The organism is Spiroplasma endosymbiont of Dasysyrphus albostriatus (genome assembly GCF_964019495.1).
Lineage (GTDB): Bacteria > Bacillota_I > Bacilli_A > Mycoplasmatales > VBWQ01 > Spiroplasma_E.
Window position 1 is genome coordinate 288,358 of sequence record NZ_OZ026447.1, and the last position, 57,671, is coordinate 346,028.

General features: G+C 23.1%; 59 protein-coding genes and 1 other RNA gene (2 of these 60 only partly in view). 45 read left to right on the plus strand and 15 right to left on the minus strand.

Annotation, left to right across the window (positions count from 1 at the left end; all coding sequences use genetic code 4):
- The 20 genes from AACL11_RS01905 to AACL11_RS01995 all read left to right on the plus strand — a co-directional run.
- Positions 1-754: the 3' portion of an SGNH/GDSL hydrolase family protein gene (locus AACL11_RS01905; RefSeq protein ID WP_338987933.1), read on the plus strand. Its footprint begins 278 nt before the window's first position; only the last 754 of its 1,032 coding nucleotides appear in the window; its start codon lies beyond the left edge, outside the window; its stop codon occupies positions 752-754.
- A gap of 240 nt (positions 755-994) precedes the next feature.
- Positions 995-2,917 (plus strand): DNA topoisomerase (ATP-hydrolyzing) subunit B, encoded by a 1,923-nt coding sequence (gene gyrB / locus AACL11_RS01910; protein WP_422397960.1) that lies wholly within the window; start codon positions 995-997, stop codon positions 2,915-2,917.
- Positions 2,918-2,948: 31 nt separating this feature from the next.
- Entirely contained in the window at positions 2,949-5,438 is a 2,490-nt protein-coding gene (gene gyrA / locus AACL11_RS01915) for a DNA gyrase subunit A (RefSeq protein ID WP_252319057.1), read from the plus strand.
- Between the two features lie 16 nt (positions 5,439-5,454).
- Positions 5,455-6,720: a serine--tRNA ligase gene (gene serS, locus AACL11_RS01920; protein WP_252319059.1), complete on the plus strand. Its 1,266-nt coding sequence runs from the start codon at positions 5,455-5,457 to the stop codon at positions 6,718-6,720.
- A 70-nt stretch (positions 6,721-6,790) separates the two neighbouring features.
- Positions 6,791-6,885: signal recognition particle sRNA small type (gene ffs, locus AACL11_RS01925), an RNA gene on the plus strand.
- A gap of 24 nt (positions 6,886-6,909) precedes the next feature.
- A complete protein-coding gene (locus tag AACL11_RS01930) occupies positions 6,910-7,362 on the plus strand; it encodes a nucleoside deaminase (protein ID WP_338974350.1) in 453 nt (150 codons plus the stop codon).
- A 58-nt stretch (positions 7,363-7,420) separates the two neighbouring features.
- Positions 7,421-9,187 (plus strand): DNA polymerase III subunit gamma/tau, encoded by a 1,767-nt coding sequence (dnaX, locus tag AACL11_RS01935; protein WP_338987936.1) that lies wholly within the window; start codon positions 7,421-7,423, stop codon positions 9,185-9,187.
- Between the two features lie 18 nt (positions 9,188-9,205).
- Positions 9,206-9,475, plus strand: coding sequence for a YbaB/EbfC family nucleoid-associated protein (locus AACL11_RS01940; RefSeq protein ID WP_210368440.1), 270 nt, complete (start codon positions 9,206-9,208; stop codon positions 9,473-9,475).
- A gap of 38 nt (positions 9,476-9,513) precedes the next feature.
- Positions 9,514-10,188, plus strand: a complete 675-nt coding sequence (gene tmk, locus AACL11_RS01945) for a dTMP kinase (RefSeq protein ID WP_338987937.1) — start codon at positions 9,514-9,516, stop codon at positions 10,186-10,188.
- The gene (locus AACL11_RS01950) at positions 10,175-11,140 is read left to right on the plus strand and encodes a hypothetical protein (protein ID WP_338987938.1); all 966 of its coding nucleotides are present in this window, start codon (positions 10,175-10,177) and stop codon (positions 11,138-11,140) included. The genes tmk and AACL11_RS01950 overlap by 14 nt, the downstream gene beginning before the upstream one ends.
- 3 nt (positions 11,141-11,143) lie before the next feature.
- Positions 11,144-11,872 carry a tRNA1(Val) (adenine(37)-N6)-methyltransferase gene (locus AACL11_RS01955; RefSeq protein ID WP_252319074.1) on the plus strand — a complete coding sequence of 243 codons (729 nt, stop codon included), beginning with the start codon at positions 11,144-11,146 and terminating at the stop codon, positions 11,870-11,872.
- A 32-nt stretch (positions 11,873-11,904) separates the two neighbouring features.
- Complete coding sequence (gene tilS / locus AACL11_RS01960) at positions 11,905-13,194, plus strand: tRNA lysidine(34) synthetase TilS (protein ID WP_338987940.1); 1,290 nt, start codon at positions 11,905-11,907, stop codon at positions 13,192-13,194.
- 37 nt (positions 13,195-13,231) lie between these two features.
- Positions 13,232-15,253, plus strand: coding sequence for an ATP-dependent zinc metalloprotease FtsH (gene ftsH / locus AACL11_RS01965; protein WP_338987941.1), 2,022 nt, complete (start codon positions 13,232-13,234; stop codon positions 15,251-15,253).
- A gap of 122 nt (positions 15,254-15,375) precedes the next feature.
- Entirely contained in the window at positions 15,376-15,957 is a 582-nt protein-coding gene (gene hpt / locus AACL11_RS01970; protein ID WP_252319078.1) for a hypoxanthine phosphoribosyltransferase, read from the plus strand.
- A gap of 133 nt (positions 15,958-16,090) precedes the next feature.
- Positions 16,091-19,318 carry an ABC transporter permease gene (locus AACL11_RS01975; RefSeq protein ID WP_338987942.1) on the plus strand — a complete coding sequence of 1,076 codons (3,228 nt, stop codon included), beginning with the start codon at positions 16,091-16,093 and terminating at the stop codon, positions 19,316-19,318.
- A gap of 96 nt (positions 19,319-19,414) precedes the next feature.
- On the plus strand, positions 19,415-20,434 hold the full coding sequence (locus tag AACL11_RS01980) for an ABC transporter ATP-binding protein (protein ID WP_338958490.1): 1,020 nt from the start codon (positions 19,415-19,417) through the stop codon (positions 20,432-20,434).
- Between the two features lie 65 nt (positions 20,435-20,499).
- Positions 20,500-20,715, plus strand: coding sequence for a GNAT family N-acetyltransferase (locus AACL11_RS01985; RefSeq protein WP_252319083.1), 216 nt, complete (start codon positions 20,500-20,502; stop codon positions 20,713-20,715).
- 103 nt (positions 20,716-20,818) lie between these two features.
- A complete protein-coding gene (locus tag AACL11_RS10515; protein ID WP_422397940.1) occupies positions 20,819-20,986 on the plus strand; it encodes a GNAT family N-acetyltransferase in 168 nt (55 codons plus the stop codon).
- Positions 20,987-21,037: 51 nt separating this feature from the next.
- Positions 21,038-22,051 carry an IS3 family transposase gene (locus AACL11_RS01990; protein WP_338986622.1) on the plus strand — a complete coding sequence of 338 codons (1,014 nt, stop codon included), beginning with the start codon at positions 21,038-21,040 and terminating at the stop codon, positions 22,049-22,051.
- Positions 22,052-22,679: 628 nt separating this feature from the next.
- Positions 22,680-23,564 (plus strand): hypothetical protein, encoded by an 885-nt coding sequence (locus tag AACL11_RS01995; protein WP_338986545.1) that lies wholly within the window; start codon positions 22,680-22,682, stop codon positions 23,562-23,564.
- Between the two features lie 162 nt (positions 23,565-23,726).
- Here AACL11_RS01995 and AACL11_RS02000 read toward each other — a convergent pair whose 3' ends face one another.
- Positions 23,727-24,971 carry an ISNCY family transposase gene (locus AACL11_RS02000; protein WP_252319108.1) on the minus strand — a complete coding sequence of 415 codons (1,245 nt, stop codon included), beginning with the start codon at positions 24,969-24,971 and terminating at the stop codon, positions 23,727-23,729.
- Positions 24,972-25,248: 277 nt separating this feature from the next.
- On the opposite strand from AACL11_RS02000, the gene AACL11_RS02005 reads away from it, so the two are divergent.
- From AACL11_RS02005 to AACL11_RS02090, 19 genes are all read left to right on the plus strand, one after another.
- Complete coding sequence (locus tag AACL11_RS02005) at positions 25,249-25,371, plus strand: hypothetical protein (RefSeq protein WP_255495924.1); 123 nt, start codon at positions 25,249-25,251, stop codon at positions 25,369-25,371.
- An 18-nt stretch (positions 25,372-25,389) separates the two neighbouring features.
- Positions 25,390-26,064: a hypothetical protein gene (locus AACL11_RS02010; RefSeq protein ID WP_338987943.1), complete on the plus strand. Its 675-nt coding sequence runs from the start codon at positions 25,390-25,392 to the stop codon at positions 26,062-26,064.
- A gap of 322 nt (positions 26,065-26,386) precedes the next feature.
- The gene (locus AACL11_RS02015; protein WP_338973555.1) at positions 26,387-26,746 is read left to right on the plus strand and encodes a helix-turn-helix domain-containing protein; all 360 of its coding nucleotides are present in this window, start codon (positions 26,387-26,389) and stop codon (positions 26,744-26,746) included.
- Positions 26,747-26,774: 28 nt separating this feature from the next.
- Entirely contained in the window at positions 26,775-27,275 is a 501-nt protein-coding gene (locus AACL11_RS02020) for an IS630 family transposase (protein WP_338988468.1), read from the plus strand.
- The gene (locus AACL11_RS02025) at positions 27,238-27,636 is read left to right on the plus strand and encodes a hypothetical protein (RefSeq protein ID WP_338987944.1); all 399 of its coding nucleotides are present in this window, start codon (positions 27,238-27,240) and stop codon (positions 27,634-27,636) included. Before AACL11_RS02020 ends, AACL11_RS02025 begins: the two co-directional genes overlap by 38 nt.
- The gene (locus AACL11_RS02030) at positions 27,587-29,023 is read left to right on the plus strand and encodes a hypothetical protein (RefSeq protein ID WP_338987945.1); all 1,437 of its coding nucleotides are present in this window, start codon (positions 27,587-27,589) and stop codon (positions 29,021-29,023) included. The genes AACL11_RS02025 and AACL11_RS02030 overlap by 50 nt, the downstream gene beginning before the upstream one ends.
- A gap of 190 nt (positions 29,024-29,213) precedes the next feature.
- A complete protein-coding gene (locus AACL11_RS02035; RefSeq protein ID WP_338986622.1) occupies positions 29,214-30,227 on the plus strand; it encodes an IS3 family transposase in 1,014 nt (337 codons plus the stop codon).
- Positions 30,228-30,254: 27 nt separating this feature from the next.
- Positions 30,255-31,124 carry an IS3 family transposase gene (locus tag AACL11_RS02040; RefSeq protein WP_338988469.1) on the plus strand — a complete coding sequence of 290 codons (870 nt, stop codon included), beginning with the start codon at positions 30,255-30,257 and terminating at the stop codon, positions 31,122-31,124.
- A 332-nt stretch (positions 31,125-31,456) separates the two neighbouring features.
- Positions 31,457-33,076 carry a lysine--tRNA ligase gene (locus AACL11_RS02045; protein ID WP_252319084.1) on the plus strand — a complete coding sequence of 540 codons (1,620 nt, stop codon included), beginning with the start codon at positions 31,457-31,459 and terminating at the stop codon, positions 33,074-33,076.
- 223 nt (positions 33,077-33,299) lie between these two features.
- On the plus strand, positions 33,300-35,534 hold the full coding sequence (locus tag AACL11_RS02050; RefSeq protein ID WP_338987947.1) for a hypothetical protein: 2,235 nt from the start codon (positions 33,300-33,302) through the stop codon (positions 35,532-35,534).
- Between the two features lie 181 nt (positions 35,535-35,715).
- A complete protein-coding gene (locus AACL11_RS10520) occupies positions 35,716-35,814 on the plus strand; it encodes an ankyrin repeat domain-containing protein (RefSeq protein ID WP_422397941.1) in 99 nt (32 codons plus the stop codon).
- A 70-nt stretch (positions 35,815-35,884) separates the two neighbouring features.
- Complete coding sequence (locus AACL11_RS02055; RefSeq protein WP_338987949.1) at positions 35,885-36,055, plus strand: hypothetical protein; 171 nt, start codon at positions 35,885-35,887, stop codon at positions 36,053-36,055.
- Positions 36,056-36,274: 219 nt separating this feature from the next.
- On the plus strand, positions 36,275-37,087 hold the full coding sequence (locus AACL11_RS02060) for a hypothetical protein (protein ID WP_252320437.1): 813 nt from the start codon (positions 36,275-36,277) through the stop codon (positions 37,085-37,087).
- On the plus strand, positions 37,087-37,560 hold the full coding sequence (locus tag AACL11_RS02065; protein ID WP_252320439.1) for a 23S rRNA (pseudouridine(1915)-N(3))-methyltransferase RlmH: 474 nt from the start codon (positions 37,087-37,089) through the stop codon (positions 37,558-37,560). Before AACL11_RS02060 ends, AACL11_RS02065 begins: the two co-directional genes overlap by 1 nt.
- 12 nt (positions 37,561-37,572) lie before the next feature.
- Entirely contained in the window at positions 37,573-38,244 is a 672-nt protein-coding gene (locus AACL11_RS02070; RefSeq protein WP_174481457.1) for a uracil-DNA glycosylase, read from the plus strand.
- A 110-nt stretch (positions 38,245-38,354) separates the two neighbouring features.
- Positions 38,355-39,302: a hypothetical protein gene (locus tag AACL11_RS02075; protein ID WP_338987951.1), complete on the plus strand. Its 948-nt coding sequence runs from the start codon at positions 38,355-38,357 to the stop codon at positions 39,300-39,302.
- Positions 39,303-39,320: 18 nt separating this feature from the next.
- Complete coding sequence (locus AACL11_RS02080; protein ID WP_338987952.1) at positions 39,321-40,445, plus strand: bifunctional folylpolyglutamate synthase/dihydrofolate synthase; 1,125 nt, start codon at positions 39,321-39,323, stop codon at positions 40,443-40,445.
- On the plus strand, positions 40,446-41,156 hold the full coding sequence (locus AACL11_RS02085) for a hypothetical protein (RefSeq protein ID WP_338987953.1): 711 nt from the start codon (positions 40,446-40,448) through the stop codon (positions 41,154-41,156).
- 201 nt (positions 41,157-41,357) lie between these two features.
- The gene (locus AACL11_RS02090; protein WP_338987955.1) at positions 41,358-41,756 is read left to right on the plus strand and encodes a hypothetical protein; all 399 of its coding nucleotides are present in this window, start codon (positions 41,358-41,360) and stop codon (positions 41,754-41,756) included.
- Between the two features lie 247 nt (positions 41,757-42,003).
- Here the strand turns inward: AACL11_RS02090 and AACL11_RS02095 are convergent, their stop codons facing one another.
- Positions 42,004-43,164 carry an Mbov_0401 family ICE element transposase-like protein gene (locus tag AACL11_RS02095; RefSeq protein ID WP_338987860.1) on the minus strand — a complete coding sequence of 387 codons (1,161 nt, stop codon included), beginning with the start codon at positions 43,162-43,164 and terminating at the stop codon, positions 42,004-42,006.
- Positions 43,165-43,230: 66 nt separating this feature from the next.
- On the opposite strand from AACL11_RS02095, the gene AACL11_RS02100 reads away from it, so the two are divergent.
- Positions 43,231-43,560 carry a hypothetical protein gene (locus AACL11_RS02100; protein WP_338987957.1) on the plus strand — a complete coding sequence of 110 codons (330 nt, stop codon included), beginning with the start codon at positions 43,231-43,233 and terminating at the stop codon, positions 43,558-43,560.
- Here the strand turns inward: AACL11_RS02100 and AACL11_RS02105 are convergent.
- Complete coding sequence (locus AACL11_RS02105) at positions 43,553-44,440, minus strand: IS630 family transposase (RefSeq protein WP_338987959.1); 888 nt, start codon at positions 44,438-44,440, stop codon at positions 43,553-43,555. The two genes, AACL11_RS02100 and AACL11_RS02105, sit on opposite strands and share 8 nt — an antisense overlap.
- Before the next feature lie 49 nt (positions 44,441-44,489).
- Between AACL11_RS02105 and AACL11_RS02110 the strand changes: the two genes are divergently transcribed.
- From AACL11_RS02110 to AACL11_RS02120, 3 genes are all read left to right on the plus strand, one after another.
- Positions 44,490-45,950, plus strand: a complete 1,461-nt coding sequence (locus tag AACL11_RS02110) for a hypothetical protein (RefSeq protein ID WP_338987961.1) — start codon at positions 44,490-44,492, stop codon at positions 45,948-45,950.
- A 150-nt stretch (positions 45,951-46,100) separates the two neighbouring features.
- Positions 46,101-46,250, plus strand: a complete 150-nt coding sequence (locus AACL11_RS02115; protein WP_338987962.1) for a hypothetical protein — start codon at positions 46,101-46,103, stop codon at positions 46,248-46,250.
- Positions 46,196-46,396: a hypothetical protein gene (locus tag AACL11_RS02120; RefSeq protein WP_338987964.1), complete on the plus strand. Its 201-nt coding sequence runs from the start codon at positions 46,196-46,198 to the stop codon at positions 46,394-46,396. Before AACL11_RS02115 ends, AACL11_RS02120 begins: the two co-directional genes overlap by 55 nt.
- Position 46,397: 1 nt before the next feature.
- Here AACL11_RS02120 and AACL11_RS02125 read toward each other — a convergent pair whose 3' ends face one another.
- From AACL11_RS02125 to AACL11_RS02155, 7 genes are read right to left on the minus strand one after another with little or no spacing between them, the layout of a single operon-like run.
- The gene (locus AACL11_RS02125; RefSeq protein ID WP_338987965.1) at positions 46,398-48,413 is read right to left on the minus strand and encodes a hypothetical protein; all 2,016 of its coding nucleotides are present in this window, start codon (positions 48,411-48,413) and stop codon (positions 46,398-46,400) included.
- A complete protein-coding gene (locus AACL11_RS02130) occupies positions 48,364-49,605 on the minus strand; it encodes a hypothetical protein (RefSeq protein WP_338986711.1) in 1,242 nt (413 codons plus the stop codon). The genes AACL11_RS02125 and AACL11_RS02130 overlap by 50 nt, the downstream gene beginning before the upstream one ends.
- 16 nt (positions 49,606-49,621) lie before the next feature.
- The gene (locus AACL11_RS02135) at positions 49,622-49,744 is read right to left on the minus strand and encodes a hypothetical protein (protein WP_338973392.1); all 123 of its coding nucleotides are present in this window, start codon (positions 49,742-49,744) and stop codon (positions 49,622-49,624) included.
- A 4-nt stretch (positions 49,745-49,748) separates the two neighbouring features.
- Entirely contained in the window at positions 49,749-51,296 is a 1,548-nt protein-coding gene (locus AACL11_RS02140; RefSeq protein ID WP_338987966.1) for a hypothetical protein, read from the minus strand.
- Positions 51,265-52,368: a hypothetical protein gene (locus AACL11_RS02145; RefSeq protein ID WP_338987968.1), complete on the minus strand. Its 1,104-nt coding sequence runs from the start codon at positions 52,366-52,368 to the stop codon at positions 51,265-51,267. Before AACL11_RS02145 ends, AACL11_RS02140 begins: the two co-directional genes overlap by 32 nt.
- Before the next feature lie 3 nt (positions 52,369-52,371).
- Positions 52,372-54,069 carry a hypothetical protein gene (locus AACL11_RS02150; RefSeq protein ID WP_338987852.1) on the minus strand — a complete coding sequence of 566 codons (1,698 nt, stop codon included), beginning with the start codon at positions 54,067-54,069 and terminating at the stop codon, positions 52,372-52,374.
- 15 nt (positions 54,070-54,084) lie between these two features.
- Positions 54,085-55,014 carry a hypothetical protein gene (locus AACL11_RS02155; protein WP_338987969.1) on the minus strand — a complete coding sequence of 310 codons (930 nt, stop codon included), beginning with the start codon at positions 55,012-55,014 and terminating at the stop codon, positions 54,085-54,087.
- 49 nt (positions 55,015-55,063) lie between these two features.
- On the opposite strand from AACL11_RS02155, the gene AACL11_RS02160 reads away from it, so the two are divergent.
- Positions 55,064-55,423, plus strand: coding sequence for a helix-turn-helix domain-containing protein (locus AACL11_RS02160; protein WP_338973555.1), 360 nt, complete (start codon positions 55,064-55,066; stop codon positions 55,421-55,423).
- A gap of 28 nt (positions 55,424-55,451) precedes the next feature.
- Positions 55,452-55,952, plus strand: coding sequence for an IS630 family transposase (locus tag AACL11_RS02165; RefSeq protein WP_338988468.1), 501 nt, complete (start codon positions 55,452-55,454; stop codon positions 55,950-55,952).
- On the opposite strand, the gene AACL11_RS02170 is transcribed toward AACL11_RS02165, so the two are convergent.
- The 5 genes in view from AACL11_RS02170 to AACL11_RS02190 are tightly spaced (at most 39 nt apart) and all read right to left on the minus strand, a layout consistent with a single transcriptional unit that may run on beyond the window.
- Positions 55,945-56,283 (minus strand): hypothetical protein, encoded by a 339-nt coding sequence (locus tag AACL11_RS02170; RefSeq protein WP_338987970.1) that lies wholly within the window; start codon positions 56,281-56,283, stop codon positions 55,945-55,947. The genes AACL11_RS02165 and AACL11_RS02170 overlap by 8 nt on opposite strands.
- An 18-nt stretch (positions 56,284-56,301) precedes the next feature.
- The gene (locus AACL11_RS02175) at positions 56,302-56,679 is read right to left on the minus strand and encodes a hypothetical protein (protein WP_338987432.1); all 378 of its coding nucleotides are present in this window, start codon (positions 56,677-56,679) and stop codon (positions 56,302-56,304) included.
- Between the two features lie 15 nt (positions 56,680-56,694).
- Positions 56,695-56,883, minus strand: coding sequence for a hypothetical protein (locus AACL11_RS02180; RefSeq protein WP_174480113.1), 189 nt, complete (start codon positions 56,881-56,883; stop codon positions 56,695-56,697).
- Between the two features lie 39 nt (positions 56,884-56,922).
- Positions 56,923-57,081, minus strand: coding sequence for a hypothetical protein (locus AACL11_RS02185; protein WP_174480221.1), 159 nt, complete (start codon positions 57,079-57,081; stop codon positions 56,923-56,925).
- A 16-nt stretch (positions 57,082-57,097) separates the two neighbouring features.
- Positions 57,098-57,671, minus strand: the 3' portion of a protein-coding gene (locus tag AACL11_RS02190; RefSeq protein ID WP_338986726.1) for a hypothetical protein. 239 nt of this gene lie beyond the right edge of the window; only the last 574 of its 813 coding nucleotides appear in the window; the start codon falls outside the window, past its right edge; it ends in the stop codon at positions 57,098-57,100.

The window sequence follows — 57,671 nt, forward strand, 5'->3', positions numbered from 1 at the left end:
TTTTAAACCTGGGTGATTATTTAACATCAATGGTAAAACATTTCAAAGTTTGGGTAATAATTATGCTTATGGAGGAGAAGTTGCTGATAGCAGTGATAATAATTTAGATATTATTAAAACTTTTGATTTGTCTCATCAAACACAAATGTTGTTACTACAACATTCTTTACAAAAAAAAGATGTTATTTGAATAGAAATGGGAGCTAATGATATTGGTAATTTAATGAATAAAACAGATCCTATTATTATTAACAGTAAGATTAATAATGTAATAAATGAAGAAAAAAAAGCAATAAAATTATTAATTAAAAATGGTGCAAATAAAATTATTATTAGTGATGTTCCTGACTTAACATTAACACCAAAAATTAAAAAGATATTACATAATAATCAACAAAAAATACAAATAGCACGTAAAACATGTATTGAATATCAAAAACGATGAAAAAAAATGATATTAGAAATGAAAATAATTTATAAAAATATTATTACACCTTTTTTTCTTTCAAGAGAATTAGCAACTGATATGAATAATTTTAAAAATAAAATTCCAGATGGAATTGTTGAAACTAGTGCTACAATTTGTAAAATGATGTCTAAAGAAACAAAATATTCTTATAAACCAGTTTTTAATTCTGGAGTTAATGAAAGTAATTTAAATAAATATTTTTATTTTGATGAGTTTCATCCAGGTATGTGATTTCATCAACAAATGGCAAATAGTATTATTAATTTAATAGAAAATTTTAAATAGATTTTTTGTTAAATATTTTTAAAAAAGTAATTTATTATTTTTGAATAAAGATTTTTTAATTTTTCTTTTAAAAAAATTATGTTGTTTTAAATCAAAAAAAATGTATAATTTATACATAAAATGTAAAATAATATGCTTATTTTAAAGAATAAAAAGTCTTTTTTTTGAATTTATTTTTGAAATTTTAAATATTTTCATTATTAAATTAATGAAAATATTTAATGATGAAAGAGAGTGAAAATAGTGAGCACAAGGACTCCAAATGATTATAATGCTAACTCAATTCAAGTTTTAGAAGGACTAGAAGCAGTTAGAAAACGACCTGGAATGTATATTGGTTCCACTGCAGAAAGAGGATTACATCACTTAGTTTGAGAAATAGTTGATAATGCTGTTGATGAAGTTATTGCCGGTTTTTGTACAAAAATTTCTGTAACTATTACTAAAAATAATGAAATATTAGTAAAAGATAATGGTCGAGGTATTCCTACTGATATACATCCAAAGACTAATATTTCAACAGTAGAAACGGTTTTTACTACATTACATGCTGGTGGAAAATTTGATAATGGTTCTTATAAAGTATCAGGTGGTTTGCATGGTGTTGGTGCTTCAGTAGTAAATGCTTTAAGTAAGTATTTGGAAGTTACTATTTACCGTGATGGTAATATTTTTTTTCAAAAATATATTGAAGGTGGTAAACCAGAATTACCATTGGCAGTTATTGGACAAAGTGATAAAAAAGGAACAACTGTTTTATTTAAACCTGATGAAAGTATTTTTACTGAAACTGTAAATTTTAGTTTTATAATAATTAAAACAAGGTTAAGACAACTTGCTTTTTTAAATAAAGGTTTAACTATTCAAGTTATTGATGAACGTGAAAATAAAGAAGAAACTTTTTGTTATGAAGGGGGCATTAAAGAATATGTTGCCTTTTTAAATAATAAATTTGAACCTTTAAAACATGAAATTATTTATGGAGAGTTTGAAATAAATGGTATAAACACAGAAATAGCTTTTCAATATAATGAAAGTGAAGAATCTCAAATATTTTCATTTTGTAATAATATTAATACACCTGAAGGTGGAACACATGAAGATGGTTTTCGTTTAGCATTAACAAGAGAATTGAATTCTTATGCGAAAAAAAATAATCTTTTAAAAAATAATGATGAAACATTTACTGGTGATGATGTTAAAGAAGGAATTTTAGCAATTATTTCAGTTCAACATCCTAATCCACAATATGAAGGGCAAACTAAAACAAAACTTGGTAATTCTGAAGTTAGAAAAATTGTTTCTAATGTAACTGGAAAAATAATTAATAAATTTTTATTGGAAAACCCTGCTGAAGCAAAAATTATTATTAACAAAGTTATTTTATCAGTAAGTGCACGTTTAGCATCTAAAAAAGCACGTGAGAATATTATGACTTCGAGAAAAAATCCTTTACAATTTTCTAATTTACCTGGTAAATTAGCAGATTGTTCTTCTAAAGATCCAACTAAAACAGAAGTTTTTCTTGTCGAAGGTGAGTCAGCTGGTGGAACTGCAAAGTTGGGAAGAAGTAGAGAAATTCAAGCAATTTTACCATTAAGAGGGAAAATAATTAATGTTGAAAAAGCACGACTTTTAAAAGTTTTTTCTGACGAAGAAATAAATAATCTTATTATTTCCTTTGGTTGTGGTGTTGGTAAAGAATTTAATATTACTAAATTACGTTATCATAAAATTATTATTATGACTGATGCTGATGTTGACGGTTCACATATTAAAACATTATTATTAACATTTTTTTATCGTTACATGCGTCCCTTAATTGATGCTGGTTATATATATATAGCTCAGCCTCCTTTATATAAATTTTATAGTGGTAAATTTGTTAAATATGCATATAATGATCAAGAATTGCAAGAAATTAAAGATAATTTTAATGGAACTAATTTTAACATTCAACGTTATAAAGGTTTAGGAGAAATGAATGCCACACAATTATGAGAAACAACTATGGATCCACAACATAGAATTTTATTACAAGTAAGTATTGATGATGCTTCAGAAGCAGATGAAACTTTTTCAATATTGATGGGGAAAGATGTATTTCCACGAAAAGAATTTATTCAAGAAAATGCTAAATATGTAAAAAACATTGATGCTTAAAAGTTAATAAAATAAAATTAGGAGTTTATATATGAGCGAAATAACTAAAAAAAATGAAACATTTATTTCTAATAAATATGTTCGTAATATATCTGATGAAATGAGAACTAGTTTTTTAGAATATTCAATGTCAGTTATTGTTTCAAGAGCTTTACCAGATGCAAGAGATGGATTGAAACCAGTACATCGTCGAATTTTATATTCTTTAGCAATTTTAGGTATGACATATGATAAACCTTATAAAAAAGCAGCACGTATTGTTGGAGAATGTATTGGAAAATTTCATCCTCATGGTGATATTGCAGTTTATGAAACAATGGTAAGAATGGCACAAGAATTTAATTATCGTTATCCTTTAGCTGATGGCCAAGGTAATTTTGGTTCAATTGATGGTGATAGTGCTGCTGCTATGAGATATACTGAAGTTAGAATGAGTAAAATGGCAGGAGAGTTGGTTAAAGATTTAAATAAAAATACAGTTACTTTTGTTGAAAATTATGATGGTGCTGAAAAAGAGCCTAGTGTTTTACCAGCTTATTTTCCTAATTTATTAGTTAATGGAACAACAGGTATTGCTGTTGGAATGGCAACAAGTATTCCACCACATAACTTAAGAGAAATAGTTGATGCAATTATTTTTGTAGCTCACAATCCTGATTGTGATATTATGGAAATATTAGATATTGTTAAAGGACCTGATTTTCCTACAGGTGCAATGATTTTAGGCGTAAATTCATTTAAAAATGCTTATTTAAACGGAAGATCAACAATAACAGTTCGTAGTAAAACTAAAGTTGAAAAATTATCAAATGGTAAACCTGCAATTATTGTTGAAGAAATACCTTATCAAACTAATAAAACTAATTTAATAAATAATATAGTTAAAGCAGTTCAAGAAAAAAAAGTAAATTATATAACTGATTTGCGAGATGAATCTAATCGTGAAGGAATAAGATTAGTATTAGAAATTAAAAATATTGATTATGCTGAACTTATTTTAAATCAACTATATAAATTTACTTCATTACAAACAACATTCACAATAAATTTATTAGCATTACATAATAAACAACCTAAAGTAATGAATTTAAAAGAAATGATTGAAATTTATATTGAACATCAAATTGAAATTATTCTTAATAAGTCTAATTTTGAATTAAAAAAATATGAACATCAATATCATATTATTTTTGGTCTTGTTAAAGCATTACAAAATATTGATGAAATTATTAAAATAATTAAGGAATCAAAGAAAACAGAAGAAGCATTAACTAATTTACAAAATAAATTTGAATTTTCTGAAAAACAAGCTAAAGCTATTTTAGAAATGAAACTGCAACGTTTAACAGATTTAGAACAAGAAAAATTAAATAATGAATTATCATTTATTAATGAAGAAATTATTCGATTAAGAACTTTAATTAATGAACCTTCTAAGCAAATAGAATTAATGATTTCTCAGTTAACAACAATTAAAGAAAATTATGGTGATGATAGAAGAACTGAAATTATTGAAAATTATGAAGGTGAAATTATTGATGAAGCTTTAATTAAAGAAGAACAGGTGGTTATAACGCTTTCAAAAAGTGGTTATATTAAACGTTTACCTTTAGATACATATAGAACTCAACATCGTGGTGGTGTTGGTGTTAAAGGTGCTGGTGGCACTGATATTAATACTGATGATATTGATAAAGTTTTAATTACTTCAACTCATTCTGATTTGTTAATATTTAGTAATAAAGGAAAAGTTTATCGAATTCGTGCTCATAAGGTACCAAATTATTCAAGAACAGCTAAAGGAACACCAATTGTTAATTTAATAGCAACAGAAAAAAATGAGACTATTAAAACAATAATTGCTATATCAGAAGATTATGATATAAATGCTAATTTATTTTTTGTTACTAAAAAAGGAATTATTAAACGTTCAACTTTAGATCAATTTAAATCTATTTACCAAAATGGTAAGATAGCTATTAAATTGCGTTCAAATGATCAATTAGTAGATGTTCTGAAAACTACAGGTAATAATGAAATAATTATTGCTGTGGCTAATGGACGAGCAGTTAGAATCAATGAAAATCAAGTTAGAGTAATGTCAAGAATAGCCAGCGGAGTAAAAGGAATAGATACAAAAGGTACTCATGTAATTGGAATGTGTTCTAATCAAGATGGTGATTTAGTTGTCTCTATTAGTGAGAAAGGTTATGGAAAAATATCACGATTTGAAGAATATCGTTTAGCAAATCGTGGTGGTAAGGGTGTAATTTCTATGAAATTAGCTCAAAAAACAGGAAAATTAATTGGTATAAATTCAATAAATAACACTAATAATAGTAATGATTTATTAATTATGACTTTAAAAGGTACAGTTATTAGATTTTCTTTAGAAGATATAAGAACTACAAGTAGAAATACTATAGGTGTTAAATTAATTAGATTTAAAACAGAAGATGATGCAATTTCTTCAATTGTAACAATCCCAATCACTAAAGAAAAAACTATTTTTATTGATTAATTTAAGAGGTGCTAAAATGATTGATATAGAAAAAATACGTAATAATTTGGAAAAAACTATTAATAAAATAGAAACAAGGGGCCAAAGTTATAAAAATGAAATAAATAAAATTTTTAATTTAGATTTAGAAATAAGAACTTTAAAAACAAAAAATCAAAAATTAGAAGAAACAAGAAATAAGCAGTCTAAACAAATTGGTGAATTATTAAAAAATAAAAAAAATGATCAAATAAAAAAAATTAAAGATGATATGATTATTTTAAAAGAAAAAATTATAAAAAATAATTTAAAAATTGTAGATTTAGAAGATAAAATATATGAATTACAGTTAGTAATTCCTAATATACCACATTTTTCAGTTCCACAAGGAAACGATGAAACTAATAATCAAGAAGTTAGAAAATGAGGGAAAGTTATTAAAAAAAATAGTAAACCACACTGAGAAATTGCTGAAAAGTTAAATATAATTGATTTTTCAAAAGCAACTAAATTAAGTGGTACTAGATTTATTATGTATAAAAATAAAGGTGCTTTATTAGTTAGAGCATTAATGAATTTTATGATTGATTCTCATTTAAAAAATGGTTATTCTGAATTTTTACCACCATTAATTATTAATAAAGAAAACTTATTTGGTACAGGGCAACTTCCTAAATTTAAAGATGATTTATTTCAATTAAATAACGAACAGTATTTAATTCCAACAGCAGAAGTTCCTTTAACAAATATTTATCGTAATGAAATTATTAATTTTTCTGAATTACCAATAAAAATGTGTGCTTATACACCATGTTTTCGTTCAGAAGTGGGTTCTGCTGGTAGAGATACAAGAGGAATAATTAGATTACATCAATTTAATAAAGTAGAATTAGTTCAAATTGTTGATCCTGAAAAATCTTATGATGCCCTTGAAGAGTTAACTAATAATGCTGAATTAATTTTACAAAAATTAGATATTCCTTATAGAGTTATTAATTTATGTAGTGGTGATATTGGTTTTAGTGCTGCTAAAACTTATGATTTAGAATTATGATTACCTTCTCAAATGTGTTATCGTGAAGTTTCTTCATGTAGTAATTGTGAAGATTTTCAAGCAAGAAGAATGGAAACTAGAGTTAGTCAAGATAATAAGAAAATAGTTCCACATACACTAAATGGATCGGGATTAGCTATTGATCGAGTTGTTGCAGCAATTTTAGAAAATTTTTATGTTGAAGAAGATAATGTTGTAAATATACCTATTGTTTTACAACCTTATATGAATAATTTAAAAACTATTTAATTTATAATGTTTCACGTGAAACATTATAAATTAAAAAAAATGTATTTTTTTATAAAAAAATTGTTATAATTAATAATGCCACTGCAACAATTACATTCGAACCGGGTCAGGACCGAAAGGTAGCAGCCATAAGGATTAGGATTGTGTGCGGTGGTTTTATTTTGAAAAATAAAAAAGAGGTTTCTTTAAATGAAAAAACAAAATTATATGGAAATTGCCTTAAAGCTTGCTAAAAAAGCTGCTATTAATGGTGATGTTCCAATTGGTGCAATTATTGTTGATGAAAATGATAATATTATTGGTAGAGGATTTAACAAAAAGGAAAAAGACAAAGATCCAACTCAACATGCGGAAATTATTGCAATAAAAAAAGCATGTAAAAAAATTAATAATTGACGTTTATTAAATTGTACTATTTATACAACATTAGAACCATGTTTAATGTGTGTAGGGGCTTTGTTACAAACAAGAATAAAACATATTGTTTTTGCTTTAAAAGATAGTAAGTTTGGATGCGTTGAATCACTCTATAATTTAACATTAGATAAAAGATTTAATCATCGTAGTGAATATACTTATTCTTTAAACTTAGATAGTAAAGAAATGTTACAAAGTTTTTTTGGAGAAATTCGTAATTTATAATAATTGTTTTTATAACAAATTTTATAAAAAATTGTTAGGATAAATATAGGTGATTTAAATGAAACATAAATCTTTTTATAGAAAGTATCGACCAAATTCTTTTTCAGAAATAATTAGTCAGGATAATATTGTAAGAATATTAAAAAATTCTATTTTAAATAATAGTTTTAATCATGCTTATTTATTTTCAGGCTCAAAAGGTACAGGAAAAACATCAACGGCTAAAATATTTGCTAAAGCAATTAACTGTCAAAATAACATTGATGGAGATGCATGTAATACTTGTGAAAATTGTATAAACATTAGTTCAAATAATTGTATTGATATTTTAGAAATTGATGGTGCTTCCAATAATGGTGTTGATGAAATAAGAAGTATTAGAGATAATATTAACTTATTACCGATGAATTTTAAATATAAAGTTTATATTATTGATGAAGTTCATATGTTAACAACTTCTGCTTTTAACGCATTATTAAAAACCTTAGAAGAACCACCACAACATATTATTTTTATTTTAGCAACAACAGAACCATATAAAGTAATTCCAACTATAATTTCTCGTTGTTTATGATTTGAATTTAAAAAAATTAATGTAAATGAAACTAAAAAACATTTTATTGATGTTTTAACAAAAGAAAAAATTAATTTTGAGGTTGAAGCAGTAGAGGAATTAGCAATATTGAGCGAAGGATCTTTACGTGATGGTTTAAATTATTTAGAAAAAACATTTAATTATGGTAATAATATAACACTTAAAAATGTTGAAAAAATATTTTCTGTTTTATCAACAAAAAATAAAATATTATTTTTAATTAATATATTTAATTGTAATATTGAGCAAGTAATAAAACAATTAACATTATTTGATGAATATACTATTCAATATAAAAAAAATATTATTGATTTTATTTACATTCTTGAAGAAATATTAATTTATGCTATTACTAAAAAAACAGAATTACTTAAAATGATAAATATTCAACAAGTAAATATTTTTTCTGAAGTAGTAAAATCTGATTTACTTTTAATTTTGAATTCATTTAATGACATTTTAATTCAAGAAGATGTTGATGATTTAAAACCAACATTAATACTAAAAATATTAAATTTAATTAAAAATTTTGAGAATAAATATTCATTAAATTATTTAGAAAAAACAAAAATATCTATTATGAATATAGAAAATAAAAGTATAAATTTAAATAGTAAAGATGAAATAACAAAAATTTTAAAAAAAAGCGAAATAGATAAAAATAATGAAGAATTAACTTCAATTTTAGTAAAAGAAGAAAATACTAGTATTAAAGAAAAAGAAATTTTTAATGTACCAACTGTGAAAAATTTAAAAAATGATGAGATAATTGATAAAGCCATTAATTTAATTTTACAAGCTGATAAAAATATTAGAAAAGAAGTTAGTGAAAAGTGAAAAAATATTTCTAAATTTATTAATGATAATAAATTTAGAAACATAACTAAAGTTTATATAAATACTATTATTGCGGCAGCATCTACTAATGGCATTATTATTATTACCAAAAATATTATTCAATCTGATTTAATAAATCAAAGTTTTTTAAGTAAAGAACATAGAGAATTTTTAAATATTTTATTAGAAAATGAATACATGATTTATGCCCTTGATAAAAATCAATGACAGGAAACAAGAAAAAAATATCAAGAGTTACTAACAAAAAAAATATTACCAAAACCAGTAGATATTGTAATATCAAAACCTGTAATTGAGTCATTTACCAATGTAGATAGAGATCCGACTTTAAATTTTATAAAAAAAATATTTACTGAAATTGAAGAAATATAAAAATATGAGGTGAAAAATATGGATATGAAAAGAATGTTAGCACAAGCACAAGCAATTCAAGGAAAGTTAACAAAATTTAAAAAAGAAGAATTTACTTTTTCTGATATTGATGGTTTAGTTAAAATTATTATAACAGGTGGACGTAAACTAGTTTCAATTAATATTGAAGGATTATTAAAAGAAGCAGAAAATGATTATTCAAGTATTAATGATATGCTACAAACAGAACTAAATAAAGCATTAAAACAAATAGATGAAAAAGAAAAAAATATTGCTGGCAAGTTTTAGAAAAGTTTAGTAATTTTAGCATAGAAAGAGGTAGAAAAATGTTATTTATTACCTTTGAAGGGCCAGAAGGTGCAGGTAAAACTACAGTTTTAAAAATGATTAAAGAACAATTAAAACAAGATGGTTTTGATGTTATTATTACGAGAGAACCAGGTGGTAGCGAAATTTCTGAACAAATAAGACAAGTTATTTTAAATAAAGAAAATACATTAATGGATCCATGAACAGAAGTTTTGCTTTATATTGCAGCTAGAAGACAACATTTAATTGAAAAAATTCTGCCAAATAAAAACAGTAATAAAATCATTATTTCTGATCGTTTTTCTGACTCAACTTTAGCATATCAGGGTTATGCTAGAAATTTAGATATTGATAAAATAAATCTTATTCAAAAGCTTATTTTTGAAGATTATCAACCTGATTTGACAGTTTTATTTGATATTAAACCAGAAATAGGTTTACAACGAATTTTATTAAGAAAAGGTGAAAAATTGAATAGATTAGATGAAGAAACATTAGAATTTCATCAAAAAGTATATAATGGTTATAAAAAAATTGCTATTAGTAATCCAAATCGCGTTCATACAATAAATGCTAATTTATCAGAAAAAAAAGTTTTTAATAGTGTTTATGAACTAATCATAAATTTAGTTGAAGAAAAAGGTTTTAAAGAAAAAAAAATGAAAATTAGAGGATCTAATGAAGGAAAATAATGTAATTTTATTTGAAAATGAAGAATCAGAAAATTTTTCTATTTTTGCAATGGAAAATATTCCACAGGTAATTTTATTGTATTCGAAAAATAAAATATTAAATATAAATGTTAGTAATAAGTTAATAAAAAAAATTGTTTGTAAAAATAATAATCAATTAAAAAAATGTACTGAAGAAAATATGTGTCAAAATTGTTTTAAAATTAAAACTAATAGTTATTTTGATTTTAAAAAATTTGATTTTAGTAAAAATAATATTATGAATAAAAATATTGTTTTAGAAATTATTAATGATTTTTCTAAAACTAATTTAGAAAAAGATGCTAATAAAATTTATTTAATAAATCAAATTGAATTTTCTTCAACTTCAGCCTCAAATGTTATGCTTAAAACTTTAGAAGAATTATCTAAAAATATTTATGTAATTTTTACTACCACTAATATTAATCAAATACTCCCTACTATTAAATCTCGTTGTCAATTGATAAATTGTTCAAAAGAAAATGATATATTTGTTAGTAACGATTATGATGATGAACAATTATTAATTTTAAAAATATTTTCAAATACTACTTTTTTGACAGATGAAAGCAGTAAACTTAAATTAAAAAAATATATTGAAATTATTAAACAATTTATTATTAATGATAATGATAAAAAAGTTAACAATCAACTTTTGAATAAAAAAATAATTAGTTTAAAAGAAGAAATTATTTACTTTTTTAGATTTTTTAATTTAGTAGTTTTTAATAAATTAACTTTTCTTTTATTTAAAAAGTATGATTTTAATAATTTTTTTATTGAAAGTTTAGTTAATTTATGAAAAAATAGTAATTTAAAAAAAATAGCCTATATTTTAGAACAAATTTCATTTACAATTACTAAATTAAAATTTAATGTTAACTTAAATTTATTAATAAATTCTTTTCTTATTAAGGTAAGTGATAATTAAACTATGGAAAGTACAAAAAAAATTTTAATTTTAAATCAAGATGATAAAAAAATTAAGCTTATTCAAAGAAAAGATATGTTTTGTGTTTCTTTGGATACTATTTTATTAAGTAATTTTATTAAAATAAAACCCAGTACTAAAACAATAATTGATTTTGGAACTAATAATGCTGTTATTCCAATAATTTTAGCGGCAAAATTTCAAGGAAAAGTAATTGGTATTGAAATTCAAGAGCCAGCTGTTGAACTTGCTTTAGAAAATATAAAACTTAATAATTTAGAAAAAAGAATTGTCATTGTTCATGAAGACATAAAAATTTATGCTCAAAGAGAAAAAGAAAAAGTTGATTTAATTGTATGTAATCCACCTTTTTTTCCTTTATGAGATAAAAGCAAAGTAAAAGCACAACCTTTAAAAATTGCAGCAAGACATGAAGTATATATTAATTTAGAGGAGATTATTGCTAGCGCAAGTAAATTATTAAAAGACAAAGGGCGATTGGTTATGATAAATAGTGTAGAAAGAATAAACGAAACACTGCTTTTATTAAAAAAATATCAAATTACACCTAAAAAATTACAAATAGTTTATCCTAAAATTAATCAGGCTGCCAATGTTTTTTTAATTGAAGCAGGATTTTTAGCGAAAGAAGGAATGATTGTTTTGCCACCATTGATTTGTCATAATGAAAATAATACTTATATTGATGAAATAGCAAAGTGATATAAATAATCTTAATATAAGTGTAAGGTTAGGTGTTTAAAATGAATATTAATTGATTAAATAAACTTAATAAAAAAATAACTTACTTATTAGCTGTATCAGGTGGTCCAGATAGTATGTTTTTATTAGATAATTTAGTATGTAATGAGTTTAAAATTATTGTTTGTCATGTTAATTATCATAAACGTTGAAGTAGTAATGTTGATGAGCAAATTGTTCGAGAATATTGTACAAATAATAAAATAACTTTAGAAGTAAAAAATATTAAAGAAGAGGAATACAATAAAAAACAAAATTTTCAAAGTCAAGCACGTGTACTTAGATATGATTTTTTTAATGAAATTGCTCAAAAATATCAAGTTTATAATCTTGTTGTAGCACATCATATTTACGATTTACTTGAAACATATATTATTCAAAAACAACGCAAGGCAATAGTTTCTTATTATGGATTAAAATTTAAAACAACATATAAATCTTTATCGGTTTATCGTCCAATGTTAGAATTAAAAAAAGAAGATATTATTGACTATTTAACTTTGTATCATATTAAATATGGATTTGATGAAACAAATGAATTAATTATTTATGAAAGAAATCGAATTAGACAACAACAAATTAATAAACTTACTGATTTTGATATTAATTTAATGTTAAGTGAAATTAAAGAATTAAATAGTGAACAAGAGTTACTGAAAGATGAACTTGAAGTAATTTATAATACCATTATTAATGATGATGTGCTTGCTATTAATGAATTTAAAAAATATGAATTTAAATTACAACAAATGATTATCTATGAATTTTTAAGCCAATATCATGAAGAATTAGTTTTATCTTTAAAAAAGGCTAAAATTAAAGAAATAGTTAGAGTTTTAACTAAATCTAGTAAACCAAATATTACTATTTGTATTTCTGAAAATACTTGAGTTATTAAAGAATATAATTTTGCATATATTAGTGAAAAAAATGAACCAAAACAATTTAGTTATAAAATTTCTAAAATAAATAACTATAATTTTAAGGAAATTACTATTTCTAAAACTGAACCAACAGGTGGTGAATTTCAAGCTTTATATATTAATAAATCAGATTTTCCATTAACAATTAGAACTAATAATGGTGAAGAAGAAATTGAGACACCATTTGGTACAAAAAAAATTAATCGTTTATTTATTGATAATAAAATTCCATATCGTGAACGTCTTATATGACCAGTAATCATAAATTCAAGCGGAAAAGTAGTGGCAATTCCAAAATTATCAGTAAATAAAAACAATATTAGTGAGAAACCTAATTTGTATGTGCTAAAATATTATGGTATTATTTAAGAAAATAAATTAGAAATTAAACGTAGGTGAAAAAATAATGCAAACGCGAATTAAAATTAATTGAATGATTGTTGCACTATTCGTTGCTTTTTTAGTATTTGTTGGAATTTTATTGTGATATTTTTTAAGAGGTAATGCTTTAACTTTAGATCAATTTCAATTAGAAACATTACTTAGAGATGGTAAACTCCCTGGCAATAGTAGTGACACTGTTAGTAAAATTGATGGAGTACAAGTTCAATTTTTTGATCATACTACTTATATTACAGGTTTTTTAGGAATTAATGGTAAGGTAAAACGATTTGAAGCGACAGTTTCTGGAACTGCTACAGGTGGTTTTTATCATGATGTTATTGAAAAATTATTCAGAAAAGATAAAGAGGGTAAAGGCTTTGATATTAACCCCACAATTATTAGTGAATTAGTTCCGTTTTGAAAAACATTTTTAATTAGTATGTTTCCAATATTAGTATTAGTTGGTGGTTCATTTTGATTATTTTCTAAAATGAATAAAATGGGTGCCGGTGGTGGCATGAGTCCTTTTTCAATGGGAAAAAGTCGTGCTAAGATTAGAACATCAGATACTAGATTTACTGATGTTGCTGGTATTAAAGAAGAAAAATTGGAATTAGAAGAAGTTGTTCATTTTTTAAAGTTTCCACAAAAATATGCACAAATGGGTGCAAGAGTGCCAAAAGGAGTTCTTCTTGTAGGACCGCCTGGTACTGGTAAGACTTTATTAGCAAAAGCAGTTGCTGGTGAAGCAGGTGTTCCTTTCTTTTCAATTTCTGGTTCTGAATTTGAAGAAGTTTTTGTTGGAGTTGGAGCTTCAAGAATTAGAGAAATGTTTACTACTGCTAAAAAAAGTGCTCCTTGTATTATTTTTATTGATGAAATTGATGCAGTAGGAAGAAAACGTGCCTCAGCTTCAACTGCAACTAATGAACAAACTTTAAACCAATTATTAGTTGAAATGGATGGATTTGAAACTAACTTGGGAGTTATTATTATGGCTGCCACTAACCGTGCTGATGTACTTGATGAAGCGTTATTACGTCCAGGTAGATTTGATCGTCAAATTTCTTTAAGTTGACCTGATATTAAAGAACGTGAAGCAATTTTACGATTACATGCTCGTAATAAAAATATTTCGCCAAAAGTTAATTTTCAAAGAATAGCAGAGAGAACGCCAGGATTTAGTGGTGCACAATTAGAAAATGTATTAAATGAAGCAACGTTGTTAGCTGTTCGTCATAATAAAACAGTTATTGGTTTAGTAGAAATTGATGAAGCTATTGATAGAGTTGTTGGTGGACCTGCTAAAACTTCAAGAGTAATTACTGATATGGATAAAAAAATAGTATCATATCACGAAGCTGGACATGCTCTTATTGGTTTAAAACTAGAATATGCTTCTAAAGTTCAAAAAGTTACAATAATACCACGTGGACAAGCAGGTGGATATACTATTATGACTCCTAAAGAAGATACTATGTTTTATTCAAAAGTACATTTAAGAGCAACTATTACTGGTTATTTAGGTGGTCGCGCTTCAGAAGAAATTATGTTTGGTAATGCAAATATTACTACTGGTGCTCATGATGATTTAGAAAAAGCAACAAATATTGCCAGAAAAATGATAACTGAATATGGAATGTCATCTGAATTAGGATTAGTTCAATTTGAAAGTCCACGTAATGAGTATTCACCTTTTGCAGCAAATAAGTTTTCTGATGATATTGCATCTAAAATTGATGGAGAAATTAAAAAATTATTAGATGTTTGTTATATTGAAGCAGTAGCAACAATTAAAAAACATAAAGATACATTAGAATTAATTGCTAAATCATTAATGACTTTAGAAACAATTACTGCTGAACAAATAGAATATATTGATAAATATAATAAATTACCAATTGAAGTAATAGAAATGCAAAAAGAAATGCAAAAAAATAGTAAAAATCCTTCCAAAGAGGATAATGAATCAAATGATAAAAAGGAAGATAATAATTCAGGGACTGATGATGATACAATATCAGTTGTTCCTAAGAAGAAATAATTAAATTATTATAATAAAAAACAAAACTTACTATTTTAATATTTTCAATAATGTGTAAGTTTTGTTTTATTTTCTTTTTTTATTTGGTAAATATAATATAAAAAGTAATAAGGAGAAAAACAATGTTGGAAAAACATGAATTAGTAGAAAAAATATTATTAAGTACTGATGTAATTAATAATAAAATTATTGAACTTGCAAAATCAGTTAATAGTTATTATAAAGATAATAAAGAGCCCATTATTTTAGTAGGGATATTAAGAGGATGTTTACCTTTTTTATCACAATTTATGTTAAATCTTAAGATTGATTGTTTGGTTGATTTTATGTATGTAGAGTCATATTTAGGGCAAACAAAGGCGGTAAATAAACCAAAAATAAGAATGGATGTTATTAATAATGTTAAGGGTCGTGATTTATTAATTGTTGAAGATATTATTGATTCAGGTAATTCGTTATTTAAAATTCGTGATCATTTACAAGAACTTGGAGCAAAATCGGTAAAAATAATTACTCTATTAGATAAGAAATCTAAAAGAGTTGCTAAAATTGAAGCTGATTGATATGGTTTTGAAGTTCCTGATCATTTTTTAGTGGGATATGGTCTTGATTACGATGAAAAATTGAGAAACTTACCTTATGTTGGTATTGCTGACCTTAATAAAATTGCAATTTTAGAAAAATGTAAAAAAGTAGTTAAGTAAATAAGTTTAGAAGTTAATAATAATATTAAAATTTTTATTTTTTAATATAGTTCAAATATAATTAGCATTATTTTATTATGATAAAATTATACTATTAGCAGTTTTTAAGTTGTATAAGAATATTGGAGTTATAATGAGCAATCTTTTTGTTAATGTTTTAAGAGGAATCAAGAAAAGATTATTACAATATTTAGGTATTATAATACTATTAGTTATTGTAATTTCTACTCTTTCTGCGCTTTATAGTACAGCATCAAGAGCTGAATCGGGTTTTTATACAGTATTAAACAATAGTGGTAAATATGACTATCGTATTAATTTACAATTATTAAATAATTATAAAGATACTGCTACTGTAACATCAAGAATCCAAACAATTATCAAAAAACAATTTGAAGGTCATCTACATGAATCAGAAATTTATGCACAGATAGATGAAATTAAAGAAAATAATCTTAGAAATAATAGTTTTCCTACCCTTCCTTCGGGAGTAGAAATTAATAAAGATTTTGAAAATTATTTGTTAAACTGAGGATTAAGTTATCAAGGAATATTATTTAATGATATTTTAGAAAACGAAGTTAAAAATGATGAAATTTATAATTTGCAACATTATGAACTTGCTAAATCATTTTTTAAAACTTTTGATTATGAAAACGTTATTTCTCTTAAAAAAATTTATTATTCATTAGAAAATGGATTTTATACTTCAGAAAAAAGTGAATCTTTTGATTTTGCTCCAAAAAGAAATAATATTAATGAAGTTTATATTTCCGAAGGCATTAAACCTATTAATCCATTAGAAATAGTGATCAATCCTGAATTTGCACGTATTAATAATATTAAATTAAATGATTATATAACAGTTATTGATAAAGTTGAAAAGTTAAAAGTTGTTGGTTTTGGCTATGCTTATTGGGGAATTACTGGTAGTCGTACTGCAACAAATCCTAATCCGACATCTGAAAATACAAGTCCTGTTTATATGTCAAATCAATGGTTTAATAATTTAATAAAAGATTCTACATTTAGAACTAATTTAAATAATATATTTTTATTAAGAGTTAACAATAACGATAGTTATTTTGTTAGTAAGTTAGAAGAACTTTTAATTAAAACTTTTAGTTTTAGTTTTGGTTCAATTATTAGCAGTGATAGTGAAGATATTCGTTCAGGACAAATTTTAGAGAGTTTTAAAATGGAAAATATAATGTTTACGGCAATTACTCTTGTAGTATTATTAGTTATTATTTTTATCATTATGTCATATGTTAGAAAAGAAATTGATTTACAAAAACCACAGATAGGATTATTAAAAGCTCTTGGTTATAGTAATTTTCAAATTGCTATTAGTTTTGTAATTTTAATATTTTTGATAACATTCATTTCTAGTATTATTGGTTTAGGTATTGGTCTAGGATTACAAATATGATTTAATTCGTTAAATAACATTGGGTTTTTTATGCCATTACCAATACTATTTTTTAGTTGGATAGTATTTATTGTAAGTTTAATAATTATTCCTATTATTTTTATAGTAATTAGTTATATGCAATCGGAAACAAAATTACGTGTTAGTCCATTATTATTAATTTATGATAGACCAAGTAATTCAAGTTCTAAACTAATTTCAGTTTTAAAATACCCCTTTCGTTATTGACCATTTAAACAACATTTAGCAATTGCTTTCACTCTAAAATCGGTTGGAAAACTATTTTTAGTATTTTTTACTTTTATTTTTGTTAGTTTTTTATTACTATTTCAAAGTTCAGCTACTGATTTATTTGATAATAAAATAAATAATTTATATGGATATTACAATAAAGATGTTAAATGAAATACATCAACTTCATCAATGTATACATATACTAATGATTCTAATTTAAGTATTGATAAGCAGGTTTTTGATTGAGTTTCAGAAAAAGATATTGCGAAAGATAAAGAAACTGGTACTAATAAATATCATCAATGAGTAGCTGATGATTTTCATATTGATAATGATAGTAAAGCTAAAAAAATTGAAAGTGTTATTATTAATAATAATTTTAAAGATTATTTTATGAATAGCGAAGAAATTAATATCCTTTATCAAAAAACTAAGACTAAATCTGATTGTGAAGATTTTATTAATCCAAAAAAGATACTACCTGAACCATTAATGGAAATTATTTGTCAAAATATTCATCAAATATTTAATTATATTTCAACAAATACAGGTATTAATCCAGAAATAAACCCGTTGCCTGGTATTAGTTTAGGTTTAAATATTTATAATAATAAGTATTATCCAACTATTGAAATAAATTTAAGACCTCCTAATGAATGAAAAGGACATAATCAAGGCCGCATGCTCGCAAAAAAAATTAAAGCAACAGGACTTTATAATGATCCATATCAAGATTTAGTTTGAAAAAATTGATTTAACTTTAAAGAAGCAAAAAATCGTGATATTGATCCTATTTTTAATAATTCTCATAATTTACAAGCACAAAAAGTTACTTATACTGATAATCAAGGACAAAATATAACAACTACAGCTTATATTTTACCAGCAGTTATTTCAAAAACATTATCAATTTTAAATGATTATAAAATTGATGATCACTTTTTAATGTTAGCAAGTTGATATAATTATACAATTCCAGTAATTTATCAAGTTAAAGGAATTATTGAAAATAATTTAGACAATTCGAATGTTTATATTAATCTTGATGATTTACGAACATCTATTGGATTAATAAAACCTTCCCCGTCAGAAGATCCAAAACCAATATCAGATTCTTTTAATCATTGATTATCTAAAGAGAGCAATATTTTTCCATTAAATTATATAAATATTTTGCAACCATCTGCAGAATATACTAAAGAACAAATATTAGCAAAAAATTTAGAACCTATTAATAAAATACCTTTTATTAATGATTTAGTTAAAAGATTATTAGTTGAAATATTTGATGGAATTAGAACAATTATAAATATTACAAAAATTTTAACATTATTTGCTGTAGCTTTTGTATTGGTAATTATTATTAATATGATTTTAGATAATAATTTATTAATTATTGCAATGATGAAATCTTTGGGTTATCGTGTAAATGAAATTAACAGATTGATTATTGGCTCCTATATTATTGCTTTATTGGTTGCTTTTATTTTAGGTACTATTATTTCTTATGTTGTGTGAAATATTATTACTTTAATTATTGCAACTAAAGCAGGCGTTGTTTTTAATGTGGCTGCTAATCTAGTTACAATTTTATCTTGCTTTGGAATGGTATTTTTAATAATGGTTATTGGCTATGCTGTTGGGTTATATTTAATTAAATACAAACCAGTAACAGCTTTATTACAAGGAAGTTAAAATATTTTTTAAGCATTTCTATATAAATAAGATAAAGTAATTGATAAAATGAGTGTGTTATTTATAAAAGCATGGAATTAAAAAGGAGAAATGATAATGAAAAAAGATAATAAGGAAATTAAAAAAGATGATAAAGACATTGGAAGTAAACAAGTAACTAAAAATAAGTTAGAATCTAGTTTTACAAAGAAGTCAGTATCTAAAACCGAAGGTACAATACCACCAGTAACTCATAAATCTCATGATAAACCAGAATCAAAGGAGGAAATAGAAGCTAATAAAGCTAAATTGCAAGCCTTTAAAGATAATCAAAAAGCAATTAAAAAATTAACAAAAACTCATTCAAAAGAAATTTTAGCAGGTAAAATTATATCAATGACTAATAATACTCCTGATACTCAAACTAATGTTATTGAATTATTTGATGTTAAAAAATCTTACTTAACTGGAGACTTAGAATATGAAGTATTAAAAGGAGTTAATTTAAAAATTAAATTAGGTGATTTTGTTGTTATCTTAGGACCATCGGGAAGTGGTAAGACAACATTATTAAATATTATTTCGGGATTGGATAAACCTAATACTGGTGATGTTTTTGTGGCGGGATACAATTTATCTTTATTAAAAGATAGTCATTTAACTAAATTTAGACGAGATAATGTTGGTTTTATTTTTCAACAATACAATTTATTAACTAATTTAACTGCTCGTGAAAATGCTGAAGTTGGTGAAAATCTTGCTAAAAATAAAAATAAAAATATGAGTATTGATGATATTTTTCAAGTTATTGAAATGGATGAACATATGAATAAGTTTCCAAGTCAATTATCAGGTGGACAACAACAAAGAGTATCGATTGGTAGAGCACTAGCAAAAAATCCGACAATTTTATTTTGTGATGAGCCAACAGGAGCACTTGATGAGGAAATGGGGCGTAAGGTGTTAGAGATTTTATTGGATGTTAATCGAGAATATAAAACATCAATTATTATGGTTACTCATAATCCTAACTTCCAATATGTTGCAAATACTGTTATTAACGTTAAAAATGGTAAAATTATTAGTGTAAAGAATAATGAAAAACCAATGAAACCAAGTGAAATAAATTGAAGTTAATATTATTAATTAAATAAACTAACAAATTGTTAATAGAAAAAATATCATAACAAAGGAGTAAAAATATGATATTTTTTGAAACCCCTAGATTAAAAATTAGACAGTGAAAAGATAGTGATTTAGATGAACTTGTTTTATTAAATTCTGATAAAGATGTCATGAAATATTTTTCTAGTACATTATCAAAAGATGATACAGAAAAATATTTTTTGAAAATTAAAAATAATTTAAATAATAATGGATTTGGTTTTTATGCTGTTGAATTTAAAAAAAGACAATAAATTTATTGGTTTTATTGGCTTTAGCGAAGTTGATTTTATTGTTGATTTTAGACCATGTATTGAAATTGGTTGGCGTTTTAAAAAAAGTGTTTAAGGTCAAGGAATAGCAACAGAAACAGCTAAAGAATGTTTAAAATATGCAAAAAACAATTTAAAATTAACTGAAATTTATAGTTTTACTAGTATATTAAATATTAAATCAGAAAATGTAATGAAACGAATAGGTATGAAAAAAATAAATTGGATGGGGCCACTTAGCCCTTTTTACTAGACCATTAATTTAAAAAATCTGAATGTATTCTAAAAACAATTGTGTTATATAATGAACACTAATTTTGACCTGAAAGGATTTTTATTAATGGATAAAATTAAACAAATAGCATTAATAATTAACAAATTAAATATCAAAGAAAAAATTAAAATTATCGATGATTGCAAAAATCAATATTCAATTAGAAACTTATGTCAATATCTTCAATTAAACAGATCAACATATTACTTTTTAAAAAATAAACAAAAACTTATTAAAAAAGAAAAAAATCATATTATTAATTGCAATCATAAATATCAAGAATTATGCCAACTTTTAATCGAATTTCATTCTACAAGAAAAGGTAGAATTTATGGATATTTAAGAATTTTTTCAGCTTTTAAAGAGTGATTAAAACAAGAGAAAAATATCATTTTAAATATAGAATTATCAACAAAACAAATGCGAAAAATTATGAAAAAACACAATATTCAAGGATTAAAACAAACTAAAAATAACTATCCTAAAAACAAAAAAAATCCAAATAAGTGAATACCTACAATGGATAAAGTAAACAAAGATTACAAAAGTACAACCGCTTCAAATCAAATTTGATCAATGGATACTAAACAAATAAACACCAAAGAAGGTTGACTATATCTTTTTGTAATTATTGATTTTTATTCAAATAATGTTGTTAGTTATAATACATTTTCAAATAAATCATATCAAGATTTAATTCTTCCTGCACTTGAAAAAATAAACAACCAATTTTCTTGAAATCAAATAAAAAACGTTATTTTACATTCAGATAACGCCAACGAATTTTATTGTCAAGAAATTACAAAATGAGCAAAAAACAAACAAATAATTTTAAGCAAAAAACAACCATATGATATTGGCGGTAATGTCATATCTGAAAATTGATTTTCACATTTATCTCAAGAATGATTGCCTAAAGACTCAAATCAATATTTAACAATCAATGAAGCTATTAATGATGTAAATCAATATGTTATGTTTTATAATTATGAAAGAATACATTCTAAATTTTTAAAACCACCAATATTACAAATAAAAATTTAGAAATATCTATCAAAATATGGTCCAGTAATTAGGGCTAACCACCAAATTGATAATAAAGATGCTTCTTTAATTCTTAATGCTGATTATACTAAATCTAATAAGTGAAGTTTATTTATTAAATGTGAAATTGATGGTGGTGCTATATTTAGTTTTGAAGAATTAAAGGAAAATACTTACCAAATTACTAGTAATACATTAGATATTACTTCACCAAGTGTAATTAATATAGATAAACCAATTAAAATTAATTCAAAAAGTTTAGAAACAAATGAAATAGAAGAAAATAATTGAGATATTGAATATATAGAACCTCCAACACCACGTATTCCACAATGAAAAGAAGTAGGAGAAGTTATAATAGATAAAAATAATAATAATCAAAATTATATAAAATATATATTTAAAGATAAAACACATTATAGAATATATATAAGTTATGGTGATTATACAACTAAAGAAAATAATAAAAATTATAGTGTCAATATCGAGTAAAAATTTCCCAAAATCATTAATTAAAATTAAATTTTATCAATATCACTATTTTTCTACAAAATTAAAAAAAATGTTAAAATCAATATATAATTTTAGATATATTTTTATTAATTCTTATTTTGAAAGAGGTATTAAAATGAAATATTTTAATCCAAGTTATTTATTTAAATTATGAATATTAAGTATTCCTTTATTTCATAATGAAAAACAAAAAGTACAATCTATGCCAATAAAATCATTAACTAACTCAATAACTTTACAAGAATCATTAACTAATTTACAACAACTACCAATTAATTTAAAACAACCTGAAATTTTTAATCATAAACATCGTCATAAAAAGTATAATAAAAAAAGACATGTTAATGGTGGTTTAGAAAATTTAGAATTTTTTAATGGTACATGTACAAATGGAGGAACTACTTTTGTAAAATTAATTAAAGAAGACTTTTACTGTGGTGTTGAAGAACCTTGAAATAATAATAAAGGAGTTGCCATTTTGCCCTATGTTTTAAAAGATAATGAATATCATTATTTATTAAATAAAGAATACAATCCATTATTTAAAAATAAGCAAATAGGTGAATATAGCACTATAACTGGTGGAGTTGAAAATAAGACTCATTATCAAACAGTTATTGATGAAATGTGAGAAGAAACTGGCATTAATGTTACTAACAAAAAAGACAAAATTTACTATTTAGGAAAACATTATGCAAACAAAATCAGCACCAAAGAATGATATTTATATGGAATTGATTTGACAAATACGAATTTAGATTTGAATGCAACTTATAAGGGAAGTGGTGATGGTTCTATTGCAGAAGAAAAAAGTTTTGCTAAATTTATTAATAAAACTATTTTAGATATGTGTAATGATGTCTTAAGTTTAGCAATTTATGGAAAATTAAATCTAAATAACAAAATGGAATCAAATTTAAATATTTCAGAAATAAATTCAACAGATTTACAAGTTCAATCTTCAACAAGCGGATATAAACCAAGCTTGCCACAAATTTAAAAACGAGATATTACAATTGTAATATCTTTATATATTTAAAATTAATTTTAAGACACCAAATTTGCTCATATACAAATGATTTAAAAATTTATATGATTTAGTATTCAAAAAATAAAATCTCTTATAGAATTCTATTTTTTGCCTAATTTTAATTATGTATTATTAATAACCATATCTTCAAGGATGGTCTTTATTTGGTATATAAACTTTTTTAGTTTTTATCAAATCTTCTTTGATAATTGGCTTTAGTGGTATTTCTTTTAGTTGATATATTTGATTATTATAACTAAGATATAACTCATTAATAAACGATTTAAGTACAATTACGTCAGTTCTGGGTTGTATATATTGAACTTTATTATTTTTATAAGAAAAATACTTTTTACCATAGTATGTTATAGTTGAACCACTATCTGTTTTTCTTTTAGAAAATCTTGAAAGATAAATATTTATTTCTTCTTGTATAGGAGCTTTAATCATAGCAGATTTATTATCATCAATAGGAAAACCGAATTGTTTATTAAAAATACTTATGTATATTTTAAGAAATTGATTAGCTTCTTTTAAATTTTTAATTTTATTAAGTCTAAGTTCACTAATTAATCGACTTTGAAGCGTTCCAAATAAGCGTTCGATTCTACCTTTAGCTTGTGGAATTGAAGTTCTAATTATTTCAACACCTAAATCATTACAGCACTTTTGAAATTGAGTATAAGTATCATTTTCTGTATTTATATTTCCTGCATCAATTTTTTTCTTATATCCAAAAACTGTTCTGTTATCAGTATAAAATGTTTTTGGTATGCCATATTTAGTTAAAATTTGATAAAAAACATTATAATAACCATCTAATGTTTCTTGATGATCAAATCATAGTCCAACAATATTTCCTGTAGCATCATCAATTGCAGCATGTAAAAATGCTTTTGGTTTATCATTACCAAATCAATGATGATTACTTGCATCCATTTGAATTAATTCACCAAAATTTGTTCTACGATTTCTAGTTGGATGTAAGTTATTTTTTTTATTTTTATGTCTTTTTGGTGAAATAATTTTTTCTTTGATTAATATAGTATAAAGTGTGCTATATGAAATTTTAATTTTTTCTTCACTAATTATTTTTTCATGAAAATGTTGAAAATTAAAATTATAATATTTTGTTTTATATAAGTTTATAATTTTATTTTTGATTTCAATTTTTGTTACTTTATTAGAAATTTTATTTCTAGATTTATGAATAAAACCAACTTTACCTTCTCTATTGAAAATTTTAATTAATTGGTTAATTCTTCTAATAGTTAGGTTAAGTTTATTCTTGGCCTGATGTTTAGATAATTTATTAATAATAATGTCATTTATAATTTTATATTTATATTTTTCTTTCATAGTCATGCTTCTTTCCATATTTATCACCAAGTATATTTAACCTCACTTTTTGGGAAATTTTCACTCGATAACTAATAGGAAATTATCACTAAATAATGACATAATAAAAATTATAGTTGACAAATAATTAATTTTTATTATCAATTAGATACAAGCGTTGTAAAAAGTAGTTTATGAATAGCAAATAATAACAATAACCAACAAACTGAAATTAATATTTATAACAATAGAATAATGTGGGGTATGGGTAGAGATTATATTTTTAAAAAATTAGAAGAATTACAGGAATAATATTATGTTTTTTAAAATTATAAAAATTATTTTAGGTTTAATTGGAGTTATTTTATCATCAGCAACAGCAGGTTTAATTATATTTATTATTGTAAAAATTATATTAAAAATTAATCAAATATTTTAAAAAAAGGTGGTGAATATTATGTTAAGTAGATTTTTAAGAAAAGATAAAAGTACTAATAATGAAGAAAAAACTAAATTAACTTTTTTAAAAGGTAAAAGTACACATGCTTCTATTTTAAGTTATTTTGGTTTTAATAATTTTAATCATGAAACATATTTTACTGATTTTGTAGCAGAAAATAATGCTAATTTATATAATGCTCCATTAGATATTAATAATGAAACTATTAAACAATATTTAATTCAACAAGAATTTTATAGAAAAAATTGAAATTCTATTTTTAAATTAAGCAAATTAGGAATTAGTGGTTATTTAATTTTTATTGCAAATGATGACTTATATTTTCAAGTAGTTGATATACAACAAAGAGTTTATGATATTACTGGTAAATTAATTCAATGTACTATTTTTTATGATAGTTATGAACAAAATGCACAAATTGTAAGATTATTTGAAGTTTATACATTAAATAATGAACAAGTAACTATTAATCGTGCAATTTATAGTATTAATGATAGTAAAAAACAATTTCCACTAGATTTTAAATCATTCATTAATAACTGTAATTTAGCACAAGAACAAACACTAAATATTAACTATATACCAATAGCAATTATGAGAAATAAAGCAAATGAGTTAGCAGATTGTAATAAAGTAATGGATAAAATTAAAGCATTAGATGTTATTTATTAACAAATTGTTTTAGATACTATTTTAAACTCACCTAAATTTATTTTTAATCAAACTTATGGTAATGTTCAATCAGCATTAGAAGAAGCAGTAAGAACATTAGTTACTAAAAACTATATATTTAAAAGTGGTGGAGATAATAATGAACAAAATGAAAATATTAATATGACAAATAGTAATTTTAAAGGTAAAAATTTAACTGATATAGCTAACGAAAGTAATGTTTACTCATAAATAATGTAAAATAATAATATGTAATTTAAACAATTCTTGCACTTACAAGTATAATTCAGCAATAATTAAAATAGATTAGGAAGATTAAATTATGCCAAAACCATACAGTGAGGACTTACGAAGAAAAGTAATAGAAGTTTATGAAAGTAAAAACATGAAAATTAAAGAAATTTGTAAAGTGTTCAATATCACTAGAAAGACTTTATTTTTATGAAGAAAAAGAAAGCAAAAAACCGGAAATATAAAACCAATTTTGAATTATCAAAAAGGACATAGCCACAAAATAAAGGATTTAGATGAATTAAAAAATTATTTAGCAGAAAATAAAGATGTTACAGTTCAAAAAGTAATTGAAAAATTTGGTGATATGACAAAAGAAACAGTTTATAACTATTTCAAAAAACTAAATTATACATATAAAAAAAACTTTTCTATATGAACAAAGAGATAAAAATAAACAAGAAGATTTTTTAAAAGAAATAGCGAAAATAATGAATGAAGATTTGGTATATATTGATGAATCTGGAATTGATGATAATGAATTTTATAAATATGGTTGGTCTGAAAAAGGTAAAAGATTATTTGATAATAAACCTGCATATAAAATAAAGAGAATGAGTATAATTGGTGCACTAAATAAAGGTAAATTAAAAGCTCTATGAGCATTTGAAGGACATTGCAATAGTAAAATTTTTGAATCATATGTTAAAAATATACTAATTCCAGTATTAAAATGTGGACAAATTATAGTTTTAGATAATGCGACGTTTCATAAATCTAAAGCAACAAAACAATTAATTGAAAATGCTGGATGCAAACTATTATTTCTTCCACCATATTCTCCTAATTTAAATCCAATTGAACATTTTTGATTTGCTATAAAACATAATATAAGAAAAATATTACCAAATTATTGACCAAATATTAAAAACGCGATTGATTTTGTTTTTCAAGATATGAGTAAACATTACTTTAGTTAGCTATATATATGATTGAAATGTTAATGAAATATTTAAACGTTGTGGTATTCATATACCAAGTCAAAAGAAATCTGCACAACAATCAGTTCCCGAAAGTACAGCAGTAAATATTTCAACTATTAATTATATTGAACAAAAATTATGACAATTTAATATTGATATTCTTAAATTTATTCAAATATTAGTACATTTAGATAAAGATTTATTAAATAGTAAAACATTTAATATTAATGATGAACAAGAAATTAATAATTTAACAGTTAAACTACAATTATTTAATCCCGAAAATAACCAATTAATAGGAGAGAACAATGGAAAACAACAACAAACCACAAACGAAGTTTCCACAGAAACAAACTAAACTTAATCAAGCAGAAGTAGAAAATGATTATTTAATTGATAATATTCCTTATGACTTTACTAATATGATGAGAGCAACTAGTGACCCCGATATTAATAGAGCATACTATGAATTTAAAAAAAGAACAATTTATATTTATGAAATTGAACGTTTATTTAAAAATAATGAAAATAATACTTTAAAATTTTCAGCAAATACTATTAAAATTGGTTTTATTGATATTAATAAAGTATTAAAAACTATTGCAGTTGAAACATCTGATTTTACTATGCAATTAAATCAAAGAGCAAGTACAAATATTAATGATAATACAATTGAATATAGTATGACTGATATTAAAAATTTAATATTTCAAGAAATAAATTTATTAAATCAATTTAAGTTATATGCTGTATCTATTAATGAACCATTAACTGAAAATAATATTGATAATTTATATATCATTAATAATTATTCACAACCTTATCAAAATCCAAAAACTAGAAGTACTAAAAGTATAACTATTATTAAAATTAAAGATTTTAAAACAAGAGATGGTTATCCAATTATTATTAAATTACAAAAACCATTAGATAAAGATACAAAAGTAACTGGTTTAAAAATTAAAGCTCCTAGAAGCATGATTTTTGGCAATATAAAGGTACTTGGTGAAGTTGACAATATGGAAGTATACCCTAAGTTATTTGTTAAAGACAAGATAGCATTTCCGCTATTATCAATGCCTATTGAAACTCAACCAAAAGTTAGAATATTACAACAATGATTTAGTGAACAAATCTTACCTTGAAAATTAGCAAAACAATTTATAGGACAAGAAAAATCAGTTTTAGATTTAATTGCTATTGGTGGTGGTAAAGAAACAAGAAAAGAAATAATTAAAAACGCAAGAGTTACACATGCTTGATTAGGATATTTTTTAAGTTCTTATTCTTTTGGAGAATGACCATTAAAAGAAAAGAAAGAACTTAAAGATAAAGAAGTATGAAAAATTCAGAGTGGTCCAATTGGAAAAGAATATACAAGTATTGCTACATATGATAAATTTGATGATATTGAAGTTGAAATAAGTGATAAACCAACAATTGATAGTTTACAACAATTATTATTAGATATGCTAAGTTACACATATAACTACAATAGAGGTTTTAATGGTGCAGAATATGATGAAAAAAAACATAAACCAGCAAACAAGATAGCAGAGTTACGTGATAAATTTGAAGGACAAAAACCAGATGAAGTAATTACTAATTTGTTTAGACAATGAGAATTAGATTATCCAAATTATATAAATCTACCACAAATGCAAATATTTAAGCAAGTATTTATTATGCTATCAAAATATATTTATTCATTATTATCAATAAATAAAAGGGTTAAATGATGATAATAAGATTTTATTACCTTATTATTTTGAATTAAAATCAAGTCCAATAAAACCTAGTAAAAATGATATTTGACAATATAAAGATGTAAAAGTAATATTAAAATCTCCATATTGGATGGGGCCACTTAGCCCTTTTTACTAGACCATTAATTTAAAAAATCTGAATGTATTCTAAAAACAATTGTGTTATATAATGAACACTAATTTTGACCTGAAAGGATTTTTATTAATGGATAAAATTAAACAAATAGCATTAATAATTAACAAATTAAATATCAAAGAAAAAATTAAAATTATCGATGATTGCAAAAATCAATATTCAATTAGAAACTTATGTCAATATCTTCAATTAAACAGATCAACATATTACTTTTTAAAAAATAAACAAAAACTTATTAAAAAAGAAAAAAATCATATTATTAATTGCAATCATAAATATCAAGAATTATGCCAACTTTTAATCGAATTTCATTCTACAAGAAAAGGTAGAATTTATGGATATTTAAGAATTTTTTCAGCTTTTAAAGAGTGATTAAAACAAGAGAAAAATATCATTTTAAATATAGAATTATCAACAAAACAAATGCGAAAAATTATGAAAAAACACAATATTCAAGGATTAAAACAAACTAAAAATAACTATCCTAAAAACAAAAAAAATCCAAATAAGTGAATACCTACAATGGATAAAGTAAACAAAGATTACAAAAGTACAACCGCTTCAAATCAAATTTGATCAATGGATACTAAACAAATAAACACCAAAGAAGGTTGACTATATCTTTTTGTAATTATTGATTTTTATTCAAATAATGTTGTTAGTTATAATACATTTTCAAATAAATCATATCAAGATTTAATTCTTCCTGCACTTGAAAAAATAAACAACCAATTTTCTTGAAATCAAATAAAAAACGTTATTTTACATTCAGATAACGCCAACGAATTTTATTGTCAAGAAATTACAAAATGAGCAAAAAACAAACAAATAATTTTAAGCAAAAAACAACCATATGATATTGGCGGTAATGTCATATCTGAAAATTGATTTTCACATTTATCTCAAGAATGATTGCCTAAAGACTCAAATCAATATTTAACAATCAATGAAGCTATTAATGATGTAAATCAATATGTTATGTTTTATAATTATGAAAGAATACATTCTAAATTTTTAAAACCACCAATATTACAAATAAAAATTTAGAAATATCTATCAAAATATGGTCCAGTAATTAGGGCTAACCACCGGCAGAAAATAGAAATTATTGTCAAAAATAAAGCTAAATATAAAATTCGCACAATGTGTCGTTTTTTAAAAATATCTAAATCAACATATTATTTTAATTTAAAGAAAAAAGAAAATAAAATCAAAAATAATATTTATGATGAAGCTGTTATTAGTGCTTTTAAAGAAAATAAAGAAGTTTATGGTACTAGAAGATTAAAAAAAATTCTAGAAAACCAAGAAATTTATTTATCGCGCAGAAAAATTAAAAAAATTATGAATGAACATAATTTAATATCAAAATATACTAAATTATCATTCAAAAATCATAATAACAAAGTTAACGATAGTCAAATAACTAATCTTGTTAATAGAAAATTTAAGAATAGGATTAAAAATGAAGTTAGTGTTAGTGATTTAACTTATGTACAAGTTAATGGTAGGTGAAACTATATTTGCCTATTAATAGACCTATTTAACCGCGAAATTATCGGACATAGTGTTGGAGTTAAAAAAGATGCATCATTAGTACATCAAGCATTTATGCAATCAAATCGCTGTTTAAAAGATATTCAAATATTTCATAGTGATCGCGGTAATGAATTTAACAATAAAATTATTGATAAACTTTTACTAGCATTCAACATTAACCGTTCTTTAAGTAAAAAAGGTTGTCCTTATGATAATGCTGTTGCTGAAGCAACTTTTAAAACTTTTAAAACCGAATTTATTAATGATAAAAATTTTACATCATTAATCCAATTAAAATTAGAATTATTTGATTACATTAATTGATATAACAATATAAGAATTCACAGCACTTTAAACTACTTAACTCCAGTTAAATATCAACAACAAATGTCTACCAAAAAATAGTCCTAAAAAGTGTTGCCATTCCATTTTATCATCCAAAAATAAATAAAAGTGATATTTTAACAAAACATATTTTATACAAAATTAATATTTAGAAAGTAAAAAATGTTTAATAAATTATCTCTAATTTTTATAGATATCTATTAGTAGAAATATTTAAATTAAACTTTAATCCTTATTATAAATATAAGGGTTTTATTATAAAATTTAAAATTAATTGTTGACAGTAGAATTTGGTATTGAAAATTGATATCATTATGTATAAATCTAAACAATCTTATTTAATTTAATTTTTTTATTTTAAATACTTATTTTAAATACAAAGGATGAAAACAATGAAAGAAACTAAACTTGAAATTAATGGACGTATTTTGACAGAGCAAGAAGCATTAAGATATCAAAAAATACAAGATTTATATAAGCAAAATTATGATATTTATGGGCGTAATTGAGAAAGAAATTATAATTGTGAAACTTTAAATAGCGAATTTAGAAATAAAAATAAAGAAGAGTTAGCAAAATTTGTTGCTAATTTACCTAATGATCAAATTAAAATGGCAGGTAGATTAATGACAAAAAGAGAAATGGGAAAGGGTTCAATCTTTGCTCATTTGCAAGATCAAACAGGTAAATTTCAAATTTATTTAAAACCAGAATATGTTAATCAAAAAAAATTTGAATGATTTGCAGAATATGCAGATTTAGGCGATTTTTTTGGTATTAAAGGTAAGGTTATGAAAACCAATAAAGGAGAACTAACAGTTCAAGTCTATGATATTGTAATGTTATCAAAAGCACTTAGACCTTTACCAGATAAATTTCATGGTTTAACAGATATTGAAGAACGTTATCGACGAAGATATGTAGATTTAATTATGAATCAAGAAACTAAAAAAACATTTTTACAACGTACACAAATTATTAATGAATTAAGAAGTTTTTTAAATAATAAAGGTTATTTAGAAGTTGAAACACCTATTTTACAAGAAGTATATGGTGGTGCTGCCGCTAAACCTTTTATTACTCATCATAATACATTAAAAACTGATTTATATTTACGAATTGCTACTGAATTACATTTAAAAAGATTAATAGTTGGTGGTTTTGAAAAAGTTTATGAAATTGGTAGATTATTTCGTAATGAAGGTATGAGTAAAAAACATAATCCAGAATTTACAACTATTGAAATTTATGTTGCCTATCAAGATATGAAATATATGATGGATTTAACAGAGTCTTGTATAAAACATTTAATTAATACAGTGCATAATAAATTAACATTAGAATATGATGAAAATATATTAAATTTTGAAAAATCATGAAAAAAAATTAGTATGATTGATTCAATTAAAAAAGCTATGATCAAAGATGAAGAGTTTACTAAAATTTTCCAAGAAATTAGTGATATGATTTTAAAATATCATAATATTGAAGATGATAATATTAGAAATATTGAAAAAAATAAAACATTTAAACTTATATTAAAACTTGCAAAAAATTATAAACTTCATATTCCAGATCATTATAATAGTACTGGTCATATTATTAATTTATTTTTTGAATCTTTTGTTGAAGAAACTTTAATTCAACCTACTTTTATTTTTGATTATCCAATTGAAATTTCACCACTTGCTAAATTAAATAAAAATAGTAAAGAGTTTACTGATCGTTTTGAATTATTTATTGCTGGTAGAGAATATGCAAATGCTTATTCGGAATTAAATGATTCTTTGCAACAATATAATCGTTTTGAAGAGCAAGTAAAAGAAAAAAATAGTGGTAATGATGAAGCAGCAACTATGGATTTAGACTTTGTTGAAGCATTGGAATATGGTATGCCACCAACAGGTGGATTGGGCATTGGTATTGATCGTTTGGTTATGTTAATAACTGGTCAAAATAGTATTAAAGATGTATTATTATTTCCACATATGAAACCCAGAACTGAAAAATAATTTTTGTGATAAATTTTTATTATATAAACATATAATAGTAATTTATCTTTTTTTAAAAAAAAGATAAATTAATTAGTTATAATCAAGATAGTTCTTTAGAATAAGGAGCGTTTTATTGTTATTAACACAAAAGATTGAAAAATATAAGTTTTCAAACCCATTGTTTTATTTAAAAACAATTAGTTTTTTTATTTTATAAATAAAATTTAGGAGAATAAGATTTATGCCTTGATTTAATCAATTAATAAAAAAATTTAGAAATTATCCTTTAACTGATGAAAATTTAGACGAAGTTGTTGAAACTTTTAAGAATTTTTTTAAAGAATACAATGAAAAAGATAATTTTTTTTCTAATTCAGAAGATACTGATTTTGAAAACCCAAGTACATCAGCACCATTAACTCAATTAAAAGAAAATAAAAAAACTGATTTAGATAAATTAATTAAAGAATTAAGAAATGATTTAAAATATAATTTCTTTTCTTATTTTTGAGAAAAAAAAGAAAATTTAAAATTAATTAGACAATTAGATTATTTTTTAATAGAACTTGATAGTAAAATTAAAGAACAAAATGAAAAATTATTATCCTTGGAGAAAAATAAAACATTAATTGAACAAAATAAAATTAATAAAGTTAGCCAAAATAGTACTGAGTTTACTGAAATCACAGATTATTTTAATCTTTTTAATTTTTTAAGTGAAACAATAAGTAATGATATTATTTTTTTAAAAACAATAAATTTAAACATTTTTGAAAATAAAAAAGAGTTTTTAAAAAAAACACGAGAATTAAAAATAAAAATTGATAAAGAAATTCGTAGGCTATATCAAAAAAATGAGGAATTAGAAAATAAAAAAGAGAAAATTTTTGAAAACCTTTTTAAAGAAGAAGTTATGACTCAATTAATTTTATCTTTTTGAGCATTTAGAATGAAAAGTGGAGATGAATATAAATTAATTTTAAATGAAGATAAAGATTTAAAAAGTAAATTTGATAAAAATTTTGTATTTTTCTTTGAATTAATAGATGACATATTTAACCGATATATTAAAAAAATTATTAAAAATGAAGAAAGAATATACAATGATATATTTGAAAAATATAATGATCGAGAAAAAGAATTAATAAGTGAACAAGAAGAAATTATTAAAACTAAAGATAAAGTGAAAGAAAGTATAGAATTATTTAAAAATGAATTAGAAGAAAAAAAAGAACAAATTAGAATACATGAGAAAGAGATAGCAGAAAAAAGAAAACAAATTGAAAATTTAGAAAAACGAAAGAAAAATATAAAAATTAAAAAAATTACTTACTTGCAAGATTTAGAAGAAAATAAAAATAATATTGAAAATCTAATATTTATTCCAAATATTTCAGATGATAAAAAAGGAAAAAAACAATATTTAAAAGAAATAGATGTAGTGATTAAAAAAAAGAATAGTGATATTAAGAAAAAGAATGATTATATTGCGGAGTTACAAGATAATATTACAAGACATGATACTGAGTTAAGTATTAATGATAAAAAAATAAAAAAAATTGAAGATAAAATTAATAAAATTGAGGATTTTTTTAAGCAAAATAAACATACGATGATGTTTGAACTTAAAAAAATAAAAGAAAAATGAATTAAAAATATTAGTAAAGATCAAAAAATATTTATTAATTTCTTAAAAGAAGTTAATAAATTAGAAAATATGGAATTTATTAAGATTATTGAAAATTATTGAGAACAAAATGCTGATAGTATTAAAAAATTTAATGAAAATTTTAACGTTCAAAATAATTTAGAAAACATAAGAGAAGAAAATGAAAAAATAGAAAATGAATTTAAAGATGATTTCACAACTTTAGAAATTAATTTTAAATTAAAAGAAAAAGAAATAATAGAAAACGCAATTAGAGAAAAAAAAGAAAAAATTCAGGAGTCTTTAAGAACAATTAATCAATCAAAATTAGTAAGTATTGAAATCCAAACCGAAATAAATGAAGAAAATGAGAAACCTAGTTGACAAGATCAAAAAATTGAAGAACAAAATAAAACCATTGAAAAACTAGAATTTCAAATAAATTATTTAGAAAAAAAATTAATTTCAATAAAGGAATTACATGAAGATGAAGTAAAAGATTTATCTACAACATTGGAAAATATTAGAGATTTTTTTGCAATGGAAATTAAAAAAACTACTGAAAATTGTGATAATTTAAAAAATAGTTTAAATAAAAAAAATTCAAAAAAAGAAGAACAAAAAATCTTAGAAAAATTAAATGAAGAAGAAATAAAATTAACATCTTTAAATGAAGTATGAAAATTAATAAGTACTGAAATTCCAGAGTTACAGCAACCTTTATCAGAAGAATCAAAAAATGCAAGCAAACAAAAATGAGAGAATATGGGCTTAATAGAATCTCAATTACCTTTGGAAACAAAAGCAGAAATATTAAATACAATTTAAACTAATAAGATTAAATTTATTATTGTATCAAGTTTAATTTATAGAAAGAGAAAAAAAGTACATTAGAAAAAAAGAGTATTTATTAATAAGAAAAATGAAAAAATAATACAAGTGATTATGAATAATAACTTAGAAAAAGTTAAATTATTAGTTAGGAATGCTGTTAGTATAAATTATGTAAATTAAAGATGGTTTCACTATTTTGATGTTAGCTATCAAAGATAATGATTTAGAGATAGTTAAGTATTTAATAGATAATAATGAAATCTTTATCAAGTAAATGAATATGGACATAATGCTTTAATGTTAGTCGTTTGAAATAATCATTTGGAAGTTTTTAATTTTTTTTAATGCAAAATACTAACGATATTTTAGATGAAGAAATTTTAGAACAAAATGAAGATAAATTATCAACATATGAAAGTATATTAAAAGAAAATAAAGACAAATTACCAACACATGAAGAAGCAATGAAATTTCAACAAAAAATTAATAAATCTGATTTTTTAAAGATGAAATAGATTGGCAAAAGCAATTATCAACGATAAAAAAATATATAATTTTTAATTCCTTTTATGACAATAATAATTTTATTAAAATATTAAAATAAACATTAATATTTTAATTTTAAAAAATGTATTTTTACCTATATGAATTTCCTTTTGCTTTTTATAAAAAAATAAGTTACAATTCTTAGTGAATATTTAATTATTATTTAGTTTAAGGAGAATAACAATCAAATGCGTAAATTAATCACTTTATTTTCAACACTTAGTTTACTTTCTTCTTCTGTGAGTACTATTGTGGCTTGTGGTACTGGAGATGGTTCAAAAATTCAAACAAATTTTGAAAACGAGCCATCAAACAAAGAAGGTGATCCGTTAGTTGATTATGTTTATAATAAATACTATCAATATGATACTAAACTTTTATACAAACCACTCGCTGCATTTATGCAACTAGCAGCAGACAAAATTAGAATTGATCGTAATGCATTAGAAGTTACAGATGCCGCTAGGGATTTTTATAATAGTGACCAATATAAATCAGGTAATTATGAGAGTATTAATTATAATGTTAATAATGATCCAGATAAAGTAATGAATGAACCATTTAGTTGTAAAGATGCAAATGGAAGTCTTTTAGTTTTTGGTTTAACTGATAATGATATATCTAAACAGCAATATTATGGTTATTGATATGTTACATATGAAACAGCAACAGAAGCAGAAAACCCTTCAAAAGTTGCTAAAACTAGTATTGTTTCACCAAAAATTACTGACTTTAAAGATGATAAAAATAAAACCATTATTAAAAAAGGTTGAATTCATTTATTCTTTATAATGAAAGATTCAAAAATGAACAAGACTTTTAAAATTGATTTTAATATTCAAATTGATGTAATTTTTAGTTTATGAGTTGATAAAAATAAAAAAGAAATAGTTATTATTAATCCAAATACTATTGATAAAGCTTTGGGTGATGTTGATTTTCGTAACCCAGATAAAGTGGTTCATGAAAGAATAAATAACATGGCTTTTTCAGAATTATAATGATAAATATTAAAATTGTTTGTATTGGCCAGTTGTCACAAACATATTGAAAATCAGCCGCCAAAGATTATTTAGAACGAATTAAAAAGCGAACTAATATTGAAACAAAAAATATTATCGAATCTAAATTAAATTCAATTCCTAATAATATTAAAATTGAAACTAATAAAATCACCGAATACATATCAAAGAATAATGATTATCAATGATTTTTATTAGATTTATCAGGACAATTAATAAGTAGTGAACAATTATCACAGATGATTAATAAAAATCAAATTTATCAACAAGGTAAAATTGGTTTTATTATTGGCGGTAGTAATGGTGTAGCACAAATATTAAAAGACAATATTAATTTAATTAAAATTTCCTTTGGTAAAATAACATTACCTCATCAATTATGTTATGTTGTTTTATTAGAACAAATATATCGTTCATTACAAATACTTAATAATCAAAGTTATCATAAGTAGTAGGTGAAAAAAATGTATAATAAAACTTTATTTGTTGATTCCTCATGATTAGAATTTTTTCAACAAGAATATAAAGAAGCATATTTTACTAAATTATTAGAAGATATTAAAAAGGAATATCAAACTTATCTTTGTTATCCTCAATGAGAAGAAATATTTCAAGCTTTTAAAATAACTCCTTTATCAAAGGTTAAAGTAATAATATTAGGTCAAGATCCTTATCATCAGCCAAATCAAGCTCATGGCTTAGCATTTAGTGTTCAAACAAATACTCCATTACCACCAAGTTTAAAAAACATTTTTCAAGAACTAAAAAATGATTTAAATATTGAAAAAGATAATGATGGTAATTTAACAACTTGAGCTAAACAGGGAGTTTTGCTTTTAAATACAACTTTAACTGTCAGACAAAGTCAACCTAATAGTCATTTACAATATCAATGAGTAACTTTTACTGATCATGTTTTATCATTTTTAAATTTAAACTGTACTAATCTTGTTTTTATTTTATGAGGTAAAAATGCAAGAAATAAAAAAATGCTAATTGATACAGAAAAACATTTTATTATTGAGAGTGCACATCCTTCACCTTTAAGTGCTTATAATGGTTTTTTTAATTCAAGACCATTTAGCAAAACTAATAATTGATTGATTTCAAAAAATAAAACTCCCATTAAGTGATAAAAATAAAAAAATACTAATTTTATTATATGTATTTAAGCAAACAATGTTATGATATATTTGTTAAAATTAATATAGTTTTAAAGAATATTTCGGGAATGGTGGTTATTTAAATGCCCAATAATTTAATATTTAATCACATATTTTCTCAACGATATGATTTAAATACCTTAAATTTATTTAGTAGATCTACAGCTATTTATTTAATTATTACTTTAAGTAGCATAATGTTAGCATATATTTTAATGAATAGTTTTTGAAAATGATTTCGTAAAGATAAATATAAAGGTGTTCGTTTTACTACTAAAAATATTGCTTATATAACAATGTTATCTTCAGTATCAGTTGTGGCAACTATTATTGTTTCTATTACGATACCCATTACAGTATTACCACCAATTAGAATTGCTTTTGAGGGTTTAATGATTAAAATAACCGGTTATATGTTTGGTCCAATTATAGGTATTATTTGTGCTGCAGTAACAGATATTTTAGTAATGTTATTTGTTCCTTCATATATTAGCGTTTATTATATGTTTTGTATTATTTTTACTGGTTTTTTGGCAGGAATTGCTGGAATATTTAAAGTAAAACTAAAAGATTATCCATGAGTTATTTTTGCTTTAATTAATTTTTTTATTATTTTCTTTGCTGGTGGCGGCATGTATATTGTTATTTCAGGTAAGCAATCATCATATTCTATGTCAGGAATTATTGTTAATAAATATGTTCTGGCTAGTATTATGGGTGGTGGTGGCATTATTGGCCTATTAAGTATTTATAGTGTTTTATTTTATTATTTATTGAAAAAAGAAATTTATAGAATTAAAGAAATTTTACCAATTATTTTATTAGCGGTAGTAGCTGAGTATGTAACAACAGTGCTTATAGCCTCCTATGCTGATATGACTTTATTTGTTCCTAATGCCAAGGATTATGGAGTAACAGCAATTATGAGAATTGTGCAAGCACCTCTTAAAATTATAATTAATTCAATTATAATTTATGTGACTTGAAGAACCGTTAATCCTTTAATTAATATTGATAATAATAATTATTAAATAAAGGATTTTAAAAATATGAATGAAGAATTTTTTAAAAAAATATCTAAATATTCAAATAAAGATTGTTTAAAAAAATTAAAAATTATTAGTCCAAAATATTTAAACAATAATATTAAGTATATTCATGTAACTGGAACAAATGGTAAAGGTTCAGTATCGCGTTTAATTTTTGCTATATTATCACAAACCTTAAAACAAAAAATTGGTTTGTTTACTTCTCCCCATATTGAGTTTGTTAATGAACGAATTATTGTTAATGATAGAATGATTAGTAATCAAGATTTAGTTCGTATTAGAGACTTGATTTTTGATGATATTGAATATTATCAATTAGGTTTTTTTGGTATTTTAACTTTAATTGCATTAATTTATTTTCAAGAACAAAATGTGCAATGAGCAATAATTGAAGTTGGGATTGGTGGAAAAATTGATCCTACAAATATCATTGATGCAACATATGCTATTATCACTTCAATTGGTAAAGATCATCAAGATAGACTTGGTAAAACTACATCTGAAATATTACATCAAAAATTGGGAATAGTAAAACCAATGACAAAAAATCTTTTTATTTCAGGTAATTTAAATAATAAATTAAAAAAGCAAATTGATATGGAAGGTTATAAACCTATATATTCTCCAAGATTAATCAACCAACCATACTATCAAGAAAATAAAAAATTAGTTTTAACAGTAATTTCAAAAACATTTTTAGAAATTAATATTAAACAAGCTTTAAAAATCATTAATGATACTAATATTAGATTACGATTTGAGAAATATCAAATTAATGATAAAACTATTTATTTTGATGCTACTCATAATATTGATGGTATTAAAGCATTAATTAAAACGCTAAAAATTAATAAAATTATTCCTCAACAAATTATATTTTCTTGTTTAAAAAATAAATATCCACAAAAATTAATTAGTTGTTTAAAAAAAGTCTCAGATAATATTATTATTTGTAGTAATAGTAATTTAAATAGTATTACTGGTGAATTTTTTGATTATCAAAAAATGATTGAATGTAGCCCTCATAAAATAATTTTAATTACGGGTTCTTGTTATTTTTTGGCAGATGTTTATAATTATTTAAGAACAAAGAAAATAATTATGATAAAAAAGGGTGGTAATTAAATGAATGTGTTGTTATTGAATATAATTAGTGGACTGTTAATTTTAATTACTTTTTTATTGATCACAGTTTTTGATTATAAAGATAATAAAAAAAAGATAAAGCAAATAAAATTTATTTGCTTAAGTGGAATAATGTTAGCATTAGCTGTTTTTTTAAATACAACAGGTGCTTTAATGTTAAAAAGTTTACCATTTTCTAAATATTTTGAAATTAAATTGGGTAATTTTATATTAGTTTTAATAGGTTTCTTTTGTGGTGGAATATTAGGGTTTCTTAGTGGTATTGCCAGTGATTTTTTAGGTTTATTATTTAGTACTAGTGGTGCATCACCATGTTTATTTTTTACTTTTACTAGTATTTTATGATGTATATTACCTTACTATTTAGTATTAAATTTTAGTAAAATTTATTATAGTAAAAAGACAATTTATTGATATTTGCCAATTGCTTATGCTATTACTTCATTAATTATTACTGGTACTGATCCTATTGCATTAAAAATATTATTTCCTGGATTACCACCTTTATGATTAATGTATTTTCCATTAAGAGTTATAAAATATCCTATTGATTTAACGGTTAATGTTTTTTTAATTATTACTTGTTATTCTGCATTAAAGAAAACTTTAAATTTAGAAAATCAATTTAAAAAATATTATTTCGCTACAGATCCGCAATCTTTACAATATAATAGAGTACCTGAAGAATAAACCAAAAAATAATTATTTAATTAAAATTTCTGATATTTTTTGTAACATTTTTAAATTTATCTCTTTATTGAGAATATATTAAATTAATAGTAATTTTTTAATATTACTATTTTAATTTTAATAGCATGTTTATTTTTATTGATATAGAAATCATGTAAAATGATTGTATTAAAATAATTAAAGATTAGGTGGTAAAGATATATGAAGAAATTACTAAGTAGTCTAGCAGTAGTAACTTTAATTGGAGTAACAAGTATAAGTGTCGTCACTTGTGGTGGAGAAAGACCTTCACCAGTAGAAAAAACTGATTTAAATACAGTTATTATTAAAAAGGAATTAGGTATTATTTACATTGGTCAATTGGACAAACCAAATAAATCTGAAATTTTAAAAGCCATTAAAGATAAAAATAAAGAAGCAATTGATCTAACTGAAGATGATTTTGATATTAAAAGTTTTATTGACACTACAAAAATTATTATTAATGGTAAAGGTACTTATAAAAACGAAGTTTCTTTATCTTGTACTATTACTAATTTTAAAAAAATTGGGAGCGTACCGATGTTGTCAATAATATTCAAATTTGTCTTAAAATTATAAAGTTAGACGAGAATAATTTTGACTTCAATATGCAATTGTATGTTAATCTTAACACTTGAAAAATATTAGTCAACAATAATACTTAATTTTATAACTCAAAAATTCTTATTAAAATTTAATTTAATAAGTTTTTAATATGTTATAATGTAATAAAGTCCTTTAAGATAAACCGTATACCGTTATGATTACTAAGCGTATGTAAAGTACGTGGTCTCTTAGGCAAATCCCTTAATTAGGGATTTTTATTTTATAATAATTGTACTGCTGTGTTTATTTGATAGCATTTAAAATTAACCATTTTTGTATACATATCAATGTTATAAGTTCTATCACCAATCATATGCTTTAAAATTTGTTTAATATTAGTTTCAGTAAAGCAACCAATATTTTCAACTAATGCTTGGTTTAATACACCATCTTTGGCATTAATAAAATAACCAACTTTTAATTTTTTATATTTTAAAGTTAATAACTGTAAAAATTCAATTAATTCATAATATTGACCTTTTGCAAATAAATTTATTGCATTTTGATAGTGTAAATTAGCAATTTTATCTTTTTTTCTTCCTGCCATTATCCCAAGAAATAAAACATGAAAAGCATGGAATTTATCTAAAATAAATTTAGCATTTAAAATTATAGCAGTTTTTCTAATTCATTTTGCACTATCGCCACAAACTATTAAATTTGCTTGGTCAAAGTTTTCAAAATATAAATGACCATATTTTTGAATAAATTTAGCTGTTTTTTCTGCGCCAATTTCTGTTTTTGATACTCTTATTTTACAAACTGCTCTTTTATTAATTAATTTTCCATTTTTCTTTTTACCAGTACAAAATACTAATAATCTCATAGAACATTTTTTACAATTTTTAGTATTGTGTTTTTCATTAAACTTAAATTTTCTATGTCCATCATCAATATTTATATATAAAGTTTGATTTGGTTGCAATAGTATTTTAGGGATATTTGCTTTTGGTAATTCAAATTTTTGATATGTTCTACAAACTGTACTATTACTTATTAAATCTTCAATAAAAGTATCACAAACATCACGATATTTTTTATCATCAGCAAAATATTTTAAAATTTGTTTAATAACATCTGGTGCTAATTTACTATACTTTTTAACACCAAGATAGTTATCTAGCAATGAAACAAATTCTTTTTTTTGTGTTTTTGGGTTATAATGTATACAAATACGTCGTTTATAATTTAATAAACCTTTTTTTGTTTTTAATTTTCTTTTTCTAAATCTATATGATTTATATTCAGATTTATCACATATACTTCATAAATAATCATCTATTTTTGCAAATAATTCTTCTGTTTGTTGTAAATTTAATTCATCTTGATTAAAATAGTGTTTGTCTCAATCAAAATGATTAGGGAATGGTAATATAAACATTTTTAATGTTCCTTTCTTTTTTAAATAATTTAATTTTAACTTATATATGTTAATTAAGGAGTAAATATGGCTTTTATCACTAGTTATGCACAATTAAATAAAAAATATAATCTTAATTTTAGTGATAATAATTATGGTTTTAGTTGAGATATTTTTAAAGCATTTGTTGGTGATGAATGAGCAGAATATTTTACTACTAATTGTTTTTATCGTTTTATACCAACAGCACGTGGAACAAGAAAAACTTGAAACTGCTTAGCATTTGATTTATTTATATGTTGTAATTTTAGTGATAGTAGTGTTCAAGAAGTAAGGCGCTATGAAAATACTCATAGTGAAACGACAATTGGTGCTTTAATGAATGTTTGTCAAGTTTTATTAGATATAGCTAACTAAAGTAATGTTTACTCATATCTTGAAAAACAAAATCAATCGCGTTTTTAATATTTGGTCAATAATTTGGTAATATTTTTCTTATATTATGTTTTATAGCAAATCAAAAATGTTCAATTGGATTTAAATTAGGAGAATATGGTGGAAGAAATAATAGTTTGCATCCAGCATTTTCAATTAATTGTTTTGTTGCTTTAGATTTATGAAACGTCGCATTATCTAAAACTATAATTTGTCCACACTTTAATACTGGAATTAGTATATTTTTAACATATGATTCAAAAATTTTACTATTGCAATGTCCTTCAAATGCTCATAGAGCTTTTAATTTACCTTTATTTAGTGCACCAATTATACTCATTCTCTTTATTTTATATGCAGGTTTATTATCAAATAATCTTTTACCTTTTTCAGACCAACCATATTTATAAAATTCATTATCATCAATTCCAGATTCATCAATATATACCAAATCTTCATTCATTATTTTCGCTATTTCTTTTAAAAAATCTTCTTGTTTATTTTTATCTCTTTGTTCATATAGAAAAGTTTTTTTATATGTATAATTTAGTTTTTTGAAATAGTTATAAACTGTTTCTTTTGTCATATCACCAAATTTTTCAATTACTTTTTGAACTGTAACATCTTTATTTTCTGCTAAATAATTTTTTAATTCATCTAAATCCTTTATTTTGTGGCTATGTCCTTTTTGATAATTCAAAATTGGTTTTATATTTCCGGTTTTTTGCTTTCTTTTTCTTCATAAAAATAAAGTCTTTCTAGTGATATTGAACACTTTACAAATTTCTTTAATTTTCATGTTTTTACTTTCATAAACTTCTATTACTTTTCTTCGTAAGTCCTCACTGTATGGTTTTGGCATAATTTAATCTTCCTAATCTATTTTAATTATTGCTGAATTATACTTGTAAGTGCAAGAATTGTTTAAATTACATATTATTATTTTACATTATTTATGAGTAAACATTACTTTCGTTAGCTATACATATCATATTAATTTATTACCTAATAATCCACATGGTATTAAATGAAAAATAACTAAGGATGGTGGTTGTATTATTTTTCCTAATAATCAACAAATTGACTTTATTGGTTATGCTAATGGTAATAAGATTTTTGGAAAAGAAGCAGGTGGTTCAAGTTTTTTAGGTTCAAGAACAGATGAAATAATCATGGCAGAAGAAAAAGAAACACTTACTGATAAAGAATTAACATATCGCTATGAGCGATTAGAAATATCTATGTTTAGAAGTAACAGAATTAAAGTGTCAAATGAACCAATTAAAGAATGAAATTGAACTTTTATTGATAAAAATATATATAGCCCTACTTTTGGAAAAAAGATTACTCGTTATTTTTATAAAAACTTTTTTATGACTTTTACATGCAATCCTTATGATAAATATCATCCATTTTATTTAAAATACTGTACGCCATTTTTACCATTAAATAATGAAGTAATGGAAAATCTTAAAAAAATTGGCAAAGTTTATTATGAAAATAAAGACATGTTTAGTGGTTTAGGTTTATTTGTTTTAAGATTTACTATTAAACCATTTTGAGATAAGTTACCGGATATCCAAAAAAGAAAATTATTAGAAATGAAAAAAAGTAATGAAGATGAATATAATACTGTTTATTATGGTTTTGAATTTTTAGATAGTGATGCAACAATTTTCCCATTTCAAAAAACAGTAAAATATTGACAATCATATGATTTAAAACAATTTTATAATCAAGAAAAAGATATGTATAAATTTGATTTTTATAGTGTTGGTATTGATTGAGCTACGGGACCAAAAGACCATACTGTATTTATGGTAGTTGGTTTTAAAGAATATAATAATACTGGTTATTATGATGCTTATATTATTTGTGAATTAGTAGTTACACCAAATGACTTTATAAATGAAAATGAAAAAATTAATGCTTATGTTAATGAAATTTTAGGATTAATGGATAATTTTGAAAATTTTGAACAAGCAATTTATTTTTATGATGATAAAGCAAGAACAGCAATGGATTGATTAAATCAAAAATTAATTGATGAACACAATACTATTTTAATAACACAAACTGCTATTAAACATGGTTCAAATTTAAATCAAGAAGCAGGATTAACTAATAGAGTAGTTTGAATGAGAAATATTATGAGTTATGGAAATTTTTATGCGAATAAAGATGATTTACCAAAAACTACTCAATGTTTAGAAGAATTACGTTATGATGAAACAAAAACTAACATTCCTGACAAGAGTATGTATCAAGACCCTTATGATGCATTATTTTATGCACTATATCCATATAAAAATGTAATTAGGGGTAAAAATAATGCTACTGTGAAAAAAAGTATCTTCACATTTGCTATATAATAAACAAGTTTAATATCATTAATAGTATAGGTATCACAAAATAAACGCCTTGCATTTAGGCGTTATTTTTCGTTTAAAAGCATACTTGTAAAAATAATCAAAAATAGTACAATTTTAAAGTAAAATCAAGGAAAAAAGGAGAAATTTATTATGAAAAAATGAATAAAAACAAATTTAAATAAAATAACATTAGCATTAGCACTAACTGGTGCAACAACTGGAACTATAGGATTAATCATGGGGGGGTGCTTACCCATGAAAATAGTAAAGATTTATCATTTTATAATTATGACCGTATAAAAATTGTTGGTGGTAAAGGAGCAATTATATGGTCACATAAAAGTGGAGATTATCATAAAATAGATTTATATTTTGATATTAAACCAAGACATCAAGGAGATATAAAATGAGATGGTAAATATCCTGATGGTTATTTTAACAAATAGTCTAAATTTCCAAGTTAATATAAGAGATATTTTCGTTGTATTTATCAAATAAAGTAATATTAGTTAAATTTATTTCTTGCTTATCAGTTAATAAAATTAAATCATAATTTCCAGAACTAAATATTCCACTAATTTCAATCCGATTTAAGTTATTAATCGGATTTTCAATTTGCAATTCAAATTCACTATTATTATCAATTTGTGAAATTTCTTTATAAAATTCTAATTTTGAAAATAATTGTGATTTATTTGAACCATACAAATTCAAAGCATTTTCAATTTTGGTTTTATTAATAATTGCTCTTGTAAAATATTTACCATATTCACCATTACCTAATGTTCAATCAGCAGGAATTAATGATGGTATATTATTACTTTCTAATTCGTTTGTAATAGACAATCAGTTAAATTGATTATCATCTAACTTAAATAATTCATTTTGACTAATATCATGATTTTTTAATTTAATATTGTTTATATCTGTAAAATCAAAATACTCAGATTTTAATATAACTTTTGCATCTTTAAATTGTCAAATTTCTTCACTACTCGGATGTATTGGATTAGATTTTAATTCAAAATAATATGGTAATAAAATTTTATTATCATCATTTAAACCTTTATTTATTGACATACTTGAAGCAATATTGTTAGATAACATAATAATTATTTTTTTAAATATTTGAACTTGTGGTAAATTAATATAATTTGGATAATCTAATTTTCACTGCTTAAATAAATTAGTAATTACATCATCAGATTTTTGTCCTTCAAATTTTGCACGTAATTCAGCAATTTTAGAAGTTAAATCATTTGGCTTAAATCCATCAAAATTACGATTATAATTATACGTATAAGTTAGCATGTCTAATAATACTTTTTGTAAACTATCAATTGGTGGTCTATCTTTTATTTCTAATTCAACATCATGAAATTTATTAGTTGTAGAAATAAATAAATTATAGTTACCTGCTAAAAATCATGATTCTAATTTTGTATCTTTTAATTCTAGTTCATCAGATAAGGGTCATACTTTTGAATTTTTAGTAACATCATAACCAATTTTAGCATTAGTTACTCTTGCATTATTAATAATTTCTTTTCTTGTTTCACTTCCACCACCAATAGCAATTAAATCTAAAACTGATTTTTCTTGTCCTATAAATTGTTTTGCTAAATTTCAAGGTAATATTTGTTCACTAAATCATTGTTCTAGTATTCTAACTTTTGGTTGAGTTTCAATAGGCATTGATAATAGCGGAAATGCTATCTTATCTTTGACAAATAACTTTGGGTATACTTCCATATTGTCAACTTCACCAAGTACCTTTATATTGCCAAAAATCATGCTTCTAGGAGCTTTAATTTTTAAACCAGTTACTTTTGTATCTTTATCTAATGGTTTTTGTAATTTAATAATGATTGGATAACCATCTCTTGTTTTAAAATCTTTAATTTTAATAATAGTAATACTTTTAGTACTTCTAGTTTTTGGATTTTGATAAGGTTGAGAATAATTATTAATGATATATAAATTATCAATATTATTTTCACTTAAAGGTTCATTAATTGAAACTGCATATAATTTAAATTGATTTAATAAATTTATTTCTTGAAATATTAAATTTTTAATATCAGTCATACTATATTCAATTGTATTATCATTAATATTTGTGCTAGCTCTTTGATTTAATTGCATAGTAAAGTCTGATGTTTCAGCAGCAGTAGTTTTTAATACCTTATCAATATCAATAAAACCTATTTTAATAGTATTTGCTGAAAATTTTAAAGTATTATTTTCATTATTTTTAAATAAACGTTCAATTTCATAAATATATAAAGTTCTTAGTTTAAATTCATCATATGCTCTTTTAAGCTCAGGGTCACCTTTGCTACTCATAAGATTAGTAAAGTCATAAGGAATATTATCAATTAAATAATCATTTTCTACTTCTGCTTGATTAAGTTTAGTTTGTTTCTGTGGAAACTTCGTTTGTGGTTTGTTGTTGTTTTCCATTGTTCTCTCCTATTAATTGGTTATTTTCGGGATTAAATAATTTTAATTTAACTATTAAATTATTAATTTCTTGGTCATCATTAATATTAAATGTTTTACTATTTAATAAATCTTTATCTAAACGTACTAATATTTGAATAAATTTAAGAATATCAATATTAAATTGTCATAATTTTTGTTCAATATAATTAATGGTTGAAATATTTACTGCTGTACTTTCGGGTACTGATTGTTGTGCAGATTTCTTTTGACTTGGTATATGAATACCACAACGTTTAAATATTTCATTAACATTTCAATCATATATATCAGTTAAGTTTTTACCTTTAAAGTTGCTATTTGTCATATTGATATTTTCGTTTTGTTCATTATTATCTCCACCACTTTTAAATATGTAGTTTTTAGTAACCAAAGTTCTTACTGCTTCTTCTAATGCTGATTGAACATTACCATAAGTTTGACTAAATATAAATTTAGGTGAATTTAAAATGGTATCTAAAACAATTTGTTCATAAATAACATCTAATGCTTTAATTTTATCCATTACTTTATCACAATCTGCTAACTCATTTGCTTTATTTCGCATAATTGCTATTGGTATATAGTTAATATTTAGTGTTTGTTCTTGTGCTAAATTAGGATTATTACTATATGTTCTAAAATCTAATGGAAATTGTTTTTTATTATCACTAATACTATAAATTGCACGATTAATAGTTACTTGTTCATTATTTAATGTATAAACTTCAAATAATCTTACAATTTGTGCATTTTGTTGATAACTATCATAAAAAATAGTACATTGAATTAATTTACCAGTAATATCATAAACTCTTTGTTGGATATCTACTACTTGAAAATATAAATCATCATTAGCAATAAAAATTAAATAACCACTAATTCCTAATTTACTTAATTTAAAAATAGAATTTCAATTTTTTCTATAAAACTCTTGTTTAATTAAATATTGTTTAATAGTTTCATTATTAATATCTAATGGAGCATTATATAAATTAGCATTATTTTCTGCTACAAAATCAGTAAAATAAGTTTCATGATTAAAATCATTAAAACCAAAATAATTTAAAATGGAAGCATGTGTACTTTTATTTTTATTATTTAAAAATTTTACTTTTTCATTTTGATTATCACTAATATTACTTTTTTCTTTTCTCTTAAATGGATTTAACATAATATTCACCACCTTTCTAAAATATTTGATTAATTTTTAATACAATTTTTACTATAATAAATATAATTAAACCTGCTGTTGCAGAAGATAATAAAACTCCTATTAAACCTAAAATAATTTTTATTATTTTAAAAAACATAATATTATTCCTGTAATTCTTCTAATTTTCATACATTACCTTTTAAATTACCTTTTACAGTATAAATAGTAATCAATTTTGCATGTTGAACTGATAAAATTACTATATTAGCACTATCATTAAAGGTTTGTATTTGTACACCAGCAATTTTTTTATTAGTTATAATAAATTCTTGAATAGTATAAACTGGATTATATATACTTCAAGAATAATAAACTCTATAATGTTTATTCTCTTGAAAATCATAAGTAATTTGTCAATTATCTCATTTATTTTTTTCTCTTGTTCCTACTTCTTTTCAATTTGAACCACTTGGAATTGGTGTTGGATTATTTTTTAATTCAATATCTCAAATATTTTCTTCTATTTCATTAGTTTCTAAACTTTTTGAACTAATTTTAATTGGTTTATCTATATTAATTACATTTGGTGAAGTAATATCTAATGTATTGCTTTTAATTTGATAAGTATTTTCTTTTAATTCTTCAAAACTAAATATAGCACCACCATCAATTTCACATTTAATAAATAAACTTCACTTATTAGATTTAGTATAATCAGCCTTAAGAATTAAAGAAGCATCTTTATTATCAATTTTACCAATTAAAAGAGTTCATGTACCAGTTCCAACTGCTTTTGCTGATTTAAACAATAACATTAATGGATAACCATTTTGTTCAGGTGCATTTCTGTGTCATGTTATAAATACCCGATATGTTTTATTAAGTTGAATATCAAAATTATCTCATGTTCTATTATCAACTCTATTTCCTATTACAACTCAATTTTCTTTATCTTGCTTTTTATCTATTTTATCATCAATATATTTTTTATTTGGAATATCTAAATCATCAGTTATATTAGGATTATTTCTATAAATTAAAGTTTTTCCACCAACATTAGTTTTAATAACTTCATTAACTAATCTTGTAGTACTATCTTTATCATCTTTATTATTAAAAATCTTATCTTGTAAATTATCTATTTTATCTTGTTTTTTATTTACACTTTCACTAATTCATTGTTTAATAACTTTATTAGGTGGTATTCCTAAATCATCACCAAATTGACCAGTTGGTAATTTATTATATTTTAATTCTCCATATGTCATATTTTCATTTATCAATAATAATTTATTTTGTTTTTTGTCAATTTTTTCATCAACATATTTTTTTGTAGTTGCATCTTTTTCTTGTTCTGGTTCACCAATATAAACAATTCTTTTATTATTAGCAGTAATTAATCTTTTTTCTTTAGGTTGAATAATATTAGGCGAATTAGAGTCTACTTCTCATAATGATTCACCACTACCACCAGTAGCACTAATTTTATTATTTTCATCAATAGTTATATTAGTACCAGCAATTAATTTATTTTGTTTTTTATCTAATAAATTATTAGTTTCTATTTTTGTATAATAATCACGTTCAGTATTTTCTTCTGCTATAAATTCAGTTGGTGTACCTATTCCTTGATATTGATATATATTATGAATTATTGGTTTATACTTTTTTGTGTTATTAGTAGCAATAAACTTTATCAATATTAACATCAATATTTTCAATTATTATTTGCTTTTGTTCTATTTGACTATTAGTAATTCTTATATTAGATTTAGTTAATTTATTATTACTTATAATAAGTTGTTTACTATCGATAAAATAATATGTTCAATCAATAATACATCATGTATCTGTTTTAATATTTTCATTTTTAACTTTCTTTCATAAAGGACTAGTTTCAATATTAAATCAATTATTTTTAACATCATTAATATTTTCATTTGCTTTAATTAATTCAGTATTTAATTTGGTAATTTCATTTTCATTTGTAGTAATTCGTTTTTGTTGTTTAGCAGAAAAATCACAAGTTGGTGCATGTGTATAATCACCAATTTGTGGATTATTTTGTAATGCTTCTGGTGGTAATGTTCCAATTTCATCTGGTCAATCTAAAATCATTGTTTCAGTTTCTTTATCATAATCTGTTGCAACATAACCTTTATTAACAAATTTACTAACAGGACCTCTATATATTTCATTTTCATTATCATCAACTAAATCATCATATAATTTAATTTGTTTTGATAATGTAAATTCTTTTTGTTGTTCAATTAATTCATCAACTTGATTTCTAGTATAAAATGCTTTTAAGTCAATTTTTTCAATATCTATTTCATCATCATTATAACTTGAAAATATTTGTTTTAATTCTGTTAATCTTGCTCATATTTTCATTCTACTAGGTGCTAAATCTCAAACATTAATCGTAGGAGTACTATTTGCACTAAATTGACTACCATTATTAAATTGAATAGTAGCATCAACATTAAATTCAATTGGTGTACGATTAAATACTCAATGTTCAACCATTACATAAACCATATCTCTTAATGTTTCTTTAATTAATTCATCTTTAAAACTATCAAAAGGAAATTTAGATAAAATAAAATCAAGATAAGCATTAATATCATTTTGAGCACGAATAGCAAAAGTTTTAAATCAATCATTAACATTAGGTCATGTCTGTATATATTGCTGTGGGGTTTCTGTAATTTTTCCAGTTAATGGATATCAGTTATTATAATTTTCAAGACTGACATCAGTTCAAAGTTTATTAATCATAATTTATCATTCCTTAAAAAATGCTTTTTTATAATGCTTAGTTTTTGTTTTAGTTTTTCTATGTGATATATGGATAATTTCTTTTTGTAACTTTTTCTTACCTTTTTTTACAACTTGACTATATGCAAATTTTTCTAAATGATGTAATAGTCCAGTGCCAAATAAAGTATTAACTGAAAATTTTAAACCAACACTTTTAAATGATTTATTAATATTTTCAATAGGATTATTAATAACATTTACTACTTTATGATAAGTTCTTACTATTCTAAATATTTCTCTATATACTTTAAAACTATCTCTAATTACTTGTTGAACCACTGGTGGAGCAAATGCTATTGCTTTTAATCATTTATTATGATTAACACCATAACCAATGTATCAACCACTATATCAACGATATCAATGAAATGGATGTATTTGAGTAACAAAAGTTTTTGCTTTAAGAATACTATCAACAACTGTAATTGGTTTATACTTAGGATTACGATGATAAATAGTAATTGCACATTTATCTAATGATAAAGGTTGAATTTTACAACCCATAAATACTGGTGAATTTAATGGAATTAATTGTGCATGTTTAATTGCTCTTTTCTCTGCACTAGTAAATAAATCAGTTGCTTTTTCTTTTAATTTATTAATTTTTTCAAATACTTGTTTTTCTAACTTTTCAAATTTTTCTTGTAATTTATATATACTTTCTCGTATTTTTTCAAAATATGGTGTATCTTTTCAAAATTTATTTAAACCTTTTTTTAAATAAAATCTAATATCAAAATATTTAAAAGTTTTATTTGCTTTTAAAACAAGTTGATGAATAACATTATTTTTAAAATTAAATTTAATAGCATTTGCACGAATTTTTTGTAAATCCAAAATTAAAGATTTACCATATCTATTTTCTGTATGTATTGTATGAACTAAATTTAATCAATCATGTTGGTTCATAGATAGTACTTTTTTTAAATCAGTATTAAATTTTTTTAAAAAGTTATTTGCTTTTTCGATATCTTTAATTTTAAATTTAGGAGTTAATTGTGGACTTAATTTTATTAATATATTTTGTAATAATAAGTGTTCCATTAATTTTTCTGTTTCTAGTTTTTGAAAATTATTCTTATATTGTCTTTCAGCAACATAACCTAAATCTCGTAATACTGTTTCACGATTAGGAGTAAAACTATAATTCATTAAATAACGTTTATTACCAATAATTTTATCTGTTAAAATTTCTTTTCCACTTACTTGACTAATAATTTCTTGTAAGTTTTTTACTTCTTTAATTCCAACTTGTTCTAATGTTTTAGTTTTTTGTGCTAATTTAATAAATTTAGTTGTACGATAACCACGACTAATTTTATTAAGTCCAGCAAATGCAGGAAGTATATTAAAGAAAGTATTTAATTTTGTTACATTTCCTTTTAAATAATCATAAACTTGATTAATAGTAAAATCAGTTAAAAACTCTACACCAACAGCACTAATACTAGCAACTAAATCACTAGCACCTAATCCAAGTGCAAAACTTTCACTTAATCCACCAGTAAAAGGAGCAAGTGCTACTGCTATAACTTGTACACCAATCATTTCTAAAATTTCTCATCAAAAACTTTTATTTTCTTGTTGTTTACTTATTCTAGTATGTTTTGGTTTATTTATGTTTAAAAGTATTGCTGTACTAGTTGTACCAATTGGCATGGCATTTAATTTCCTTTATTTAAGAGTTATTTTAATAGGATTAGTTGTTCCTTTATAATTTAAGTCATTAACATTTGCAGTAATAGTTATATATAAGTCACCTGCTTTTTGTTTTTGATTACTTACATTAGTTTTCCCTTGTGCATCACTAAAATATTTAATAGTTGGATTTGTTAAATTTGGATTTAATGATTTAAGTTCATCTGTACTTTTTATTTGTGTATTTAATTCACTATTATTGTTATTAACATTTGCAGTAATATTAGTTGTTAAATTTGTAATTTTAGTTTTTAAATCAGTTTTCTCTGTTTTAATAATTCCGCATAACATTCATCTTGATGTTGTTTCATTATTGGAAATATAAGGTATTGATTCTCCAACAACTTCACCAGCAACTTTATATGCTCTTCCTGCTTTAGCATCTTTAATAAAGTCTACATAAATAATTGTTCTTTCTAACATGTATCTTTTCATTGCTCTTGGTGTTGCTAAAACAAAAGTCATTAGTTGTTGTTCATTTTTATCATTAGTAAAAATCATATAATCATCAAGAACGATTTCACATAATACACCTTTTACATATAAATTATTTCCATTTAAACGTAATTGTTGCGCTAACTGATTATCGGTGATTAAACCTTTATTATCTGCTAAATAAACTAAACTATCATAAAGACCATTAGTAATAAAAAATTTACTATTTGCAATGTTTCTAAATTGAAACAAAGTATTTCAAGCAGATAACATTGATTTTAAATATCCTATTGGTGTTGTATCTTCAATATCTATTTTAGTAGCAGATTTTGCAATTGCTTCTGTATCATCAATTGCTAATTTATCTGCTAAATCATTTGCAACTTCATATTGCATACTATAGCTAACGAAAGTAATGTTTACTCATAAATAATGTAAAATAATAATATGTAATTTAAACAATTCTTGCACTTACAAGTATAATTCAGCAATAATTAAAATAGATTAGGAAGATTAAATTATGCCAAAACCATACAGTGAGGACTTACGAAGAAAAGTAATAGAAGTTTATGAAAGTAAAAACATGAAAATTAAAGAAATTTGTAAAGTGTTCAATATCACTAGAAAGACTTTATTTTTATGAAGAAAAAGAAAGCAAAAAACCGGAAATATAAAACCAATTTTGAATTATCAAAAAGGACATAGCCACAAAATAAAGGATTTAGATGAATTAAAAAATTATTTAGCAGAAAATAAAGATGTTACAGTTCAAAAAGTAATTGAAAAATTTGGTGATATGACAAAAGAAACAGTTTATAACTATTTCAAAAAACTAAATTATACATATAAAAAAAACTTTTCTATATGAACAAAGAGATAAAAATAAACAAGAAGATTTTTTAAAAGAAATAGCGAAAATAATGAATGAAGATTTGGTATATATTGATGAATCTGGAATTGATGATAATGAATTTTATAAATATGGTTGGTCTGAAAAAGGTAAAAGATTATTTGATAATAAACCTGCATATAAAATAAAGAGAATGAGTATAATTGGTGCACTAAATAAAGGTAAATTAAAAGCTCTATGAGCATTTGAAGGACATTGCAATAGTAAAATTTTTGAATCATATGTTAAAAATATACTAATTCCAGTATTAAAGTGTGGACAAATTATAGTTTTAGATAATGCGACGTTTCATAAATCTAAAGCAACAAAACAATTAATTGAAAATGCTGGATGCAAACTATTATTTCTTCCACCATATTCTCCTAATTTAAATCCAATTGAACATTTTTGATTTGCTATAAAACATAATATAAGAAAAATATTACCAAATTATTGACCAAATATTAAAAACGCGATTGATTTTGTTTTTCAAGATATGAGTAAACATTACTTTAGTTAGCTATATCTAATAAATTTTGTCCATTATTTGCATTTAAATCTACATCTGCAATAATTTCTCCTGCAAGATATTTTTTAGTTATTTTTTTACTAATTTTATCTGTATCAACATATGGTAATTCATATCTTTTACTTTTATCATCTCAAGCAATAATCTTAACTTCTGGTTTTTTTGGTTTTTTAACAATAAATTCAATATTTACTGAATCAACAATTTCAGTAGGAAAAAAGTTTGCCCATGGACTATTTGAAATTTTAAAAAATTCTATAAATTCTGGTGCTTCTACTAATCTCTCTGTATTGTCTAAATTTTGATTAAATGGTACTGACATTTTATTTCTTCCTTTCGTTTATAAATAATTTTTCTTTTTATAATTAATTAAAAAATTTTCTTTATCATTTGTTTTATTATTAATAATTATTTGTTTATTGCCACCTGTATTAATTGTTTGTTTAAATACTGGTTGTTCTTTAATCATTTTTTTAATAGTTTCTTCAATTTTTGAATTTTCTAGATTACTTGTTTTAAATTTTAAAAAATCATAAAATTCAGTTTTAACTTGATATTTTTTAAATATATTAATCATTTCTTTTTCTTTAATTTCTTGATTAAGTTTATTTAACTTATTTTCTGCTTCATTAACTTTATTTTCTATTTCTTGTGAAGAAGCATTATTTTCAGTTAAAGGTTCAGTTGTTTGTTGAACATTATTTTCATTTTCTAACATTTACATCACCACTTTTTATTTATTTTCTTTATTAATTTTTTCATTTAATTTTGCTAATTTTTTTTGATGTTTTATAATTTTGTTATTTGCTCTAACATGTTTTGGAGTTGTGATAAATCTTTTTAATAAAACAATAATTTCTCTGCAAATTAATGTTCCAACACTTGTTCCGATAATTATTAATTCATGTAAAAATTCTTTCATTTCAAATTTTCCTTTCAACTATTTATTGTTTATTTTTGATTATTCATCAAATTGCCCACCATTAATTCTTTCAATCATTGATTGTGAATTACTTATAATAGTTACTAATAAAGAAATTTCTTTATTTAATTGTTCCATCCTTTCTTTATGTGTTTTTATTTCGTGATTATAATATTCAATTAATTTTTCTTTATTCATAAATTACTCACCTCCTTTATAAACTCATGTGATTATAATCTCAATTTAATGAAGCATTATCGTGATTTAATGCTACTTCGCTCATATTATCACTACCGTATTGACTAGTTGTTTCACTATTAATTGTGAATCTATTATCATTTACTAATCTTGCAGTTTCATCATTAAATGATGTTTCTTGCATTTCTTGAATATGATTTGTAGTTTCCATAGGTAGTAAATTATGGATTATTTCACTTGCACCAGCAATAATAGTAGGTACTGCATAAGCATTATTAAAATCATTATTAATTCCCATTGCTACACCACTTGATATTAAACATCCACCAGTTGCCATATTACAAATCTTTCTTATTGTTTCAAATTTATTAGGTATTAACTCAGTTAATCCACTAATAAGATTTGAAATACCATAAGCATTTAAACTAATATATGTATCTCAGTCCATTAATGACTGATTTTCTTGTTTATTTAATAGTAATCATGGAGGACCTTCTGTTGTAGTTGTAGTAGTTATTGGAATTGGTGTTGTTGGAATAATAGGACTAATATTACTTTCTGTTCATTTACTATAATTTGCTAAACCAATT